Raw genomic sequence first — 57,671 nt, 5'->3', positions numbered from 1 at the left:
TACGGACGAGCAGCAGCGCGGTGTCGTCGGCCGTCGAGCCGCTCGGCAGGAGCTCCGCCACGGCCCGGTCGCACAGGGCCTCGAGTGACGCGTGCCGGTCGCTGAGCACCTGGGCCAGGGTGTCGAGTCCGTGATCGATGTCGCGGTCGCGCGCCTCGACCAGGCCGTCGGTGAACAGAGCGAGGAGGCTGCCCACCGGCAGTTCGATCTCCGCCGACTCGAACGGCAGACCGCCGAGGCCGAGCGGCGGGCCGGCCGGCAGGTCGGGGAAGGTCGGCGCGCCCTCCGGGGTGACCACGGCCGGCGGCAGGTGCCCCGCCCTGGCCATGACACAGCGCCGCGACACCGGGTCGTACACCGCGTACAGACAGGTCGCCCCGGTGGTCACATCGGCATACGTCGCGTCGGGCGCGCCCAGCTCGCTGCGCTGCTCCTCCGCGGACTGGGCCACCAGATCGTCGAGGCGCGACAACAGCTCGACGGGATCCATGTCCATCTGGGCGAACGCGCGTACGGTCGTCCGGAGCCGGCCCATGGTGGCGGCTGCCTGCAGGCCGTGCCCCACCACGTCCCCGACCACGAGTCCGACGCGGGTGCCGGAGAGCGGGATGACGTCGAACCAGTCGCCGCCGACGCCGGTGACGTCGTCCGTGGGCAGATAGCGGTGCGCGACCTCGACCGCCGACTGCTCCGGCACGTGCCGCGGCAGCAGCTGGCGCTGCAGGGCCAGCGACGCGGTGCGCTCACGGGTGAACCGGCGGGCGTTGTCGATGGACACCGCCGTACGGGCGACCAGCTCGTCCGCCAGGGCCACCTCACCGCTGTCGAAGGTGGCCGATCCGGTGTCGCGGACGAAGGTGACGAGCCCCAGCGTGCTGTTCCCGGCCCGCAGCGGCACGACCAGGGCCGCGTCGTCGAGCACGAGCCCGCCCGAGGAGAGGCTGCGGTGCTGCGGCGAACCGGGTGGGTACTCCACCGGCGGGTGGCTGTCGGGGGCAGCACCGCGCCCGCGATCAGCGGGACCGCGGCTACTGGGCCCGCAGTGCGAAGGATGGCCTCCCGGCTCCAGCCGTCGGGCTTCCTCGGCCGAGCAGCGGGCGACCCGCACCAGGGATGACGCCGCCTCGCTGAGGGTGGCGGGGACCTCGCCCTCGAGGACCGCCCGGGCGAGGTCGACCGTCACCGTGGTGGCGAACTCCGGTACCGCCACCTCGGTGATCTTCTCGGCGGTGACCCGCACATCGAGGGCGGTCCCGATCCCGCGGCCCGCCTCGACGAGCAGGGCCAGACGCCGCTGGGCCTTGTAGCGGTCGGAGATGTCGAAGGCGTCCTCGCACACCCCGATGACCCGGCCGTCGGCGTCCTGCAGCCGGTAGTAGGCACATGACCAGAGGTGGTCCGTTTCCGGGTCGCTGGGCGGCCTGCCCTTGAAGTGCAGGTCCAGAAACGGCTCACCGGTCTCCAGGACGTGCCGCATGACCGCTTCGAGAGTCGGCGGATGCCCCTTGCTCACGAATTCTCCGCCGGAGTACAGCTGATCGGCCCGCAGGCCCCGGAACTCGGCGAACGGTCGCCCTATCTCCCGCTCGTACGCCGCGTTGCACCAGGTCAGGCGCTGGTCGGTGTCGTAGATGCCCAGACCGACGGGTGACTGGGTGGCGAGGCCCTGCAGCAGGGCGAGGCGGGATTCCCACTGCCGCAGATCCTGCAGCTCCGTCGCGACGAGGACGCGCGCGGCCGGGCCCGCGCCCGGCAGGGGGCACACCGCGGTGGCGACGACCAGGTCACGTCCGTCCTGATGCCGGGCGACGTGGAGCTCGTTACCCCGGAAGTCGGCAGGAAGAGGCAGGAAAGAGGGCGTCGGGCCGGGCGACAGGAACGTGGTCAGGGGCCTGCCGACGATCTCCTGCGGCGGGTATCCGAGGAGCCGCTCCGCCGCCGGGCTCCAGCCGATGACCGCGTCCTGGGCATCGAGGACCACCGTGGCCGCCCTGGTGACGTCGAGGGGACCACGAAATTCAGCACCCTGCTCCTCGTTCCATGCCTTCATGGCGCCACATCAGCCCCGTTCATCCCCTACAGAATCCGCTGTCCCCGGGACGGGCACAACTGCGGTGCACCCGCTCGGCGAAACCGTGAGGTCCGCGTACCCGCAGGTTTGTCCTGTGGTTCGCACAGGAGATGGGGATCTTGTCCCTCCGGCAGCCGGGTGATTACCTGCTGCACGTCCCCCTCGCCCGGACGCCCCCGAACGCGGAAGGTGCCCACTTCCCATGCCCACCCCACTGCCGATCGGCCTGGTGCAGGCGGCCGCCCTCCATCACGCCGACGACAGCCTCGACGCGTTCGCGGACCAGCTGCGCCGCCTCGCCCGCGCCTACCCCGCGGTGCGGTTGTTCGCGTTCCCGGAGCTGCATGTGTGCGGCCACCGTCCGGAGGAGGACCCCGAGCGGGTCATGACCGCGGCCGCCCAGGACATCGACGGCCCCAGGGGCGAAACGCTGGCCGGGCTGGCCCGCGAACTCGGACTGTGGCTCATCCCCGGAAGTGTGTACGAACGCGCTGCCGACGGCCAGATCTACAACACGGCGCCCGTGTACTCGCCCGAGGGGCGGCGCGTCGCCGAGTACCGCAAGGTCTTCCCCTGGCTTCCCCACGAGACGACGGCGGCGGGCGGCAGCTTCATCGTCTTCGACCTGGCGGGCCACGGACGGGTCGGTCTGTCGATCTGTTACGACGCGTGGTTCCCGGAGGTCACCCGCCACCTGGCATGGCAGGGCGCCGACCTCGTGGTGAACCTGGTGCGCACACCGACCGTGGACCGCGCCCAGGAACTCGTCCTCGCCCGCGCCAACGCGATCGTCAACCAGGTGTTCCTCGCCAGCGTGAACGCGGCGCCCCCGGACGGCATCGGCCGCAGCGTCGTCGTGGACCCCGAGGGCCGGGTACGTGCCGAGTCGGGCCCCGAACCGGAGATCGTCGTGACGGACATCCTCGACCTGGCCGAGGCCCGCCGGGTCCGCGCGCACGGCACGGCGGGCCTCGCCCGAGTGTGGGACCCGTTCGCCGACGACCGCCCGCCCCTCGAACTCCCGTTGTACGCGGGCCGGATCGACCCGCCGCGCTGGCGCGAGGGGCCGCGGGAGACCTGATCGGACGGGTCCTGGGCCAAAGGCACACACCCCTCCGGCCCGGGGCATGTTACTCCGCGGTCCGATGGCCGAATCGACCCCCTGTGAGAGCACGGCACCTAAGCGACATGTTTGCATGTGTCCATGATCATTAACGCACAGCAAACATCCGGGCCGCAGACGTACGTGGACCGCATCCTGGAGCAGTGGCACACGGACGAGCACGCCGAGGCGCTGGTTCAGGGTGCCGAGCGACTGACTCGGGCGGACGCTCGGCGGCGGCTGTTCCGGTTGGGGCACGCGCTGCGCCGGCAGGGGCTCGCGCCCGGCGACGGAGTGGGGCTGTTCCTGGCCAACCGTGTGGACTCCGTCCTGGTCCAGCTAGCGGTCCATCTCATCGGCTGCCGCGTCGTGTTCCTGCCGCCCGAACCCGGGCCCGGGGAGCTCGCCGCGCTGGTCGAGCAGTCCCGGGCGCGCGCCGTGGTCACCGACCCGCTCTTCGCCCGGCGGGCCGCCGACGCGGCGGACCGCAGCGTCCACGCCCCCGTGCTGCTCAGCCTCGGGCCCTGCGAACAGCGCTGCACGGACCTGCTGGCCGTGGCGGCCGCATGCCCCGCGGAGCGTCCCGACGGGGTGCCCGCCCCGGGACCCGACGAAGCGGTCACCGTCCTCTACACCGGCGGCACCCTGGGCCGCCCCAAGCTCGCCGCGCACAGTCACCGTCTGTATGACGCACTGGTCGACCTGGCGGAGGGCCGCCAGGAGTCGAGCCCCGCGGTCTTCCCGACCGCGAACCCGGGTACGGACAGGGTGCTCGCCTCCACGCTGCTCACCCACGGCAGCGGCCACCTCACCTCGGTACAGGCCCTGGTGACGGGCGCCGCCCTCGTCGTACTGCCCGAGTTCGAAGCGAGCGCGGCTCTGACGGTGCTGCGCGAGGAGCGCATCACCGCCACCATGTTCGTGCCGCCGATGCTGTACGCGCTGCTCGACCACCCGGAGTGCGTGCCGGGCACCCTCCCCGCGCTGCGACGGATCGTCGTGGGCGGCGCGGCCTCGTCGCCCAGCCGTCTGCAGCAGGCCGTCGAGGTCTTCGGCCCGGTCCTCAGCCAGGGCTACGGACAGTCGGAGGCGCTCGGCATCGCCGCGTTCGGCGCGGACGACCTCGCCTCGGAGGGGGCTCGCCGGCCCGAGCTCTGGCGCAGCTGCGGTCGCGCGATATCCGACACCGAGATCGAGATCCGTGGTGAGGACAGCGCGGCCGCACTGCCCGCCAGGCAGGTCGGCGAGGTGTGCGTCCGGGGCGAGACGGTGATGCTCGGCTACTACGAGGACCCGGAGCGCACCGCGCAGGCGCTGCACGACGGTTGGCTGCGCACGGGGGACCTGGGCTATCTCGACGCCGACGGCTACCTCTATCTCGTCGACCGGGCCAAGGACATCATCGTCACCGGCAGCACCAGCGACAACGTCTACTCCCGGGTCCTCGAGGACTTCCTGCTCACGCTGCCCGGGGTGCGCAACGCGGCGGCCCTCGGCGTTCCTGACGAGGAGTTCGGGGAGGCCGTACAGATCTTCCTGGCCACGGCGGAGGGCGCCGACGTCGACCCGGAGACGGTCGGCGCGGCGGTCACCGCCGAGCTGGGGGAGCTCTACACGCCCCGCGGGACCGTCCTCCTGGACCAGTTGCCGACGACCAAGGTCGGCAAGGTGGACAAGAAGGCGCTGCGCGCCGCGTGGACGGGCGAGGCCCTGGCCACCACGTAGGCGCCGCGGTCGACGAAGGAGCGGTTCGCCCGCCGGGAGAGGTCCACCCCGCGGGCGATTTGCCACACCGCCCCCGAAGGTGTCGCGGGTGCCGCGCAACCCCTCGCCGAGCACGTGGCCTGCGGTGCGGTGCGGTACCCCGACAGACCACCACCCCTTGACCTCGGTGGCTCCAGCCAACTAGTTTGCGGTGGCCATCGACCTGTCACGACTGAAAGGGGGCGACCCAGCGGATGAACACCAGCTCTGATCTCGGTCGCCTCGCCCAGCGCACTGTCTGGGTTCCGGGTCGGATCGCGCACGGCGCCTGAGTACGCCCTTCTGATGTGCCCGTCCGTGGCACCTCGTGCTTGCCGTCCGTAGCGCAGCAGCGCCGGCCATTTCTGGCACCCCTCGCGACACCGGCATCACCTCACCGCCTCACCACCCCACCGCCTTCCGGCACGCCACTGCCGCGTGCTGTCGTGCGCCCCTCTCGCGTGGCGCGTCCGAACACAGAAAGCTGCCTGAAATTGGCGACCATGATGAATCAACCGATCGCGCATCGAAGCGAAGGCCTGTCATGACAACGGCTCGGACCACTCGGACCACTCAGACCCCTCGGATCACCGTCAACGGGAAAGAAGCACCGATCTCCCCGGCTGCGTCCCACACCTCGGCGCTGGACTTCCTGCGCGAGCGTGGTCTGACCGGCGCCAAGGAGGGCTGCGCCGAGGGTGAATGCGGTGCCTGTTCGGTCCTGGTGGCCCGCCCCGGGGTGAACAAGCCGACCGACTGGGTGGCGATCAACGCCTGCCTGATCCCGGCCGCGGCCCTGGACGGGCAGGAGATCGTCACCTCCGAAGGCCTCGCCACCGTCGGTGAGTCCGGCACCGGGCGCACACTGCATCCGGTGCAGGAGGAGATGGCGGTCCGCGGCGGCTCCCAATGCGGTTACTGCACACCGGGGTTCATCTGCAGCATGGCCGCTGAGTACTACCGTCCCGACCGGTGCGCGCACGCGGCTTCCCCCGACGCGGCTGACTCGTCCGACTCGTCCGACGCGGTGAAGAACGACGGCTCGACCAAGGACACCGACGCCGAGCACGGTCCGAACGGCTTCGACCTTCATGCGCTGAGCGGAAACCTGTGCCGCTGCACCGGCTATCGCCCGATCCGCGATGCCGCGTTCGCCGTCGGTACGCCCACCGACGAGGACCTGCTGGCCCAGCGTCGTGAGCAGTCCCCGCCCCCGCCGGCCGCCACCGAATACACGTGTGACGACAAGGCGTTCCTGCGGCCGGGCACTCTGGCAGACGTACTGCGGTTGCTGCGTGAGCGACCCGACGCGGTGGTCGTCGCCGGCTCCACCGACTGGGGTGTGGAGGTCAACATCCGCTCCCGCAGGGCGGATTACGTGGTCGCCGTCGACCGGCTGCCCGAACTGCGGGAGCTGCGCGTCGAATCCGACCACGTCGAGATCGGAGCGGCGCTGACGCTCACCGAGATCGAGCGCCGCCTCGACGGCCGTGTCCCGTTGCTGGGCCAGCTGTTCCCGCAGTTCGCCTCCAGGCTCATCCGCAACAGCGCGACCCTCGGCGGCAACCTGGGTACCGGCTCGCCCATCGGTGACAGCCCGCCGGCGCTGCTCGCCCTCGATGCCTCGGTGGTCCTCACCGGCGTCGACGGCGAACGCGAGGTTCCGTTGGCGGACTACTTCACCGGATACCGGCAGAGCGTGCGCCGACTCGGCGAGTTGATCCGTGCGGTGCGTTTTCCCCTGCCACTGTCGCCGGTCGTGGGCTTCCACAAGATCGCCAAGCGGCGATTCGACGACATCTCCAGCGTCGCGGTCGCTTTCGCGCTCGACATCGAGGACGGACTCGTACGCAAGGCGCGCATCGGCCTGGGCGGCGTGGCGGCCACGCCGATCCGCTCCCTCGCCACCGAGGCGGCCCTCCAGGGCAAGCCATGGGCGGCGGAGACCGTCGAGGCCGCCGCCCGGGTGCTGCGGGCGGAGGGCACGCCGATGAACGATCACCGCGCCAGCGCCCTTTACCGTTCCGCGATGCTCGGCCAGAGTCTGCTGAAGCTGTACGCACAAACCACCGAGGGTGTGACGTCATGAGCCATCTGTCCGAGCGCCCCGAGAAGCCCGTCGTCGGCGTCTCCGTGCCGCACGAGAGCGCCGTCCTGCACGTCACCGGCAGCGCGCTCTACACCGACGACCTGATCCATCGCACCAAGGACGTACTGCACGCCCACCCGGTCCAGGCCACGAAGGCCCATGGCAGGATCACCGCACTGCGCACCGAGCCCGCACTCGACGTGCCGGGCGTGGTCCGCGTGCTGACCGCGGCCGACGTGCCCGGCGTCAACGACGCCGGAATGAAGCACGACGAACCGCTCTTCCCCGACGTGGTCATGTTCCATGGGCACGCGGTCGCCTGGGTGCTCGGCGAGACGTTGGAGGCCGCCCGGCTCGGTGCGGCGGCCGTCGAGGTGGAACTCGACGAACAGCCCTCCCTGATCACCCTTCAGGACGCGATCGCGGCCGACAGTTTCCACGGTGCCCGGCCCATGATGCTGGCCGGCGACGTCGAGGCCGGCTTCGCCGACTCCGCGCACGTGTTCACCGGCGAGTTCCAGTTCTCCGACCAGGAACATTTCTACCTGGAGACGCACGCGGCGCTGGCCCACATCGACGAGGCCGAGCAGGTTTTCGTCCAGAGCAGCACCCAGCACCCTTCGGAGACCCAGGAGATCGTCGCGCACGTGCTGGGCCTGCACAGCCACGAAGTGACCGTGCAATGTCTGCGGATGGGCGGCGGCTTCGGCGGCAAGGAGATGCAGCCGCACGGGTTCGCGGCCATCGCCGCACTCGGCGCCAAGCTAACCGGTCGGCCGGTACGGCTGCGGCTCAACCGCACGCAGGATCTGACCATGTCCGGCAAGCGCCACGGGTTCCACGCCCAGTGGAAGATCGGGTTCGACGCCGAGGGCCGCATCCAGGCCCTCGACGCCACCTTGACCGCCGACGGCGGCTGGAGCCTGGACCTGTCCGAGCCGGTGGTGGCCCGTGCGCTGTGCCACATCGACAACACCTACTGGATCCCCAACGCGCGCGTCGCCGGTCGCATCGCCAAGACCAACAAGGCGTCCAACACCGCCTTCCGAGGTTTCGGCGGGCCGCAGGGAATGCTGGTGATCGAGGACATCATGGGCCGGTGCGCGCCGCTGCTCGGCCTCGATCCGACGGAGTTGCGCGAGCGCAACTTCTACCGGCCGGGCCAGTCGACGCCCTACGGACAGCCCGTCACTCAGCCCGAACGGATCTCCGCCGTCTGGGAGCAGGTGAAGCACACCGGTCAACTCGCCGACCGCAGGCGTGAGATCGCCGCTTTCAATGCCGCGCACCCCCACACCAAGCGGGCACTCGCGATCACCGGCGTGAAGTTCGGGATCTCGTTCAACCTCACCGCCTTCAACCAGGGCGGCGCGCTGGTGCTGATCTACAAGGACGGCTCGGTCCTGATCAATCACGGTGGCACCGAGATGGGCCAGGGCCTGCACACCAAGATGCTGCAGGTGGCTGCGACCACCCTGGGCATCCCGCTGCACAAGGTGCGCCTGGCGCCCACCCGAACCGACAAGGTCCCCAACACCTCGGCGACGGCTGCGAGTTCCGGAGCGGACCTCAACGGCGCGGCGGTGAAGAACGCGTGCGCCCAACTGCGCGAACGGCTCCTGCAGGTGGCCGCCACGCAACTGGGTTCGAGCGCCGCGGACGTACGCATCGTCGAAGGCGTCGCCCGCGCTCTCGGCAGCGAGAAGGAGCTGGGCTGGGACGACCTGGTCCGCACCGCGTACTTCCAACGGGTTCAGCTGTCGGCGGCCGGTTTCTACCGCACCGAGGGTCTGCACTGGGACGCGAAGTCGTTCAGCGGCTCCCCGTTCAAGTACTTCGCCATCGGCGCCGCGGCGGCCGAGGTGGAGGTGGACGGCTTCACCGGTGCGTACCGCATCCGACGCGTGGACATCGTGCACGATGTCGGCGACAGCCTGTCCCCGATGATCGACATCGGCCAGGTCGAGGGCGGGTTCGTGCAGGGCGCGGGGTGGCTGACACTCGAGGACCTGCGCTGGGACGCCGGTGACGGACCGAGCCGCGGCCGACTGCTGACCCAGGCCGCCAGCACCTACAAGCTGCCGAGCTTCTCGGAGATGCCCGAGGAGTTCAACGTGTCGCTCCTGGAGAACGCCACCGAAGAGGGCGCGGTGTACGGCTCCAAGGCGGTCGGCGAGCCCCCGCTGATGCTGGCGTTCTGCGTACGGGAAGCCTTGCGGCAGGCTGCGGCCGCGTTCGGGCCGAGCGGGACCAGCGTCGAGTTGGCCTCGCCCGCGACTCCGGAAGCGGTGTACTGGGCGATCGAGGGGGCGCGCCAGGCTCACCGGACTGGTCAGGACGACGCTCCCCGTGAGGCGCTCGCCCACAGCGGCGAGGTTCTGGCGGACGCAAAAACGTTGAGCGGTGCCTGACATGACGTGGATCGCCGCGGTCGCGCGGTTGCGAGCACGCCGGGAGCCCGGCGTGCTCGTGACTGTCGCGTCCGTGCGCGGACACGCCCCACGCGACGCCGGTGCGAAGCTCGTGGTGGGGGAGACCGAGGCGTGGGGCTCGATCGGCGGCGGCAATGTCGAGGCCGTCGCGATCGATCGGGCCCGGGAGATGATCGCCGCGTCCAAGCCGGAGCCGGAACTGATCGATTTCGCCCTGAACGACAAGGTGACCAACCAGCACGGCGTGCAGTGCTGCGGCGGCACGGTCTCGGTGCTGCTCGAACCGCTGGCGGTGGTACGGGCCGTGGCGATCTTCGGCGTAGGACACGTCGGCCTGGAACTGGCGCGCATCCTGGCGCGTCAGGACCTGGACCTCCATCTGATCGACAGCCGCTCCGACATCCTCACCGCGGAGCGGCTGGGTGTGCTGGCGGACGCGGTGGGGCAGGTGCATGTGCACCACACTCCGCTGTTGCCCGAGGAGGTACTGGAGGAGCTGCCGCGCGGCACCCACGTCCTGATCATGACCCATGACCACGCCGAGGACGCCGCACTGTGCGACGCCGCCCTGCGCACCTCCCATCTCGGCTCCATCGGCCTGATCGGGTCGGCGGCCAAGTGGGGGCGCTTCCGTAACCGCCTCACCACCGAAGGCGGACACGACGAATCCACCCTCGGCCGGATCAAGACCCCGATCGGCCTCGCGGACATCACCGGCAAGGAGCCCGCGACCATCGCGGTGAGCGTCGCCGCGGATCTGCTGCGGGCTTTTGAGAACGAGGGGACTGACAACTGACCTGCTGAGTGGATCGACGGGTGCACGGGGCCTGGAGGGCGGAGGTTTCCTCCAGATCCCCGCTCCCACGGCTTTGGGTTCTGAGCCTGTCGGTGCCCGAAAGTCGGCCGCCCTAGAAACACGGCGGTTGGTCGCGGAGGTGGGCAGTCCTCGCCGCCGCGACACTCATGACGATCCGAGGACACATGCTCGCCTGCCGGTGATCCGTCAGGCGAACGGTACTTGCACGGCCGGATCCCCGCCCCTTTCGAAGGGGTGTCGCCAAAGGCCCTCCGCGGCCAGCCGGGGCAGTACGCCCTCGCCGAACCAGTACGCCTCCTCCAGGTGCGGATAGCCGGAGAAGATGAACTCGTCGATACCCAGCGCGGCGTACTCCTTGATCCGGTCGGCGACCTCCGCGTGGCTGCCGACCAGCGCCGTGCCGGCACCGCCGCGGACCAGACCGATCCCTGCCCAGAGGTTGGGGTGGATCTCCAGGCTGCGCCGGTCACCGCCGCCGTGCAGCGCGAGCATCCGCTGCTGCCCCTCGGATTCGCTGCGGGCGAGTCCCGCTTGTACCGACGCCACCGTCTCCTGGTCGAAACCTGCGAGCAGCCGGTCGGCCTCGGCCCATGCCTGCTCGGACGTGTCCCGGGTGATGACGTGAAGCCGGATGCCGAACCGCACCGTACGCCGCTCTCTTGCGGCCAGTTCCCGGATCAAGGTGATCTTCTCGGCGACCTGTGCCGGGGGCTCGCCCCAGGTGAGGTACACGTCGACATGCCGGGCGGCTATCTCGCCCGCGATCGGCGAGGAGCCGCCGAAGTAGACCTCGGGGACCGGGTCCGGCGTCCGCGCCAGCTTGGCGCCCTCCACGCCGAGGTGTTCGCCCCGCAGGTCGACCGCCTTGCCCTCCCACAGAGCCCGGACGATCTCCAGGAACTCTCCGGTGCGGCGGTAGCGTGCGTCCTTGTCGAGGAAGTCGCCGTACGCGCGCTGCTCGTGGCTTTCGCCGCCGGTGACCACGTTCAGCAGGAGTCGGCCTCCGGTCTGCCGCTGGAAGGTGGAGGCCATCTGCGCGGCGAGTGTGGGGGAGACGAAGCCCGGACGGAAAGCGACCAGGAACTTCAGCCGCTCCGTGTGCTGGGCCACCATCGCGGTGGTCAGCCACGCGTCCTCGCACCAGGCGCCGGTGGGTGTGAGCGCGCCCACGAAGCCCAGGTCCTCCGCGGCGCGGGCGATCTGGCTCAGGTAGGCCACCGTCGGCGGCCGGTCCCGTCCGCTGGCGGTGGCCGGTGTGCCGTGACCGCCGCCCACGACATGGCGGCTGTCGCCGTTGGTGGGCAAGAACCAGTGGAAGGTGAGGGGCACGTGGTGTCTCCGTTCAGGAGTCAGGAGTCAGGCGTCAGGAGAATCTGGATCTGGTGACTGACAGGTCTCGGGGTGGTCGGTCAGAGCAGGCCGTGGCGGGGCGGCCGGGTGTTGTTGAGTACGTACCGTCCGATGTGCTGGATCTTCCAGCGGGCCGGGTCGTGGAGCGTATGGGTGCGCGCGTCGCGCCAATAGCGGTGCAGGTTGAGGGAGTTGAGCGCCGAGCGGGTCCCGGACACCTCGAAGAGGGCGTCAGCCACCTCTACAGCGGTCTGCGCGGCCAGTACCTTGGCGGCGGCCACCGCGATGGACGCCTCGGCCGCCGACTCGTCGGTGAGGTCGGCGCGGGACGCGTCCACGGCTCGCCCGGCATCCCCCAGCAGTGCCTGCGCCGCCCTTACCCGTATGGCGAGTTCGCCGAAGCGCTGGATCAGCAGTGGGTCCTCGGCGGCCGTCTCGACGCCGCTCTCGAACCAGGGGCGGCTCTTGGTCCGTACGAACTGGGCCGCCTCCGCCAGGGCGCCGGAGGCAATGCCGGTGTCGATCGCCGCGTGCAGCAACTGGGCGACCGCGCCGTGCAGTTGTGGCCCCTGGAAGGTGAGGTGGTGCGGCAGGACGCGATCGGCCGGGACCCGTACGGCCTCCAGGCGGACGGTGCCGCTGGCGGTCGTGCGCTGGCCCAGGCCGTCCCAGTCGTCGATGACGCTGAGGCCCGGCGCGTCATGGGGCACGTAGGCCACCTGCAGAGCGTCGTCGTCCGTACGGGCCAGTACGGGGATCCAGTGGGCGAAGAGCGCGCCGGTGGAGTAGTGCTTGACCCCGGTCAGGTCGTAGGAGCCGTCCGGCCGCAGGTGCAGACGGGTGCGGATGTCCTGGACGTGTTTGGTTCCCGCCTCCGACTGCGCGTTGCCGAAACGGGCCCCCGAGAGCAGCTCGGCGAAGAAGAACTTCCGCTGCTCGTCGGTTCCTTGGTGGCGGATCACGTTGATGTAGGCGAAGTGGCTCTGCGGGATCTGGGCGAGGCTGGCGTCGGCGGCGGCCAGCAGACGGAAGATCTCGGCGAGCGTCTCGGCGGAGACGTCCGCCCCACCGTGTTCGGCGGGGACGGTGACGGCGAGCAGGCCGGACGCGGAGAGCCGGTCCAGCTCCGCACGCGGCAGACGGCGCTCGACGTCCCGTGCGGAGGCGTCCGTACGGAACTCCTCGGCCAGCGACGCGGCGACGGCGAGGGCCTCCGCGTCGTCGGCGATGGCATGGGCAGCCACCGCTCAGCCCGCCGCGGCCAGCAGCGGCGTACGGCCGAGCGCCGACACGAACTGGTCGAGGACCTGGGCCAGTGCCTCGCCCGCGGCCGGCGCGACGGTCAGGGTGCCGTCCTCGTGGGCGGTGAGGTCCTTGTCGAGGGTGAACCAGCCCTGGACGATGTGACCGGCGCCCATGGAACTGAGCACCGGGCGCAGGGCGTAGTCGATGGCCAGTACGTGGGCCGTGGTGCCGCCGGTGGCCAGGGGGAGCACGGTCTTGCCGGCGAGTGCGTACTGCGGGAGCAGGTCGAGGAGGGCCTTGAGGACGCCGGAGTAGGCCGCCTTGTAGACGGGGGTGCCGATGACGATTCCGTCGGCGCGGGCGAAGAGCTCGGTGGCCTCGATGATCGCGGGGTGGCGGAAGTCGGCGCCCAGGAGCGCTTCGGCGGGGATGGTGCGGACGTCGAGCGGGATGACCTCGTGGCCGTGGGCGGCGAGGTGCGTATCCAGGTGGCGCAGCAGTTTTCCGGTGCGGGAGGAGGCGGAGGGGCTGCCGGAGACGGACAGGACGGTGGCCATGGGTGCCCTTTCGGATGGTGGGGCGCCTCCCGTGGTGCGGGAAGCGCCCCGGGGAGCGGTCAGGGGTACCAGGTCGGTCAGGAGTACCAGGTCGGTTCGGGCAGCTCACCGCTCAGGACCCAGCGTCCGACTTCGCGGCGCTTGTACGAGACCGGGTCGTGCAGGGTGTGAGTGCGCACGTTGCGCCAGAACCGGTCAAGGCCCTCGGAGTTGGCGGTCGAGCGGGCTCCGGTGACCTCGAAGATGCGGCTGGACACTTCCAGGGCGACATCGGTGGCGCGTGCCTTGACCGCGGCCACCCGCACCTCGAATTCGCCACGGGACTGCTCGGTGACCGCGTCGGGCTCCTCGTGCAGCCGCTGCCCTCCGGCGGCGACCGCGTCGGCCAGTGCCTCGACCGCCCACAGCTTCGCGGTGAGGTCGCCGTAGATGTCGATGACATACGGCTCGTCGACCGCGTGCTCATGGCCGCCGTGCAGCCAGGGGCGGGTCTTCTCGCGCGTGTAGGTGGCGGCTGTCTGCAGCGCGCCGCCCGCGATGCCGAGGTAGAAGCTGACGAAGACCAGCTGGATGGTGGGGACGTTGAGGGTGTTGTAGACGCGCGGCTGGAACTTCTTGTCGACGTATCCGGCTGCCGAGGCCCACGGGGTGCGGACGCCGTCGAGGGTCACGCCGCCGCTCTCGGTGAGCCGCTGGCCGATGTTGTCCCAGTCGTCGTGGAAGGTCAGGCCGCTGCTGTCGGAGGGCACGATCGCGAAGACATGCTGGTCGGTGCCTTCGAAGACGCCCTCCAGGACGGTGACGTCCGAGACCTTGCTGCCGGTGGAGAAGGTCTTTCGACCGGTGAAGACCAGGTCGTCGCCGTCCTCGGTGACGACGACGTCCGCGTCACGCGGATTGACGGCTCCGCCGAAGAACCAGCGGTTCCTGGCCGCCTCGGCCTCCACGTGCTCCCACTGCTCGCGGGTGCCCACCAGGCGGGCGGCCCAGTTCCACAGGTAGTGGTAGCCGAGGAGCTGGCCGATGGAACCGTCGGCCTTGGACACCTCGCGGACCACCCGGTAGGCAGTCGGCCATGCCTGGCCCGCGCCGCCGTGCTCGGTGGGACCGAGCAGGGTGACCAGGCCCGAGTCCTTGAGGAGCTGGACCTCGGCGTACGGAGTGGCGCCGGCCTGGTCTCGGGCGGCGGCGTCGGTGGCCAGGACAGTGGCTACCTCGGCGGCACGGGTGATCCAGTCCTCGGCTGACTGCGGGGCGGGGCGGGTCTGCCAGTCGACGGGCGTGACGGTGCTCATGGTGCGTGACCTCTTTCACGGAGCGGTGCGGAAGGGAAGGCGGGCAGTGCGGGAGGTGCGCGGGCGATCGCGCGGGATGTGCGCGGGTGACCGCGCGGAAGGTGCGCGGGTGATCGCGCGGGATGTGCGCGGGTGATCGCGCCGAGCGTGCGCGAACTAGCGCCCGGTGTCCGCGAGTTGGGACTCCAGCTCACGCACCAGGGGCAGGACCCGTCGGCCGAAGTACTCGACTTCCTCGTGGTAGTGCAGGAAGCCGAGCAGGAGCAGATCGACGCCGAGCTTCTTGTAGGCGACGATCCGCTCGGCGATCTGCTCGGGCGTGCCGATGAGCCCGGTGCGGAAGCCGTCGTTGTACTGCACCAGGTCCTCGAAGGAGGAGTCCTGCCACATGCCCTTGCCGTCAGCGGCGGACCGGCCGGCCTGCTTGACGGCGGCACCGAAGCCTTCGACGGCCTCGGTGTCGGCCTTGGCGACGATCTCGCGCAGCGTCTCGCGTGCCTCGGCCTCCGTGTCGCGGGCGATGAGGAAGCCGTTGAGGCCGAACTTCGGTGCGCTGCGGCCCGCTTCGGCAGCGGACTTGCGTACGTCGTCGATCTGCTCGGTGACCCCGGCGAAGTCCTTGCCGTTGGAGAAGTACCAGTCGGAGACGCGGCCTGCCATGGCGCGCGCAGCCGTGGAGTTGCCGCCCTGGAAGATCTCCGGGTGAGGCCGCTCGGGAGTGTTCAGGGGCTTGGGCTTGAGGGTGAAGTCGCGCAGCCGGTAGAAGTCGCCCGCGAGTTCGGTGTGGTCCTCGGTCCAGATCTGGCGGAGCGCGCGGATGAACTCCTCGGTGCGGCGGTAACGCTCGTCGTGCTCGAGCCAGGGCTCGCCCAGGGCGGTGAACTCGCCCTTGAACCAGCCGCTGACGACGTTGACCGCGAACCGGCCCTTGGAGAGGTGGTCCGCTGTGGCACCGAGCTTGGCGAGGACGCCGGGATGCCACAGTCCCGGATGCACCGCGGCGATGACCTTCAAACGCTCGGTGGCCAGCAGCAGGGCGAGGCTGAAGCTGGTGGACTCGTGTTGGTACTCGGCTCCGTAGCTGGCCATGTAGCGGACCTGGCTGAGGGCGTAGTCGAAGCCGTTGTTCTCGGCGAGGACGGCGAGTTCCCGGTTGTATTCGTAGCCCCAGTCGGTGCGCTGTTCGATTTTGCTGGTGACCAGGCCGCCGCTGACATTGGGGACCCAATAGGCGAATTTTAGGGGCGCGGACATGCAGAACTCCTGTCGCGAAATGCTGGGAATTTCAGGCACACCGAATTCGGCAGGATTGCGCGGGAGCCGGATTCAGGCAGTGCGAGACAGCACGGCACGCCGGTCGGTACGACGGGTGCGGGTGCGGGGGGGAGAGCGGCGGATCAGCGATTCAGGCCGCGAGCCGGCGGTTCAGGCCGCGAAGTAGCGGTTCAGGCCGCAAGCTGGCGATCAAGGCCGCAAGCACGACAGGAGGCACTGGAGACGCGCGCGAGGTCGACATGGAGTCGCCGCGTGAGGTCCAGTTGCCTGTTCATGGATTCGATGCTGGCAGGGCGTCCTGAGAACCGTCAAGGGAAACCCGACCGGTTTCGCATCGTGGACCATTGAATTTCACGAGCCTGTGACAGGGGAACCCTTGCACGGTCCGGATTGGCATCCGCATTCTGCTGGGATGCGGACCGAACAACTGGAATACATTGCCGCGGTGACCCGGCTCGGCTCTCTGCGCCGGGCAGCGGAGGAACTGCGCGTGTCACAGCCCGCGTTGAGCGAGACCGTCAGGAACCTGGAGCGGGAGCTGGGAGTCGACCTCCTGGAGCGCAAGCGCTCCGGATCGACGATGAGCGCACAGGGCAGGGAGCTGCTGCCGCACATCGCGAGCGTGCTGGAGGCGCTGGACCGGCTCCGGGCCGCGGCCGGCGAGCAACACCGGATCAGCCGCATGGTGCGGGTCGGCACGGTGAACGCGGCGACGGTTCCCCTTCTCGTGCCGGTGGTGCGGGAGTTCCGCGCGACGCATCCGGTCACACAGGTCGAGGTGGTCGGGGCGCAGCAGACGGAGATTCAACGGGGCCTGTCCGAGGGAGGCTTCGACCTGGGCCTCGTCAACCATCTGGCCGGCGACGACGTGCCCGCGGACCTGGAGTCGTCCCAGCTCCTGCGTGGCAGACCGGTGGTGTGCGTACACCCCGACAGCCCGCTTGCCGCCCGCCGGGCGATCACGGTGGAGGAACTGATCAGCGAACCTCTGGTGGCGATGCGCTCCGGTTATGTCATGCACCGGTTCGTGCACCGGCTCCTGGCAGGCCGGGACCCGGTGTTCTCGTACTCCACCGACGGCGCCGAGATGGGCAAGCTGATGGTGGCCGAGGGGCTCGGAGCGACGGTCCTGCCGGACTTCAGTGTGATCGGCGATCCGCTGGAACGGCTTGGCAGGATCACCTACCGGCCGATCGCGGACGACGCGACATGCGTCATTCTCATGCTGCAGCGCAGGAGAGGCGACGCGGTGACGCAGGCGGCGCAGGACCTGCATCAAGGGTTCGTGCGCAGGGCCAGGGAACTGAACGCGATCTCGGGCGCAGTTTCCCCGACGGCATGACGGAGCTGATGGCCGTTCTATGGAGTCGAGTTGGCCCGCGCCCGGCCCGGACCGTGGCACCCGTGAGTGCCACATGCGCCGGACACGCATATGGCAGCCCCACGTGTGCCGGGTCAGTGCCCGGCCGGCTCGCCTCTCGGCGTCACACCCTGGGCCTGAGCAGGGTGATCTTCGAAGCGCCCTGTTCCGTGACGTACAGGGTGCCCTTGGCCGTGTCCTCCGCGACGTCCAGTGGCTGCTGGAATCCGGTGAACCCGGTGATGCCCGTCGTGGGCGCCGACAGCTTCCCCTGCGCGTCGACACCGAACACCTCGATGTCCTGGCCGTTGCTGTAACGGGCCACGAGCAGCTTGCCCTTGAGCGCGCCGCCGAAGGCGTTGCCGCGGTACTCGACGACCCCGTTGGCGGAGGCGTGCAGCCCGGCGTCGTACATCCCGGCCGCGTCCAGGTTGCGGTCGGGCTGGGTGCCCACCGGGTAGCCGGTGACCTCGAAGGGACTGGTGCCCGACGTGGGGTTGCCCCCGGCCAGCACCCACTCGCAGCGCGACGGGTTCGGATGCCCGTAGTAGCGGTTCTTCTTCACGTCGAAGATGTAGTCGGTCTCCGCCACGGGGTTGGACGTGATTCCGGGCACGGCCGGACCGGTGTAGGCCCCGGCCGTCGCCGCGTCGATCCGGCGAGAACAGGCGGCGGGCAGCGGCGTGGGAGTGGCGGGCGTATTGCCCCCGGCCGCGGACCCGTTGGTGGGTGTGTAGAGGTGGCCGTTGGTGTGCCACACCAGGTCATAGGCGTTGCGTACGCCCGTCGCGTACAGGGTCAGCGGTGCGTCGGCGGCGAAGGGGTCGTACGTTCCCGGGCTCTCGGTCCGTACGTCGACGGCACCGGAGGCCGGGAGCTTGGCCGGGTCGAGGCGCAGCACCGCGGCGTTGAGCAGGCGCTCGGGGCGGTTGCCCCACGTCGGGTCGGCGGCGCCCATGGCGTTGTTGGCGCCCTGCGTCACGTAGAGGGCGCCGTCAGGGCCGAAGGCCAGGGAGTTGGTCTCGTGGTCCTTCACGGACCGGGGCAGACGACTGATCACCTCGGTGTACGTGCCGAGCCCCGGACCGCTCAGCTTGGCGATGCTGCTCGACCAGTCCGGCTCGTTCGGGGTGCCTCCGGCGTACATGGTGTTGGAGGTGATCCACAGGACCGGGGCGGCCGCCGTGGAGGAGGGGTCGAACGCCATCCCGATGATGGAGCGGTTCGGCGCTCCGGGCAGGCCGCGGGCCGTGGCGTCCGTGCGCACCGTCGAGATCGTCTCCGCCCCGCTCAGGGTGCCGTCGGCGGCGATGGCGTACCGCAGGATGTATCCGTCGAGCGTGGACGCGTACAGCTTGCCGTCGGGGCCCTTCACCACGGAGGCGAAACTCCGGCCCGTCGCCGACGTCGCCACCTTGTCGAAGGCGATGGTGCCCGTGCCGGTGCCCGCCCCGGTGGTGAACACCGAGCTCCATGGCGTGAAGCTCCGCCCGTCCAGGTCCCGGGCGCCGCTGGTGACCGCGAAGCGGTAGCGGGTGTTCGCCTTGAGTCCCGTCGTCGGCGACAGGTTGATGACGTCGCCGCCGCCGCTGGTGATCACGCGGGCGGGCACGGCAGCTCCGGTCGCCGACTCCTTGAGGGTGACCGTGCCGCCGGTGAGGGTCGCGGCGTCGACGCCGGGGCCCACCAGCCGGAGGTCCGCCACGACGCTGCCGGTCGGTGCCGCGCCGGTCGCCGTGTTCGCCGGGGTCACCGTCCTGACCTCCGGGTGAACGGCGGAGTCGGCGAGCGGGGCGATGGTCACGTACGCGATCTTCGTGTTGCTGCCCCCGAGCGGACTGATCGTCAACCGGCCGTCCGCCACGGTCGGTTGCACGGTCCTGGTCTGGTACTTGGTGGTGGACGTGGGGACGAACCCGTCGACCGCGTTCTGGTTCTCGACCTGGAGTGCGTGGGAGCTGTCCACGCTCGTGGCGTCGCCCACGGCGACCGTCACGGTGTAGGTGCCGTTGGGCACGGCGATCTCCCACCGGCCCGGGGTCTTCACGCCGGCCGACGAGGCGGGCAGCTGCATGTGCACGAGGGTGGCGAGGAGCCGGTCGGGCTCGGCGGTGCCTCTGTCCCGGCCGTTGCCCGTCAGGTCGAGCGGGGTGGTGTTGGTCAGCCCCACCCAGCCGTAGGTGAGGCCGGTGCCCTGGTTGGCGCCGGTACGGGCGCCAAATGCCTGCCCGTAGTCGAGTGCGTGGCCGCTCACCGGCACGGTGGTCGCGGTGCCGAAGTCGATCTTCGCTGAGAAGGTGGTGTCCGCCCGCGCCTGCGCGGGGGCCATCAGGACGACACCTATGAGGGACAGGGCCAGCAGGAAGCCTGTCGTGCGGGGCGATGGTCCGCTCCGTGAGTGACTGCGTCTTCGAAGGCGTAATACGGTCCGTAATGCGGTCACGGTCTTCTCCCGTCGAGAGTCGAGCAGGGAACACGCCCCGTGACGTGGCGACCGGTGCCGGATCCACCGTTGGACCGGATCCACCCTGGGTCGGATCCACCGATGGGCCGGTGCCACCTTTGGGTAGGCGCCGATCGAGAATGCCCGTCACCGAGCCCGGGGCCTTGTCGTGCCCATGACTGCCCTGGGTGCGGCCGTCCAAGCGGCGGCCGCGCCGGGCCCGCGCTCGGCCGGCGGCCCGCCTGCCGCGTGGGCGCCCGCGACCTGCTGGGATCCGATGAACCTCAGCCTCCGCAAGCGCATGTGGAGTGCTAGGGGCACGACACCTATGTGTGTGCCCCCTACTGATGAGGTATCAGTGCGCGTCAGCCGGTGCGCGTCCGCGAGCATGCGCGGCGCCTCGATGGACGGCGGCGACGACGGTGAATGCGGCGAGGGGCGCGCCCGCTCGCCGCGCGGCTGCGGAGATCAGCCGATTGGCGGGAGAACGCCCTTTACATCCCCGCACCCTATTGGCATGGTCATGCCCTCATCTGCGCGCCTGTCGCGCATCCCCGGGGGGACCTCATGCTGACGCGTCTGTTCACATCCTTTCCGCACGCCAGACTCAGATCCACCGGCCTCATAGCCTTCGCGCTCGCAGCCGTCCTTGCCGCGCTGCTTCCGTTGACCGGCATCAGCCCGGTCGTCGCGGCCGCCGGATCCGGCGCCGCCGGAGCACCCGATCCTCGGCACCCGATGGCGGCCCCGCACGAGCCCGTGGTGCCGGCCGACGCCATGGAACCCACCGCCCCCGTCCTGCCCAGGGACGGCTGGACCGTGTCCGCGAGCGACGAGGAGACCGCGTCCGAGAACGGACGCGCCGTCAACGTGCTCGACGGCAGCAACACCACCATCTGGCACAGCAAGTGGAGCGGCACCGCCGCGCCGCTGCCGCACACCCTCACCGTCGACACGCACCGGACGGCTGTCGTATCCGCGCTCGTCTACCAGCCGCGCACCAACAGCGCCAACGGCCGGGTGGGTTCGTATGTCATCCACCTGAGCGCCAACGGTACGAGTTGGGGTTCCGCCGTCGCCTCCGGCACCCTCGGCGACGACGCGACCGCCAAGACCCTGAGTTTCGCCGCACAGGGCGCCCGCTACGTTCGGCTCACCGCGACGAGCGAGGCCGGCAACCGAGGCCCCTGGTCCTCCGCGGCCGAGATCAACCTCCTCGGCGACCCCGGCTCACCCGCCTCCGTGGTCGACCTGCCGCGGACCGGGTGGACGGCGACGGCGAGCGACGAGGAGGTGAGCGCCTCGGTGAACGCCGCCGCCAACGTCCTCGACGGCGACCCGGACACCCTCTGGCACAGCCGGTACTCCGGTACCGCCGCGCCCCTGCCGCACAGCATCACCATCGACATGAAGAGCGCCCGCGACGTCTCGGCTCTCACCTACCAGCCGCGCAGGTCCGGAGCCAACGGCAGGGTCGGCGCCTACACCGTCACGACCAGCACGGACGGCACCACGTTCGGAGCACCCGTCGCGAGCGGCACCTGGAAGGATGACGACACCGTCAAGGGGGCCACCTTCTCCCGCACCGTCAGCGCGCGGTACGTACGTCTGACGGCCACCACGGAGGCGGGCGGGCGCGGGCCGTGGTCCTCGGCGGCGGAGCTCCGTCTCAGCACTCCGGCGAACCCGGCGACCGCCGGCTCCTGGGGCCGGGTCACCGGATTCCCGCTGGTTCCCGTGGCCACCGCCGTGCTGCCGAACAACAAGCTGCTCGCCTGGTCCGCGTACGGCGTCGACCGCTTCGGGGGAAGCAACGGCTACACCCAGACCGCGATCATGGACCTCGGTACCGGAGCCGTCACCCAACGACGGGTCGACAACACCCGGCACGACATGTTCTGCCCCGGCATCGCGGTCCTGAAGGACGGCCGGGTGCTGGTCACCGGCGGCAGCAACGCCGAACGGGCCAGCATCTACGATCCGGCCACCGACGCCTGGTCGGCGACCAGCGACATGAACATCGCCCGCGGCTACCAGGCCATGACCCTGCTCTCCAACGGCGACGCCTTCGTCCTCGGCGGCTCCTGGAGCGGCGCCCAGGGCGGCAAGAACGGCGAGGTCTGGTCGCCGTCCACCGGCACCTGGCGGGGGCTGCCCGGCGTGCCGGTGACCAACACCATGACAGCGGACCCGGCGGGCCCCTACCGGGCCGACAACCACCAGTGGCTGCACGCGACTTCGGGCGGCAGGCTTCTCCAGCTGGGACCGAGCAAGCAGATGAACTGGATCTCCACCCAGGGAGACGGCTCCGTCACCGCCGCCGGAACACGGGCCGACAGCGCGGACGCCATGAACGGCAACGCCGTCGCGTACGACATCGGTAAACTCCTCACCCTGGGCGGCGCGACCGCGTACGAGAACACGACGGCCACCCGGCGCGCGTACACCGTCGACCTCAACGGGGGCGGAACCCCGGTGGCCGCGCGTACCGGCGACATGGACTTCGCCCGCTCCTTCAGCAACAGCGTGGTCATGCCGGACGGCAAGGTCGCCGTGTTCGGCGGGCAGTCCTACCCGGTCCCGTTCAGCGACGCGACCTCCTCGCTCACACCGGAGATATGGGACCCGGCAACGGGGCAGTTCACCCGCATGGCGAGCATGGCCGTGCCGCGCAACTACCACAGCGTGGCCAACCTGCTGCCCGACGGGCGCATCTTCTCCGGGGGCGGCGGCCTGTGCGGCGACTGCGCGACCAACCACGCCGACGGGGCCGTCTTCACCCCGCCCTACCTGCTCAACGCCGACGGCACCGAGCGCACCCGGCCCGTCATCACCGGCACGGTGCCCGCCCGCGTGGCCAACGGGGCAACCGTCCCCGTGACCACTGACTCGGCGGTCACCTCGTTCGCCCTGGTGCGGGCGGGCGCCGCGACCCACTCCACGGACAACGACCAGCGGCGCGTACCGCTCACCTTCACCCGCAACAGCGCGACCTCGTACACCCTCAACATCCCCTCCGACCCGGGCGTGGCGCTGCCCGGCAGCTATCTGCTGTTCGCGCTCAACTCGGCCGGGGTACCGAGCAAGGCCCGGATGGTCACCGTGGGCTGACCACGCGCGCGGCGAAGCCCCGCTCACCGCCGCCAGGGTCCACGTGGGCGTCTCGGCCGCTGACGTCAACTCTGCGTGGGCCGGGTGGCCAGTCGGCCGACCAGCGACTCGGCGAGGGAGGCCACCGTGGGGAACTCCCAGAGGGCGTTGGGGTCGATCTCGAAGCCCACGTGGTCCTCGACCGCGGTGAGAAGGGTGATGGCCTTGATCGAATCCAGGCCGTAGGCGGACATGGGCTCGGTCGGGTCGACTGCCCCCTGCGGCAGCCTCAGCTCCTCGGCCACCTGGGCGCAGAGCCAGTCCTGGAGTTCGGTGTAGAGCTGGTCGGTTCCGGCGGCGTTCTGCATGTGAGTCCTTCGGGTGAGTGAGCCAGTACGTCGTGGCCCTAGCGAGGGTCCTGGTAGAGGGGAGTCAGCAGACCCTGGTGGAAGAGGTCCCGCATGGCCGCGCGGCGAACCTTGCCGCTCGTGGTGCGCAGGACACTGCCGGGCTTGAGCAGAGCCACGCTGTCGACGCTGATGCCGAACTCGCGCCCCACCGTGTGCCGGATGCCGGCCGCGAGAGCGGGCAACGCGTCGTGCTGCACGCGGCGCACCTCGTGCGTGACGACGACCATGGATTCTTCGTCGCCATCGGCGTAGCCGGGACCGCCGAACACGACGCCGACGGCGCCCAACTCCGGGTGCTGGGCGCGCAGTTCCTGCTCCACGTCCTGGGGGTAGACGTTGCGCCCGTGCACGATGATCACGTCCTTGAGCCGTCCGTGCACGTAGAGCTCGCCTTCGTGCAGCACGCCGATGTCGCCGGTGCGGAGGTAGCCGCGGTCGCCGTTCGCGGTGACGGCGTCGAAGGTCTCCGCGTTGTCGTCCCGCTGCCAGTAGCCGGGGGAGATGCTGCGGCCGCGCAGCCAGATCTCTCCCAGTGAGCCTTCCGGGAGCACCTCCCGGGACGTGGGGTCGACCACGCGGATCTCCGCCGCGGGGGTGGGGACACCGCAACTGACGATCTCGCGTGTCAGGGCCGCTCCGGTGGCAGGGGTGAACGTGCCCCGCGCGAGCGCATCGAGGTCCACTGTGCGGGTCACAGGTGGCCGACCCGGGTGCCCGGAGACGAACACGGTCGCCTCCGCGAGGCCGTAGACGGGGACCAGGGTCTCCGGGCGGAATCCGGAGGCCGCGAACTTGGCGGTGAAGGCGGTGAGGATGTCCGGGGAGATGGGCTCCGAGGCGCAGCCGGCCAGGTTCCAGCGGGACAGGTCGAGCGCGGCCGCTTGCTGCTCGGTGACCTTGCGTATGCACAGCTCGAAGGCGAAGTTGGGAGCGAACGACGCGGTCATGCTCTCGCTCTCGATCAGCTGCAGCCAGCGCAGGGGCCGGCGGATGAAGTCCAGCGGTTCCATCAGCACGCTTCTGTCGCCGCGCAGGAGCGGCCACAGGAACAGGTTGAGCCCCATGTCGTGGTAGAGCGGCAGCCATCCACCCCAAGGCCCGCGGCTCTGGAGCTCACGCATCCCCTCGTCGCTGTTGAACAGGAGTTGGTCGTGCTGGATCACCGTGCCCTTGGGGGTGCCTGTCGATCCTGACGTGTACTGCAGCAGGGCGGTGGTCGACCGGTCAAGGTGCGAGGGCTCCCAGCCCTGCGGGTCGCCGAATCCGGGCTCGTCGCCGGCGGCGGTGCGGATCGTGGTGATGTCCATGTCCTTCATCCACGTGTGCACCTCGTCCAGACTGGGGGACGTGGTCAGCACGGCGGCGGCGCCGGAGTCGGCGGCGAGGGCCGCGAGGCGCTTGCGATGGTGCGCATAGCGGCCAGGAAGCGGAGCAGGGACAGCGATCATGCCGGCGTAGAGGCAGCCGAAGAAGGCTGCGGCGAACTCAAGGCCGTTCGGGTGGAGCAGGAGCACGCGGGAGCCCGGGGGGAGGTTCTCCTGCAGCCACGCGGCGCGGCTGCGTGCCTCCTCGTCGAGTTGGGCGTACGACCAGCGCACCATGCTGCCGGTGAGGTCGTCGGAGTCGGTGAGGAACGCGACCGCCTCGGCGGTCGGCTGGGCCGCCACCCGCTCACGGAACAGCGCCACCAGGTCGGGTGCGTCGGCCAGGGACTGCGACATGGGATCGTCCTCCGGGACTGGCTTTGGATCGGGACGGTGACGAACTCCTCAACCGGTGCGGACGCCGTCGAAGTCGACCAGGAGGCGCGACGGCCCGCGCAGGTTCAGGTTGCGTTTGTAGGTGACGCCGCCGGGCCGAAGCCGCGGCCGCACCAGGAACGTGCTGAAGAGCTCAAGGGCGATGGCGACTTCCAGGCGTGCCAGGCCGGCGCCGAGGCAGAAGTGCGCGCCTGCCGAGAACGCCAGATGGGCGGCGGCAGGGGAACGGCCGATGTCGAACCGGTCCGGATCGGGATACACCTCGGGATCCCGGTTGGCGGCCCCCAGCAGGAACAGCACTGTGTCGCCCGGCCGGACGTCGGCGTCGCCGATCGTGCCGTGCTCACGGGCCACCCGGGTGGTCATCTGCACGGGTGCGTCATAGCGCAGAACCTCTTCGACGACCGCCGGTGCCAGTGTGGGGTCGGCCCGCAGCCGGTCGAACTGCCCGGGATGACGCAACAGGGCGAGAACCGCGTTGCCGATCAGGTTCACGGTCGTCTCGTGACCCGCGTTGAGCAGGAGCACGCAGGTCGCCAGGACGTCGTCCTCGTCGAGATGCTGCCCGTCCTCCTCGACCTGCAGAAGGTGCGAGATGAGGTCCTGCCCGGGAGCGCCCCGGCGCTCCTCGATCAGAAGCCTGAAGTAGTGCACGAATCCGGCGCGGGCCCGAGCGGCCTCCCTCGTCATCCGTCCGCTGGTGCCCAGTGGCGGATCCAGTGCCGTCGCGAGCTCGGACGACCAGTCCTGCAGGAGCTGGCGATCCTCGTACGGGACGCCCAGCAGCTCACAGATGACCCGCAGCGGCAGCGGATAGGCGAGGCCGTCGATGACTTCGAGCGTGCCGGTCTCGGCGGCGGCCCGGAACAGGTCCGTCGCGATCTCGCGGATCCACGGCGCCATGCCGTCGACCTTCCGCCGCGTGAACGCGCCGGTCACCAACCGGCGGTAGCGGGTGTGGTCCGGCGGGTCGAGATGGAGGAAGTTCCGCGTCCGCGGCCCTCGCGGAGTCGGGGAGAGCGGGGCCCGGTCCCGGGCCGCGCTCATCGTCGGGTCACGGAGCAGGGCCGAGCACTGGTCGTGCCGCCCCACCACGAGGAGACCGTCGAAAGGCGCGTAGGGCGAGCGCCGGCGCAGTTTCTCCAGGGAGGGGTAGGGGTTCTCCCGGTTGCCCGGGTCGGTCAGGTCGGCGATCTCCGTCGGCAGCGGAGGACGGCCCGACCGTATCGATTCGTCATTCTCACCGGCGGTTCCGACCATCACCGAATCCATTCTCATAGAGGCCGACGATCGCTGACAGTACCCGTGCGCCGGAAACCCGGGAATGTCGTGCGCCTGCTGTTCAACCGCCGAAATGCCGCAGTTGAACAGTCGGGCCCGCAACTGAACGGTGTGGCCTGCCATTTGACGTCCGTTCGGCGGCTGGTGAGGATGGCTCACTGAAATGATCCGGAACACCGCTGTGGCCGAGGCTCATTCATCCTCCGAAAGGGAACGGACTATGTCCATTTCGCTGGTCGGTTCCGACGGAGAATCTGATGGAGACGCCCTGCTGGGTGAGTTGACATCGGCTCAGCTCGGTATCTGGTATTCCCAGCAGATTGCGCCGGAGGATACCCCGTACAACATTGCCGAATGTCTTGAGATCGACGGCGGCGTGGATCTGGACGTGTTCGTGCGGGCCGTGCGGCAGGTGCTTGCCGGTGTCGACGCGTACCGTCTCCGTTTCCGCGTGGTGGACGGGCAGCCGCGGCAGTATGTCGACGTCACGGCCGATGTTCCCGTTCACGTCATCGACGTCAGTGCCGAGCCCGACCCGAGGGCCACCGCCGAACGATGGATGCAGGCGGAGCTGCGGCGGCCGGTCGACCTGACGGGCCACGGCCCCTTGTTCACGTGCGCCGTGCTCTCCCTGGGGGAGGGCCACCTGCTCTGGTACCACCGCGCCCACCACCTGATCATGGACGCGCACAGCGGCGCGCTGATCGCCACCCACGTGGCCGCCGCGTACTCCTCGCTGTCGGCGGGTGAAGAGCCCGGCGGGGGCGACGTATTCGAGCCGTTCTCGGCGTTGGTGGAGGCGGACCGGGAGTACCGGACGTCTGCGGACCTCGGCTCGGACCAGGCGTTCTGGCTCGCTGCCCTGGACGGCCTGCCGGATCGGGCCATCCCGGCCGGACGGGGCGGCCAGGGGGGATCAGGGACGCCATCGCGCGCCAGTGCCGAGCTCGACCTGGATCGCGGAGCCGAACTCAGGGACGCCGCCCGCCGGTTGAGGACCAACCTCGCCATCCTCGTCATCGCGGCGGCGGCCGTCCACGAGCATCGGACCACCGGGGCCCGGGACATCGTCCTCGGGGTGTCCGTACCCGGCCGCGCCGGGCGGCGCGAACGGCAGGCGCCGGGCATGACCGCGAACGTCATGCCGGTGCGGCTGGAAGTCACGCCCGAGACGCCCCTCGCGGAGATCATCCGCCGCGCTGGACGGGCGACCGGCCGAGGACTGCGGCACCACCGCTACCGCTACGCGGACATGATCCGGGACCTGCAGGTCGGCGACGGAGCCTGGCCGTGCGAACTGATCGTCGATGTCATGAGCTTCGGTTACCCCACGCGGTTCGGCGACGCGGAGGCCACCGTACGGAATCTCACCCAAGGGCCGACCATGGACCGGCGGTTGGCACTCTACGACCGGTCGGCCCGGTCGCCGGTCCAGATCGACGCGGACGCCGACCCCGGCCGGAACGGACCGACCGCCGCCGGCGATCTGCTGCGCCGCTTCCGCCGGATCCTCGACTGGATGGTGACGGCGGCACCGCAGACCCCGGTCGGCGACGCGGAAATCCTCGATGAGGACGAGTGGTTCCAGGTCGTGCGCGGCTGGAACGACACCGCGGCCGACCTGCCGCGGGCGACCGTACCGCAGCTGTTCGACGCCCAGGCTGCGCGTACACCGGACGGCACCGCGATCGTCTCGGCGGACGGTGTGACGGCGTACGCGGAGCTGGATGCCCGCGCCGAACGGCTCGCGCGGCACCTGGCCGCGTCGGGGGTGGGGCCGGAGTCAGTGATCGGGCTCTGTCTGCCGCCGGGCCCGGAGATGATCGCGGCGATCCTGGGTGTCTGGCGGGCAGGCGCCGCCTACCTGCCCATCGATCCGCGGCAGCCGGTCGAGCGGACCGCGTTCCAGCTCGCCGACGCCCGTGCCGCCCTGCTCGTGGCCACCGACGAGCTCCTTGAAGACCTGCCGGCCGGACGCGTACGCACCGTCTCGGTGGACGACCTGACCACGCCCGATGCCCCCTTCGCCGCGACCGCGCCGGAACCGGACAATCTTGCGTATGTCATCTACACCTCGGGCTCGACCGGCACGCCCAAGGGCGTCGCCGTGACCCACCGCTCCCTGGCGAACTACGTGGCATCGGTGCGGGAGCGGCTCGACCTCGGCGGCGAGGGCGCCCGGTACGCAGTGCTCCAGCCACAGGTGACCGACCTGGGATACACGATGGTCTTCTGCTCGCTGGCCACCGGCGGGGAACTGCACGTCCTCGACCCCGACACCGTGCTCGACCCGGCCGCGGTCTCCGGTTACCTCGCCGACCACCGGATCGACTACCTCAAGGCCGTTCCGTCGCATCTGGCAGTGCTCTCGGCACAGGCGGGCCCCGAGGGCGTGCTGCCGGCTCGCTCGCTGGTGCTCGGCGGCGAGGCGGCGCCGCCGGACTGGGTCCGCTCCGTGCTGGACGCGGCAGGGGAGCAGCGGGTCTACAACCACTACGGCCCCACCGAGACCACCATCGGGGTCACCACCACTCGGCTGTCCTTCGACGACATCGCGGACGGCGACGTCCCGATCGGCGCGCCCATCGACGGCGCACGGGTCTACGTCCTCGACGGCACGCTGCGCCCGGCACCGGTGGGAGTGACCGGTGAGCTGTATGTGGCGGGCGACGCACTGGCACGGGGCTACGTGAACCGGCCCGGCCTCACCGGCGAGCGGTTCGTGGCCTGCCCGTTCGAGGACGGGACACGCATGTACCGGACGGGAGACCGGGCCCGCTGGCGCCGCGACGGGCGGCTGGTGTTCGCGGGCCGCGCGGACGACCAGGTCAAGATCCGGGGCTTTCGGGTCGAACCCGGCGAGATCGAGAGCGCCCTCGCCGCCCATCCCGAGGTGGCCGGGGCCGCCGTCGTCGTCCGGCAGAACACACCCGGCGGCGGGCAGGGTGTGCCTGGGTCGGCGGATCTGGTCGCGTACGTCGTCCCCGACGACCCCACGACCGAGGGCGGGCTCGCCGACCGGGTACGGGAACACCTGGCGGGCCGGCTGCCCGACCACATGGTTCCCGCCGCGGTCGTCGTGCTCGGCGAACTGCCGCTGACCGGGAACGGGAAGCTGGACCGCAAGGCGCTGCCGGCGACGGACCGCGTGCCGGGCGCGGGCCGCGCACCGGCGAGTGCGCAGGAGGAATTCCTCTGCGCGGCGTTCGCCCGCGTGCTCGGCCGGGACGTGGTCGGACCCGACGAGGACTTCTTCGCCCTCGGCGGCAACTCGCTCGTGGCCGTGGCCCTGGTGGAAGACCTGCGCACGCGCGGGGTTTCCCTCTCGGTACGCACCCTGTTCCTCACCCCGACTCCGGCGAGACTGGCCGAGGTCTCCGGCCCGGAGCAGGTGGCGGTGCCGGCGAACCGGATACCCGAGGGCGCGACCGAGATCACTCCCGGCATGCTGCCGCTCGTCGATCTTGACGAGACGGACCTCGCGCGTGTGCTCGCCCATGTCGACGGCGGAGCGGCCAACGTCGCGGATGTGTACCCCCTGGCCCCGTTGCAGGAAGGGATCCTCTTCCACCATCTGGCGCGGGCCGAGGGCGACCCCGACGTCTACCTGCGGTCAGCGGTGCTCGAGTTCGACTCACAGGAGCGACGCGACGGGTTCTTCGACGCGTTGCTGCAGGTGATGGACCGACACGACATCTACCGCACCGCGTTCGTGTCGGACGGTCTGCGCGAGCCGGTGCAGGTGGTCTCGCGCCGGGTCGGGCTTCCGGTCGAGAAGGTCGTGAGAGATCCGGGCCAGGACCCGGTGGAGCAGTTGCTGGCCGCGGCCGGATCGTGGATGGAGCTGGACCGGGCCCCGCTGCTGAGGGCGCACGTCCTCACGGAGCCGACCGACGGGTGCTGGCTGGCCGTACTGCGCGTCCACCACCTGGTGCAGGACCTCACGACGCTGCGGGTGCTCGTCCAGGAGATCCGGGAGTTCCTGGCGGGGCGGGACGACCGGCTGCCGGCGCCGCTGCCGTACCGGAACTTCGTGGCCCAGGCGCGACTCGGCACACCTGTGGCGGAACACGCGCGCTACTTCGCCGGTCTGCTCCGTGACGTCACGGAGACGACCGCTCCGTTCGGACTCCTTGACGTGCACGGTGACGGTGCCGCGGTGGTGCGCGCGGGCGGACCGGTCGACGACCGGCTCGGCGGGCGAATACGCGACGTGGCGGCGGCGTCCGGGGTGAGCCCGGCGACGATCTTCCACCTGGCCTGGGCCCGCGTGCTCGCGGCGGTGTCGGGGAGCGACGACGTCGTGTTCGGCACGGTGCTGGCCGGCCGGATGAACGCGGGGGCCGGTGCCGACCGCGTGCCCGGCCTGTTCCTCAACACCCTGCCCCTGCGGGTGGGTGTCGACGGGCGTGGTGCGGCCGACGCGCTGGCCGGGCTGCGGCGTCAGCTGGCCGAGCTGCTCGAGCATGAGCAGGCGCCGCTGGCACTCGCCCAGAAGGCGAGCGCCGTGCCCCCCGGGACGCCACTGTTCACCTCCATCGTCAACTACCGGCGCGACCTGTCCGCCGACGAGTCCGACATCGGTCTCGAAGGAGTCAGACTGCGCTCCGCCAGGGAACGCACCAACTACCCCGTGACGGTGATCGTCCGCGACACCGGGTCCGCGTTCGACGTTACCGTCGACGCGCTGGCGCCTGCCGACGCGACCCGGATCTGCGCACTGCTGCACACCTGCCTGGACAACCTGGTCACGGCACTGACCGATGTCCCGGAAACCCCGTTCGCCGCGGTGGACGTCCTCGACCCGGCCGAGCGACGGCAACTCCTCGACGAGCTGAACCGGACCGCGGCGCCGGTCGTGGACCGGACGGCCTCGGGCCGGACGGTGCCGGGGCTGTTCGCCGCACAGGTGGCGCGTACCCCGGAGGACGTCGCCCTGGTCTGCTCGGGCGTCGAGGTCGGTTACCGGGAGCTGCAGGCGCGCTCTTCCCGGCTGGCACGCCAGCTGCGCGACATCGGTGTCGGAGCCGAGTCGGTGGTGGCCCTGTGCCTGCCGCGCGGCATCGAGATGGTGACGGCGATCCTCGCGGTATGGCAGGCCGGGGCGGCCTACCTGCCGCTGGACCCGGCCCATCCTGCGGCCAGAATCGCCTACATGCTCGCCGACAGCCGGGCATCGGTGGTGGTCGGCACCACCGAGGTGCTTGACGACATGCCGGCGACGGGGAGGATCCGCACCCTCGACCTGGATGACCCGGCGGTGGTGTCGGCACTGGCGGCGCAGCCCGCGACGGCCCTCGAGACCGGCGTGCAGCCCGGCCAGCTGGCGTACGTGATCTACACCTCCGGATCCACCGGGCGGCCGAAGGGCGTCGCCGTCACCCACGGGAACCTGGCCAACTATGTGATCCACGTGCCGCGTCGGGTGGGGTTCGGAGCCGCCGGCGGACGGTACGCACTGCTGCAGCCGGCCGTGACGGACCTGGGGAACACGGTGATGTTCGCCAGCCTGACAACCGGCGGTGAGCTGCACGTACTGGACGCCGGGGCGGCGACGGACCCGGTTGCCGTCGCCGGGTATCTGGCCAGGCACGGCATCGACTTCGTGAAGGTGGTGCCCTCACATCTGGCCGCGCTCGGGGCCACCGGCGACCTGAGCTGGCTGCTGCCGCGGAGCGCGCTGGTGCTGGGTGGCGAGGCGGCCGCCACCGACTGGGTCGAGCAACTGCTCAAGGCGGCCGGGGACTTGCCGGTGTTCAACCACTACGGCCCCACGGAGACCACGATCGGGGTCGTGACCGCACGGCTGGACCGTGCGCCCGTGATGGCCGGCACGGTGCCGATCGGGACACCGGTGGCCAACACGGCGGTGCATGTGCTCGACGACGCGCTGCGGCCGGTGCCCGCGGGGGTGGCAGGGGAGCTGTACGTGGCCGGGGCACAGGTGGCGCGCGGCTACATGGGCCGCCCCGGTCAGACCTCGGAGCGCTTCGTGGCCGACCCGTTCGGAGACGGGACGAGGATGTACCGGACGGGGGACCGCGCCCGCTGGTCCGAGGGCGGATTCCTGGAGTACCTGGGGCGGGCGGACGAGCAGGTCAAGATTCGCGGGTTCCGGGTGGAGCCCGGCGAGGTCCAGTCGGTGCTTGCGAGACACCCGGCAGTGACGCAGGCCGCGGTGATCGCCCGCGAGGACACGCCGGGTGACAAGCGGCTGGCCGCGTACGTCGTGCTGGCGGACCAGAGTGCCGGCGGTGCCGGTGCGCTGACCGAGGCGGTGCGGCGGTTCGCCCAGGAGAACCTGCCGCGGCACATGGTGCCCGACGTGGTGGTACCACTCGGCGGACTGCCGCTGACCGGCAACGGGAAGCTCGACCGCGGTGCGCTGCCGGAGCCGGACCGGGCGGCGGCCGCGGGGGCAGGACCGGAGCCGGCCAACGAGCGGGAGCGGGTGCTGTGCGAAGCGTTCGCGGAGATCCTGAACCTGCCCGCGGTCGGCGTGCGGGACGACTTCTTCGTCCTCGGCGGGCACTCGCTGCTGGCGACCCGACTGGTCAGCCGGGTGCGGGTGGTGCTGGGCGAGGAACTTCCGATCCACGAGCTGTTCGACAAGCCCACCCCGGTCGCCCTCGCCACCTGGCTGGCGACCCGGGCCGACGACGAGAAGCAGACCAGGCCGCGGCTGCGACCGATGCGGGCGCGATAACGCGGGCAGTCGGTCGGGCCGCGGCCCGGTCGGGTCGGGGGACTTTGGTCAGGTGCCGGACATCGCCACCAGGACGCGCCGGGTTCCTTCGAACGGGCGCCGGCCGTGAGCGAGCAGGACGTTGTCGATGAGCAGTACGTCGCCACTGCGCCAGTCGACATCGACGGCGCTCTCCAGCCCACGGCTGATGATCTGCTCGACGTAGGCGTCGGGGATCGGGGTGCCGTCGGCGAGCGTCACGTACTGCGGGAACTCGTCGGGCGTGAGGATGTCGTACAACTCGGCCGAGGCCTCGTCCCCCAGGCCGGCCGGGTGCCACTGATCGGCCTGGTTGAACCAGACCTCGCTACCGGTGACCGGGTGTTTGGTGGTCGCGGGCCGGAGCTGGATGACGCGCAGGCCGTCCGGGCCCCACTCCCACTCGGCCCGCGACTGCCGGAGGAACTCCTCGACCGCCGTGCGGTCGTCGGTTTCGAACGTGTCCTGCCAGCTCTTCCCGAAGCCGAGCCCGTCATGCAGGTTCTGGACGTAGCGGATGCCGCCGGCGAACGCCTGGCGGACCTCGGCGTCGAGCGAGTCGAGCCAGAGTTGACCGTCGAGCACCGGCGTGGCGCCGCCGGTCTCGGCCGCCTTCTCGCAGTAGAAGGTGAGCCGGGTCGGCCAACTATGGGCGTAGCTGAGCTCGTTGTGCATGGAGATGGTGTACTTCTGCGGGTACTCGGTCGAGGTGTAGAGGTTGCCGCCCACCTTGGTGCGCGGCGAGTTGCCGTGCACGTACGGCAGGCGATCGGGTACCAGCCGGGCGAGTACCGGCTCGATGGCCTCGGGCGACACGCCGAAGTCCCTGAAGACGAGCGCTTTGCGCTCGGTGAGCAGATCGGCCAGCCCTTGCGGGCCAAGGTCGTCGAGCCGGTCGACGAGGCCGGACGCACCGGCCCCGTCGCCGGATATCTCGTGCGGCCGCCAGGCCCCACTGCCTGACTCAACGGTGTCCAACACGTCCTCCGATCCGGGCTGCGGGCAGGTCAGCCGCTCGCCTCTTTGGTGACATTCACGTGCGTGCCGTTGCTGTTCTGGACGGCGAATTGAGTGCGGTAGAGCTCGCTGTAGAGGCCGCCGGCGGCGAGCAGGTCCAGGTGGGTACCGCGCTCGCGGATCCGGCCGCCGTCGAGTACGAGGATCTGGTCGGCTTCCAGGATGGTCGAAAGACGGTGGGCGATGACCAGGGACGTACGGCCCGCCAGCGTGATCTTCAGCGCGCGCTGGATCGCCGCCTCGGATTCCGAGTCCAGGTGCGCGGTGGCCTCGTCGAGGATGACGACCGGCGGCGACTTGAGCAGGAGCCGGGCGAGGCTGATGCGTTGCTTCTCGCCACCGGAGAGGCGGTGGCCGCGGTCGCCGACCACGGTGTCGAGGCCGTCGGGGAGCGACGAGATCAACTCCCAGATCCGGGCCGCGTCGCATGCCTCGACCAGTTCCTTCTCACTGGCGCCCGGCCGGGCGTACAGCAGGTTGGTCCGAATCGTGTCGTGGAACAGGTGTGCGTCCTGGGTGACGACGCCGACCGTGTCGTGCAGGGAACGTATCGTCAGATCCCGTATGTCGTGGTCGCCGATGTGCACCGTCCCGGAGGTGGTGTCGTAGAGCCGGGGGACCAGGTTGGTGACCGTGGTCTTGCCGGCGCCCGAAGGGCCCACCAGCGCGGTGAGCTTCCCGGCCGGGGCACGGAAACTCACCTCGTCCAGGACCATGACGTCGGCACCCTTGGCCGGCGCGCGCCGCGCGATGGATTCGAGGGAGGCCAGGGACACCTCTTCGGCGGCCGGATACCGGAAGGAGACCCGGTCGAACTCGATGTCCGGGGAGGTGCCGTTGACGGAGGGGAGCGGTCGGGCGGCAGGTCGTTCGGCGATGAGCGGTTTGAGGTCGAGCACCTCGAAGACGCGGTCGAAGCTGACGAGCGCGATCATGACGTTGACCTGCATGTTGGACAACTGGTTGATCGGCCCGTACAGCCGCAGCAGCAGCGCGACCATGGCGACGAGGGTGCCGATCTGCAGGGTGCCGTTGATGGTCAGCACGCCGCCAAGGCCGTAGACCAGTGCGGTGGTCACTCCGGCGATCAGCGTGGCGATGAGGATGAGCACGCGCCCCCAGACCCCTGTCCTGATCGCCACGTCCCGGACCTCGGCCGCCTTGTGCGCGAACCCCTCGGACTCCTCGTCCGGCCGGCCGTAGAGCTTGGCCAGCATCGCGCCGGACACGTTGAACCGCTCGTTCATCATCGAGCCCATGTCGGCGTTGAGGCTCATGCCCTCGCGGGTGAGCCGCTGCAGTCTGCGGCCGACGAAGATGGCGGGGGCGAGGAAGAACGGGATCATCACCAGCGCCGCGAGAGTGATCTGCCACGACAGGAAGATCATCGTGGCGAGCACGAGCACCAGGGTCAGGAGGGTCGACACCGTCTGCGACAGCAGCGTCGTGATGGCTCGCTGGGCGCCGATCACGTCGGTGTTGAGCCTGCTGACCAGGGCTCCGGTCTGCGTACGGGTGAAGAATGCCAGTGGCTGCCGCTGAACATGCTCGAACACCTGGCAGCGCAGGTCGTAGACGATGCCCTGGCCGACCCGCCCGGAGAACCAGGTCTGGGTGAACGCGGCCACCACTTCCACCAGTGCCAGGGCGGCCACGAGCAGGGCAAGGCCCACCACGGTGCCTTCCTCGCGCGGCACGATTCCGTCGTCGATGATCATCTTGAGCAGCAGCGGGCTCGCCGCCGTGATGGCCGCACCCGCGACCGTCGTCAGCAAGACCACCGTCAGTGACCAGCGATATCGCAGGGCATAGGGAAGGATGCGCCGTACCGTGCCCGGCTTGATCTTCTGTTTGGTGATCGACCTGTCCGTGAGTAGCGACATCGGACCCATGCGCGGGCCGCCCATCATGGCCACGGATTCCTCCTCTTGTCGCCGTCCCGAGTTGCCGCAGTCCCAAGCCGCTCGGGCGTATGGGGAAGTCCAGCGCGGGTGAACGCGCCGCTGGACAGGGGCCGATGCGTCAGCGACCGTACCCGCGAAGACGAAGTGTGTGAAAGGCAGTGCGGCTGCCGACCGACGCCGCGGCCGTCGGCGCCGTTCAACCTCGGCCTTGCCGCGGTTGAACGGCAGGGTGCAGCGGCGGTTTCCGCGTCGTCCTGCGGTGAGGACCGCGGCAAGGGATGAGCTAACCGTCGGGAAACCTGCCGCACCGCACCCTGATGGTCATGCAGACGAAGTCACCTTTCACCGCTACGACGGCAGTGGTCCGCTGCGTCGGTCCGCTCCGCGGCGAGACCGAGCGGACCACGTGGAGGATGAGCCATGTTGGAATCTGAGGCCACCCGAGAGGGCGGGCCCGAGCAGGAGAGCTGGACAGAGCCGGAAAGCAGTCACGCCGACGAGAGCAACGAGGCGTCGTCGACGCCGCGTCGGCGCCGACGCGGAGTTTGGGTGACGCTCGGCGTCGTCGTGCTGGTGGTCGGCGCGTCCGGCGCGGTGTACCTGGCGCAGGACGAAGACAGCAAGCCGGCCAAGTCGGCTGCGAAGCTGCCGACCGCGAAGGTGGTCCGCACCGATCTGATCAACACCACCGAGGTGGACGGCACGCTGGGCTTTTCGGGCGGCCGTAAGGTGCTCGCCGAGGGGCCCGGGCGGGTGACATGGCTCCCGGGCGTCGGCGACGTCATCAAGCAGGGCGAGCGGGTCTACGCCATGGACGGCCACTCGGTACCGCTGTTCTACGGCTCGACGCCGTTCTGGCGGGATCTGAAGAAGGGGATGTCCAACGGGTACGACGTGCTGGAGCTGGAGCGCAACCTGCTCGCACTCGGCTACGGCGGCTACCTGAGCGTGGACAGGGAGTTCACCTCGGGCACCGCCGAAGCCGTCAAGGACTGGCAGGAGGACCTGGGCGTGAAGGAGTCCGGCGAGGTCGCGCCGGGCGACGTGGTGATGCAAGAGGGGCAGTTCCGGGTGAGCAAGGTCGACGCCGAACTGGGCGCACCGGCCCGGGGAACGGTCTTGACCGCCGGCAGCACACGGCAGCGGATCACCGTGAATCTGCCGGTGAGCGACCTGGAGTTGGCGAAGGTGGGCGCGAAGGTGACGGTGAAACTGCCGGGTGGCGAGAGCACCACCGGTCGGGTCTCCTCGCTCGGCAAGGTGGCGGCCGCCGGGGACACCAACTCCCAGTCCCAGACAGGGGAAGGCACCCAGAACGCCACCGTCCCCGTCTACGTCGTGCTGGACGAGAAGAGCGGCAAAGGGAACCTGGACGGTTCCCCCGCGACTGTCGGCTTCGCCAGCGCCGAGCACAAGAACGCACTGGCGGTGCCGGTGAACGCGCTGCTGGCATCGGCGAACGGCACCTACCAGGTGAAGGTCGTGAACGCGGCCGGGAAGGTACGGACCGTGCCGGTCAAGCTCGGCATCTTCGAAGCCGACATGGTCGAAGTGAAGGGTGACCTCTCGGCGGGCATGAAAGTGCAGGTGCCCCGCTCATGAGCAAGGGCATCAACACCGCAGAAGGGCTGACTCCGACGGAGTCGACCGCCGGCCGGTCGGCCGCGGTCATCGAGGTGGACAACTGCACCAAGGAGTACCCGGGTGGCGTGCGGGCACTGCGCCGGGTCTCGCTCGCCGTCCATGACGGTGAGCTGATGGCGATCCTGGGACCGTCCGGATCCGGAAAGTCGACCCTGCTGAACCTGATGGGGACCCTGGACAAGCCGAGCACCGGCCGGGTCCTCATCCAGGGACACGACGTCGCCAAGCTTCCCGACCGGCGCCTCGCCGCGGTTCGCGCCCACTGGATCGGCTTCGTCTTCCAGCAGTTCTTCCTCACCCCACACCTCTCCGCCGTGGACAACGTGGCGACCGGGCTGCTGTATCACGGCACCCCGGCTCGGGAACGACGCAGGCTGGCGAAGGTCGCGCTGGAGCGTGTCGGGCTCGGCCACCGGCTGGACCACCGTCCGAACCAGTTGTCGGGTGGCGAGAAGCAGCGCGTCGCGATAGCCCGGGCGGTCGTCGGCAATCCGCCGCTCGTGCTCGCGGACGAGCCGACCGGCAACCTGGACACGAAGTCCGGTGACGGCGTGCTGGAACTGCTCGCGGAACTGAACCGCGACGGCACCGCCGTCGTGGTGATCACCCATGACATGGAGGTCGCGGCTTCGCTGCCGCGGCGCCTGGAGATCCGCGACGGGCTGATCTACGCCGATACGGGGGCTGCGGCATGAAGGCCCTACCCAGCGCAGCCCGGCTGCGTACCGGTGACCTGGCTGTGGTCGGCGTCGACGGACTGCGCGGCCGGCCGCTGCGCGCCGTGCTCTCCGCGCTCGGCATCGCCATCGGTGTCGCCGCCATGATCGCCCTGGTGGGCATCAGCACCAGCAGCCGAGCCGCGCTGATGGCCGACATCGAGAAACTCGGCACCAATCTGCTGACCGTCAAGCCCGGCACGACGCTGGCCGGCAAGAACTCGAAACTGCCCAAGAGCGCGGAAGGCATGGTCTCCCGTATCCCAGGGGTGACCAGCGTGTCCGCGACGGGGAAGGTCAAGGACGCGACCGCCCGCCGCACCGACAAGATCGACTCGGACACCACCAACGGCATCGCGGTGCAGGCCAGCCGACCCGACCTGCTCAGGACGCTCGGCGGCACGCTGCGCTCCGGCACCTTCCTCAACGCCGCCACCAGCAACTACCCGGTGGTTGTGCTGGGGACCGACGCCGCCGGGCGGCTCGGCATCGACAGCGCCGGCGCCCACGTGTTCATCGACGGGCAGTGGTTCATGGTCGTGGGGATCCTCGACGAGGTCGACCTCGCGCCCGAGGTCGACCGCTCCGCTCTCGTCGGCTGGGCGTACGCGAAACAGCTGGGATTCGACGGGAACGTCACCACCCTCTACGAGAAGTCCACAGACACGACAGTGGACCAGGTGCGCAGCGTGCTGGGGGGCACCGTGAATCCCGAGCACCCGGAGGAGGTGGCGGTCAGCCGTCCCTCCGACGCGCTCACAGCCCAGGCCGCCGCGGAACGCACCTTCAACGCACTGTTCTTCGGACTCGGCGCCATCGCCCTGCTGGCAGGCGGCGTCGGCATCGCGAACATCATGGTCATCTCGGTCCTCGAGCGACGGCAGGAGATCGGGCTGCGCCGCTCGCTGGGCGCGACCCGTGGACAGATCCGACTGCAGTTCCTCACCGAATCGGTGACCCTGTCAGCACTGGGTGGGGCCGCCGGAGTGCTCATCGGGCTCGGCACCTGCGTCGGATTCGCCGCCTACCGTGACTGGCCCACCGCCCTGCCTGGCGATGCCATCGTCGGCGGCGCCCTGGCCGCCGTCCTCATCGGAGCGCTGGCCGGCGTCTACCCGGCCCGTCGCGCGGCCAATCTCACGCCCACGGAAGCCCTCGCCACGAACTGACCGGTCATCCCCCGGCCGGTCACAGGGGTGCCTCCGCGTCAACCGGCGCGGAGGCACCCCGTCTTCATGTCCGCCACCGCGCTCCCGTTCCCCGATGAGACTGCCCAACGACGGTCACCGCGGGGAAACCTGTCGACGGCCACGCTGGTGGGCATGAAGACACATATTTTCGCCGCGGTGGCTCTCGCGGCCGCCGCCACGTTCGGGCTGACCGCTTGCGGCGACGACTCCGCCTCCAGCGGGACCTCGTCGGCAGAGGAGGGCCCCAAGCAGCAGAAGTTCGAGAAGTGCATGGAGGAGCACGGCATGGACGTCCCCGACCCCGGAGAGGTCAAGGAGGGCGAGTTGGACGTCCAAGGCCCTGGGGAATCCTCCGCCGAGCAGGAGGCCGCGCGCGTGGCCTGCGCGAAGTTCGCGCCCGTCCAGGACGCCCCCGAGGACGTCACGAAAGACGACCAGGACCGTGCGCTGAAGAAGGCCGAGTGCTTGCGCAAAGAGGGGATCGCCGCCGAGGATCCCAAGCCGGGAACGGTCGACATCACCATCGAGGAAGGCTCCGACAGCTCCCAGGAGAAGCTTGTCGATGCATTCGCTCTGTGCAACAAGAAATCTGGAGGACAGAGCGGCGGGTAGCGGCGCCGAGATCCTTCGGTCACCGCCGCAATACATTTCTCCGCGTCGGCATCGGCCGCCGCCCCGCCCGTTCACACGGGGTGGGCCGGCGGCCGAACTGCGTGCCCTGGAGCACTGACAGCTCCTGCTCCTCACCCGAAGTGGCATGGCTCGCAGTGGTGTTCAACTGCGCACGCGCAACGGTTGAACAAGCGAACTCGTAGTATCTTCAGGCACCTTGCCGAGCCGTTCGCCGACGCGCTGAAATGATCCGGCCGACTGGGAAGTGTGTTGGCGGTGGGCGCAATTGTGGTGAGGCGTTCGATGCGCTAAGGAGATGCATTGATGATCCCGTTGTCGTTCGCTCAGCGTCGGTTATGGTTCCTGTCAAGGTTGGAGAATTCCAGCCTCTCCTACAACAACGTCATGGCTTTGGCGTTGCGGGGAGCCGTGAACGTGACGGCACTTGACGCCGCCTTGCGGGATTTGTTGATACGCCACGAATCATTGCGCACGGTATTCCCCGACATGGATGGCGAGCCTTATCAGCGAATCCTCGATCCGGAGGAGCTCGACTGGGGGCTGGCAGTCCGTCACGTTGCGCGGGAGGACGTGGACAGGGCCAGGATGGAGGCGGCCCGCTCCACCTTCGAACTGTCCTCGGACGTGCCCATCCGTGCGGTGCTGCTCACGACCGCGCCGGACGAGCATGTGCTGATCCTGATCGTGCATCACATCGCCACCGACGCCTCGTCCCACCGACCGCTGGCACGTGACCTGTCGACGGCATACGCAGCGCGGCTGCGCGGTGACGAGCCCGGCTGGGAGCCGTTGCCGGTGCAGTACGCGGACTACACCCTCTGGCAGCGGGAGCTTCTGGGGGAGGAGTCCGACCCGGACAGTCGGATCTCGGTCCAGTTGGACCACTGGCGGCGGGTGTTGGCCGGGGTGCCGGAGGAACTGACGCTGCCGGCGGACCGACCGCGTCCCGCCATGGCGGGTGACCGTGGACATCGGGTGCCGCTGACTGTGCCGGCATCGGTGCATCAGCGGCTGGTGGAGGTGGCCAGGGCCGAGGGCGTGACGACGTTCATGGTCCTGCAGACCGCGTTGGCGGTGCTGCTGTCGCGGCTCGGGGCCGGCACGGACATTCCGATCGGGTCGCCGATCGCGGGTCGTACCGACGAGGGGCTGGACGACCTGATCGGATTCTTCGTCAACACCCTGGTCATCCGCACCGACCTGTCGGATGACCCGGAGTTCCGCCAGGCGCTCGCCCGCGTCCGCCGGGCGAGCCTGGAGGCGTTCGCGCACCAGGATGTGCCGTTCGAGCGGCTGGTGGAGGAGCTGGCGCCGGAGCGGTCGCTGGCCCGCCACCCGCTCTTCCAGGTCCTGCTCACCCTCCAGAACACGGCGCAGGTGTCCCTGGAGCTGACGGGCGTCACCGCCCGGCCGATCGCACCGAACCTGCCCGTGTCGAAGTTCGACATCGATGTGCACCTGTCGGAGCTCTTCGACGACCAGGGCCGCCCGGCGGGTCTGGACGGGGTCGTCACCGGCGCTGCGGACCTCTTCGACACGCCCACGGTGACTGTGATCGCCGAGCGGTTCGTGCGGGTGCTGGAGGCGGTGACCGCGGACCCGGACGTACGCCTGCACGCGGTAGACGTGTTCGCCCCGCAGGAGCGGGACTGGGTACTCACCGACTGGAACGACACCGCGGTGGAGCCGGTGGGGTCGTCGTCGGTGGTGGAGTTGTTCGAGCGACGGGTGGTGGTGGATCCGGGTGCGGTGGCGGTGGTTGCCGATGGGCGGCAGCTGACCTTTGGGGAGTTGGGTTCGGCGGCGAATCGGCTGGCGAATTGGCTCCGTGGTCGTGGTGTGGGTCGTGAGTCGGTGGTGGGGCTGCGGTTGTCTCGTGGTGTGGAGATGGTCGTCGGGATTTTGGGGGTGTGGAAGGCGGGGGCGGCGTATCTGCCGATTGACTCTGCGCTGCCGGTGGAGCGGGTGGAGTTCATGCTCGCCGACGCCGGGGTGGATGTGGTGGTCGGTGCGCAGGAGTTGGCTTGGTCGGCGGATGCTGTCGATGTCTTGCCTGAGGTGGCGGTGGAGTCGGCGGGGTTGGCGTATGTGATTTATACGTCGGGGTCGACGGGGGTGCCGAAGGGTGTGGCGGTGACGCATGGGTCGCTGGCGAACTATGTGTCGTCGGTCTCGTCGCGGTTGGGTTGGACGGTTGCGGGGGAGAGGTATGCGCTGTTGCAGGCGCAGGTGACGGACCTGGGTAACACGGTCGTGTTCTCCAGTTTGGCTACGGGCGGTCAACTCCACGTGCTGGGTGACGAGTTAGTGACCGACCCGGAGGCGGTTGCTGGCTATTTGACCGAGCAGGGCATTGATGCGTTCAAGGTGGTGCCTTCGCATCTGCAGGCGTTGACGTCGGTGGCGGGTATGGAGCCGCTGCTGCCCGTTCGTTCCCTCGTGCTGGGTGGCGAGGCTTCTTCGGCTGACTGGGTGCGGGAGTTGGTGGAGGCTGCTGCTGCCGGGGGCCGACGGGTGTTCAACCACTACGGTCCGACGGAGACGACGGTCGGTGTCGCCACTGCCGAGCTGACCGGGGAGTTGGTGGCTGGTGGGGTGGTGCCGATTGGCACTCCGATCGCCAACACCCGCCTGTACGTCCTGGACGACGCGCTCGCCCCCGTCCCCATGGGTGTCGCCGGTGAGCTGTACGTCGCCGGTGTGGGGCTGGCGCGCGGCTATGTGGGTCGTCCGTCGTTGACGGGTGAGCGGTTTGTGGCCTGCCCCTTCGGCCCGGGTTCCGGCGAGCGGATGTATCGGACCGGGGACTTGGTGAAGTGGAGCCCGGAGGGACAACTCGTCTTCGTCGGGCGTGTGGATGAGCAGGTGAAGGTTCGCGGGTTCCGTATCGAGCCGGGTGAGATCGAGGCTGTCCTGCGGTCCCATGCGGACGTCCTCCAGGCGGCGGTCGTCGCCCGTGAGGACAGCTCCGGTGACAAGCGCCTGGTCGCCTACGTTGTGGCGGCGGATGGCAGTGAGCCAGTCGGCCTGAGGGAGTTCGTGGCGGCGCGGCTGCCCGATCACATGGTCCCGGCGGCCGTCGTCTCGCTGCCGGAGTTGCCGCTGACGGCCAGCGGCAAGCTCGATCGCAAGGCACTGCCCGCCCCCGAGTACGCGAGCGGGAGGGGGCGCGGTCCGGCGACCGTGCAGGAGGAGCTTCTGTGCGGGGCGTTCGCGAACGTGCTGGGCCTGGAATCAGTCGGGCTGGACGACAACTTCTTCCAGCTGGGCGGACATTCGTTGCTCGCCACCCGGTTGGTGTCGCGGATCCGCGTCGCCCTCGGAGTGGAGCTGCCGCTGCGGACCATATTCGAGAGGCCGACGGCGGCCGGCCTGGCCGCATGGCTGGCGCGGGCGGGATCGGACTCCGTCCGGGCGGCCCCGGTGGCCGGAGACCGACCGGAGCGGCTGCCGCTGTCGTTCGCCCAACGCCGGCTGTGGTTCATCGACCAGTTGCAGGGACCGAACCCGACCTACAACAACCCGGCGGCTGTCCGGGTCACCGGCCAGTTGGACGTCCCGGCGCTGGCGAGAGCGCTGCGAGATGTGATCGAACGCCACGAGCCCCTGCGCACCCTCTATGGGTCTGTCGACGGCGAGCCGTACCAGCGCATCCAGGATATGCGGGACGTCGAGTGGGATCTGGAGGTGCAGCAGGTCGGCCCCACCGAGGTGGCCGAGGCCGTGTCGCAGGCGCGCGAGTACACGTTCGACCTGGCCGAGGAACTGCCGATCCGAGCAGCGCTGTTCCAGACGTCTGCCGACGAGTACGTGCTGGTACTGGTCATGCACCACATCGCCTCTGATGGCTGGTCGATGAGACCGCTTGGCCGCGACTTGTCGACGGCCTATGCGGCGCGGGTGCGCGGCGAGGCCCCGGTGTGGGAGCCGCTGCCGGTGCATTACGCGGACTACGCGTTGTGGCAGCGGGAATTGCTGGGCGAGGAGTCGGACGCGGAGAGCCTGCTGGCCACCCAGATCGAGTACTGGCGGCAGATGCTGGCCGGCGCGCCGGAGGAGCTGGCGCTGCCGACCGACCGTCCACGCCCCGCGGTGTCCGGCCACCGCGGGCATCGGGTGCCGTTCGAGGTGTCCGCGGAAGTGCACCAGCGACTCGTGGAGCTGGCCAGGACGGAGAGCGTCACCCCCTTCATGGCCCTGCAGGCATCCCTGGCCGTCCTGCTGTCCAGGCTCGGGGCGGGCACCGACATCCCGATCGGCGCGCCGGTCAGCGGGCGCGCCGACGAGGCGCTGGATGACCTGGTCGGCTTCTTCGTCAACACGCTGGTGCTCCGCACGGACCTGGCGGGGAATCCCGAGTTCCGGCAGGTCCTCGAGCGGGTGCGGGAGGTGAGCCTCGGGGCGCTCGAGCGCCAGGACGTGCCGTTCGAGAGGCTGGTCGAGGAGCTGGCGGTGACGCGGTCACTCAGCCGGTACCCGCTGTTCCAGGCCATGCTCACCCTGCAGAACACCGACTCTGCCGAGCTCGACCTACCCGGCGCCCACGTCGCGGTAGGTACCTCCGAGATCGAGGTTGCAGCCGCCCAACCCGCGCGGTACGACCTGCACCTGACGGTCGGTGAGACGTTCGACGACCAGGACCGCCCGGCGGGCCTTCGCGCCCTGCTGACCTTGTCCGCGGATCTGTTCGACGAATCCACCGCGTCCAAGGTCGCTGCCTGGTATGTCCGGGTTCTGGAGAGCGTGACCGCGGACGCGGGCCTGCGGCTGCACGAGGTCGATCTGCTCGACGCCCGCGAGCGGGACCAGGTGCTCATCGAGTGGAACGACACCGCCGTGCCGCACGCGTGCTCGGCGTTCCCCGGCCTGTTCCAGAACCAGGTCGCCGCGACCCCGGACGCGACAGCCCTGGTGGCCGACGGCGTCGAGGTGACGTATCGGGAGCTCGACGCGTCGGCCGGCCGGCTGGCCCTCTACCTGCGCGGTCGGGGCGTGGGCGCCGAGTCGGTGGTGGGGCTCTGCCTGCCCCACGGCATCGAGATGATCACGGCGATCCTGGGCGTGTGGCAGACCGGCGCGGCCTACCTTCCCATCGACGGGAACCTGCCGTCCGAGCGCATCGCGTTCATGCTGGCGGACAGCAGAGCGAGCGTGCTCCTGACGGACCGCGACTCGGCTCCCGCGAACACGGACCGGCCGGTGGACGTGCCGGTGGTGTGGATCGACGAGGCGACGCGCTCGACGGCTCCCGCCGAACCAGGCCTCACCGAACCTGCCACGTCGGCCACGGCAGACCCCGCCGCCCTGGCGTACGTGATGTACACGTCCGGATCGACGGGCTCGCCGAAGGGAGTCCTGGTCACCCATGGTGCGGTGGCCAACTACGTGGCCTCGGTCACCGACCGGCTCGGCTGGGCGGGTGCGGGCTCGCGGTACGCGCTGCTGCAGCCGCAGGTGACCGACCTGGGCAACACCGTGGTGTTCGTCAGCCTGGCGACCGGCGGTCAGTTGCACATTCTCGGCTCCGAGGCGGTGACCGATCCGGCTGCCGTGACCGACTATCTGCGGGACCAGAGGATCGACTTCGTCAAAGCAGTGCCGTCACACCTGGCCGCGCTGTCCGCGGACGCCGGAGTGGAGGCCGTGCTGCCCGCCCGCTCCCTGGTGCTCGGCGGGGAGGCCGCACCAGCGGCCTGGACACGCGACGTGGTCGAGGCAGCTGCGGGTCGTCAGGTGTTCAACCACTACGGCCCGACGGAGACCACGATCGGCGTCGCCACCGCCGAGCTTTCACCCGCCGTCGTGGCCGGGGGTGTGATCCCGATCGGCCGGCCCCTCGCGAACACCCGGCTGTACGTGCTCGACGACGTGCTCGCCGCCGTTCCGCCGGGCGTCGTCGGCGAGTTGTACGTCGCTGGGGAACCGCTGGCGCGCGGCTACGTCAGCCGACCGGGGCTGACCGGTGAGCGGTTCGTGGCCTGCCCCTTCGGCCCGGGTTCCGGTGAGCGGATGTATCGCACCGGGGACCTGGCGAAGTGGAGCGCGCAGGGGCAGTTGGTGTTCGCCGGACGTGCCGACACCCAACTGAAGATCCGCGGCTACCGTGTCGAAGCCGGTGAGGTCGAATCCGTCCTGCTGGAGCACCCCGCCGTCTCCCGCACCGCGGTGATCGCGAGCCAAGACGGGACCGGTGGCGACCGGCTGGTCGCCTACGTCGTGCTCGCCGGGGAAGGGTCCGCCAACGCGGACCTACGGGAGTTCGTGGCCCGGCGGTTGCCCGAATACATGGTCCCGGCCGCGTTCGTCACGCTCCCGGAACTGCCGCTGGCCGCCAACGGCAAACTCGATCGCAGGGCCCTTCCGCTCCCCGATGAGATACCGGGCGCTGATACCGACCGCGCACCGGCGAACGAGACCGAGGCCGCGCTCTGCGGGATCTTCGCCGACGTGCTGGGGCTGGAGTCCGTCGGAGTGGACGACAGCTTCTTCGAGCTCGGCGGCCACTCCCTGCTCGCGATCCGGCTGTTGTCCCGAATCCGCAGCAGGCAGGGCGCAGAAGTCAAGATCAGGACGCTCTTCGAGACCCCTACACCGGCCGGCCTCGCGGCCCTGGTCGCCGGCCCCCGGCACGACCGGGCCCGCCTCCCGCTGCGCGCAAGGACACGCCCGGAGCGCCCGCCGTTGTCGTTCGCGCAGCAACGACTTTGGTTCCTGGACCAGTTGGAGGGACCGAGCCCGACGTACAACCTCTCCCTCGCGGTGCGGCTGACCGGCGCGCTGGACATCGCCGCGTTGGACGCGGCGCTGCGGGACGTCATCGCTCGACACGCACCGTTGCGCAGCATCTACCACTCCTCGGACGGCGAGCCCTACCAGCAGATCCTCGACCCGGACGAGCTGGACTGGCACGTCACGGTGACCGAGGTGGAGCCCGATGCGCTGAAGGCTGCCGCAGCACAGGCTGCGAACTACGCGTTCGACCTGTCGGCGGAGCTGCCGATCCGGGCGTGCCTGCTCGAGCTCGGACCCGACGATCGGGCTCTGATACTGGTCGTCCATCACATCGCCACTGACGGCTGGTCGCACCGTCTGCTGGGCCGCGACCTGTCCACTGCTTATGAGGCGCGGCTGCGGGGTGGGGCTCCGGTGTGGGAGTCGTTGCCGGTGCAGTATGCGGATTACGCGGTGTGGCAGCGGGAGTTGCTGGGTGAGGAGTCCGACCCGGAGAGTCTGCTGTCGCAGCAGGTGGAGTACTGGCGGCAGACGCTTGCCGGTGCCCCGGAGGAGTTGGAGCTGCCGGTGGACCGGCAGCGTCCGGCATCGGCGAGCCATCAGGGTCATCGGGTGCCGGTGCGGATACCGGCCGGGGTGCATCAGCGGATGGTGGAGCTGGCGCGCGCCGAGGGCGTGACGACGTTCATGGTCCTCCAGGCCGCGCTGGCCGTGACCCTGTCGCGGCTCGGGGCGGGGACGGACATCCCCGTCGGCTCGGCGGTGGCGGGCCGCACCGACGACGCACTGGACGACCTGGTCGGGTTCTTCGTCAACACGCTCGTGATCCGCACTGATCTGTCCGGCGATCCGGAGTTCCGGCAGATCCTGGCGCGGGTACGGGAGGCGAGCCTGGCCGCGTTCGCGCACCAGGATGTGCCGTTCGAGCGGCTGGTCGAGGAGCTGGCATCGGAGCGGTCGCTGGTGCGGCACCCCCTGTTCCAGGTCATGTTGACGCTGCGCAACCTGGACCGTGCGGTACTCGAACTGCCCGGCATCGACACCGAGGCGCTTCACGGGGCAGGAAGCTCAGCACGGTTCGACCTGGACGTGGCGTTGCACGAGGTGGTCGACGACCAGGGCCGGCCGGCGGGGCTGGAGGGCTCCGTGACTGCCGCCGTGGACCTGTTCGAGCCGGAGACGGCTTCCAGGATCGCGGACTGGTTTGTGCGTGTGGTGGATGCGGTCACTGCTGCTCCGGGCATTGCCTTGCATGCGGTGGACATGCTCGATGCGGCAGAGCACGATCTTGTGGTCGGGCAGTGGAACGAGACTGCCGTGGCCGTGCCTGATGTGGGTTGGGTGGAGCGGTTCGAGGGGTGGGCGGCCAGGTGCCCGGACGCGGTCGCGGTGGTGGCCGACGGCCAGGAGATGTCGTATGTGGAGCTGAACCAGCGGGCGAATCGGTTGGCGTGGTGGTTGATGGCGCGGGGGGCGGGGCCGGAGCGGTTTGTGGCGGTGGCCTTGCCTCGTTCGGTGGAGCTGCTGGTGGCGTTGTTGGCGGTGGCGAAGTCGGGTGCGGGGTATCTGCCGCTGGATACGGATTATCCGGCCGAGCGGCTGGAGTTCATGCTCGCGGAGAGTGCGCCGGTGACGGTGCTGTCGTCGGTGCAGCTGGCGGGGCTGGTGCCGGCTGGTGGTCCGGTGGCGCTGGTGGACGATGTGGTGACGGCTGCTGAGATCGGTGCGTGTTCGGCGGCGAATGTGACGGATGCGGACCGTCGGGTGCCGGTGGTGGGCGGCCATCCGATGTATGTCATCTACACCTCCGGGTCGACGGGGCGGCCCAAGGGTGTGGTTGTCTCGCGTGCGGCGCTGGCGAATCTGTTGGTTGGGATGCAGCAGCAGCTGGGTCTGGGCCGTGGGGATCGGCTGCTGGCGCTGACGACGGTCGGGTTCGACATCGCCGGTCTGGAACTCTTCCTGCCGCTCACCCAGGGCGCCGCGGTGGTGATGGGCGCCAAGGAGCTGGTCTATGACCAGGATGCCTTTGGCCGCACGATCCGGGAGAGCGGGGCGAGTGTCATCCAGGCCACGCCGACGTTGTGGCGGTCGGTGCTGGCCGGTGGTCGGGTGGATCTGGGCGGGGTGCGGTTGCTGGTCGGTGGCGAGGCGCTGCCGGCGGACCTTGCGGCCCGGCTGGCGCAGGCGGCCGCCGGGGTGGTGAATGTGTACGGGCCGACGGAGACCACGATCTGGTCCACATCCGCACAGATCGAGGCGGGGCATGTCGGAGAGCCGTTGATCGGTGGGCCGATCGCCAATACCCGGCTGTATGTACTGGACGCCGGGCTTCAGCCGGTGCCGGTGGGGGTGGCCGGTGAGTTGTATATCGCTGGTGCCGGGGTGGCGCGTGGCTACTTGGGCCGTCCGGGGTTGACGGGTGAGCGGTTTGTGGCCTGCCCCTTCGGGTCGGGCTCCGGTGAGCGCATGTATCGGACCGGGGACCGGGTGCGGTGGACCCCGCAGGGGCAGTTGGCCTTCCTGGGCCGGGCGGATGAGCAGGTGAAGGTCCGCGGGTTCCGTATCGAGCCCGGGGAGATCGAATCCGCCCTGCTGACCGACCCGAACGTCACACAAGCCGCGGTGGTGGTACGTGAGGACAACCCGGGGGACAAGCGGTTGGTGGCCTACCTCGTGCCGACCGATACCGAAGATCTCGACTTCGATGATCTGCGTGCGTTCGTGGCGGGCCGGTTGCCGGAGTACATGGTCCCGGCCGCGTTCGTGACGCTGCCGGAGCTGCCGCTCACGGCCAACGGCAAACTCGACCGCAAGGCCCTCCCGGCACCCGAGTACACCGCAGGCGCCGGCCGCGGTCCGGCCACCGTCCAGGAAGAGATCCTCTGCGCCGCCTTCGCCGACGTGCTGGGGCTGGAGTCCATCGGTGTGGACGACAACTTCTTCCAGCTCGGCGGACACTCGCTGCTTGCTGTCCGGCTGATCTCGCGGCTCCGCGCCGTGCTGGGAGTGGAGATCGGGGTCCGGGCCCTGTTCGAGGCACCCACCGTCGCCGGACTCGCCACGCGTCTCACCGACGAGGGCGCGGGCCCGGTTCGTCTGCCGTTGCGGGCGGGAGTGCGGCCGGGGCGGGTGCCGTTGTCGTTCGCGCAGCAACGGCTGTGGTTCCTGGCCCAGTTGGAGGGTCCGAGCCCGACGTACAACATTCCCACCCCCGTCCGGATGCGTGGCGTGGACGTCGAGGCGATGGGTGCGGCGTTGCGGGATGTGATCGGGCGGCATGAGTCGCTGCGGACGGTCTTCCCGGCCGTGGACGGCGAGCCCTACCAGCACATCCTCGGCCCGCGGGACCTGGACTGGGATCTTCAGGTCTGCCAGGTGGAGCCGGAGGAGCTGGCCGGGGCGGTGTCCCAGGCGTCGCGGTATGCCTTCGACCTGTCGAGTGAGCTGCCGATCAAGGCGTGGCTGTTCCAGGTCGGCCAGGACGGCCAGGACGGCCAGGACGGCCAGGTGGGTCAGGTCGGCCAAGTCGAGCAGGTGGGTCAGGACGAGCAGGTGCTGTTGGTAGTCATGCACCACATCGCCTCTGACGGCTGGTCTCGTGGTCCTCTCGCGCGGGATGTCTCGACCGCTTATGAGGCGCGGCTGCGCGGCGAGGTCCCGGTGTGGGAGCCGTTGCCGGTGCAGTATGCGGATTACGCGGTGTGGCAGCGGGAGTTGCTGGGCGAGGGGTCTGACCCGGACAGTCTGCTGTCGCAGCAGGTGGAGTACTGGCGGCAGACGCTGGCCGGTGCCCCGGAGGAGTTGGCGTTGCCGACGGATCGACCACGTCCCGCGGTGGCCGGTCGTGTCGGTCACGCGGTGCAGGTTCGGGTGCCGACGTCCGTGCACGAGCAGCTGATCGACCTTGCCCGCGCCGAGGGCGTGACGGTGTTCATGGTGGCGCAGGCGGCGCTGGCGGTGACGTTGTCGCGGCTGGGTGCCGGTACCGACATTCCGATCGGGTCGCCGATCGCGGGTCGTACGGATGAGGCGTTGGACGACCTGGTGGGGTTCTTCGTCAACACGCTGGTCATTCGCACGGATCTGTCGGGGGACCCGGAGTTCCGGCAGATGCTGGGCCGGGTGCGGGAGGCGAGCCTGGGTGCGTTGGCGCACCAGGATGTGCCGTTCGAGCGGTTAGTGGAGGAGCTGGCGCCGGAGCGTTCGTTGGCGCGGCATCCGCTGTTCCAGGTGATGCTGACGGTGCAGAACGTCGAGCGTGCCGCGCTGGAGCTGCCCGAGGCGCATGCCGTAGGTGTGCCGCTGGAGCTGGACAGCGCGAGGTCGGTGTCGAAGTTCGACCTTGAAATGTCGTTGTCGGAGGTGGTTGACGAGGAGGGTCGCCCGGCAGGACTGCGAGGCACGCTCATCGCGTCGGCGGACCTGTTCGAGGCGGAGACGGCCGAGCGGATAACGGTGTGGTTCGGTCGCGTGCTGGAGTCGGTGACCGCGGCCCCCGAGCTGCGGCTGCGCCAGGTGGACGTACTCGACTCGGACGAGCGTGCGCAGTTGGTGTCGGGCTGGAACGACACGGCGTCGGAGGTGCCGGGTGTATCGGTGCCGGCGTCCTTCGAACGGTGGGCGTCTGAGGCTCCCGGTTCGGTTGCGGTGGTGTTTGAGGGTGTGGAGCTGACGTACGGCGATGCGGATGTGGCGGCGAATCGGCTGGCGAGTTGGCTTCGTGGTCGGGGGGTGGGCGCCGAGTCGGTGGTGGGGCTGCGGTTGCCGCGTGGTCCGGAGATGGTCGTGGGGATTCTCGGGGTGTGGAAGGCGGGCGCGGCGTATCTGCCGATTGATGCGGCGCTGCCGGTGGAGCGGGTGGAGTTCATGCTTGCTGATGCCGGGGTGGGAGTCGTCGTTGGTGTGGAGGATCTGGAGCGGTCGGCCGGCTCTTCCGGCGCGGCTCTGGAGGTGGATGTCGATCCGGCTGGGTTGGCGTATGTGATCTTCACGTCGGGGTCGACGGGGATGCCGAAGGGTGTGGGGGTTTCGCACGGTTCGGTGGCGAATTTGGTGTCGGTGTTTGGTCCGGTGATGGGTGCGGGGCCGGGTGTGGGGGTGTTGCAGTTCGCGTCGTTCAGTTTCGACGCGTCGGTGCTGGATGTGGCGGTGGCGCTCGCTTCGGGTGCCACGCTGTGGATCGCGAGTGACGAGCAGCGGCGGGAGCCGTGGCGTCTGCGGGAGTTGGAGGGGGTTGGGGCGGCGAGTGTGGTGCCGTCGTTGTTGGAGGTGCTGGACCCGGACGATCTGGCGCAGGTCGGTCCCATGGTGGTGGGATCTGAGGCGGTCAGTGAGGCGGTGGCGCGCACCTGGTCGCCGGGGCGTGATCTGGTGCATGCCTACGGTCCGACCGAGGCGACGGTCATCACCGCGATCGGAACGGTGGACCCGGGGCGACCGGGCACGGTGCCGTTCGGCGGTCCGGTCGCCAACACCCGTCTGTTTGTGGTGGATGACGCCCTTCAGCCGGTGCCGGTCGGGGTCGCCGGTGAGCTGTACGTCGCCGGAGCGGGCTTGGCGCGCGGTTACGTCGGTCAACCGCGGCTGACGGGTGAGCGGTTCGTGGCCTGTCCCTTCGGTCCGGGTTCCGGTGAGCGGATGTATCGGACCGGGGACCTGGCGAAGTGGACTTCGGACGGGCAGTTGGTGTTCGCGGGGCGTGCGGATGAGCAGGTGAAGATTCGCGGGTTCCGTATCGAGCCGGGCGAGATCGAAGCCGCCCTGCTGACCGACCCGAACGTGACGCAGGCCGCGGTGATCGCCCGCGAAGACGGCCCGGGTGAACGGCAGTTGGTGGCCTATGTGGTGGCCGGTGAGGGCGTGGAGCCCGAGGGGCTGCGCGAGTTGGTGGCCTCGCGGTTGCCGGAGTACATGGTGCCTGCCGCGTTTGTGACGTTGGCGGAGTTGCCGCTGACGGTCAACGGCAAACTCGACCGCAAGGCCCTCCCGGCACCGGAGTTCACCACCGGTGCAGGACGTGCGCCGGCCACCGTCCAGGAAGAGATCCTGTGCGCCGCCTTCGCCGAGATCCTGGGCGTGGACGTGGTCGGGGTCGACGACAACTTCTTCCAGCTCGGCGGCCACTCTCTGCTCGCCGTCCGGCTGGTCGAGCGGCTGCGGGACCGGGGTGTGTCGGTTTCCGTGCGGGCGCTGTTCGAGACGCCGACGCCCGCGGGCCTGGCGGGGGCGGCAGGTGTCGGGGCTGTCGAGGTGCCGGAGAACCTGATCCCCGCAGACGCCGAGCAGATCACGCCGGACATGTTGCCCCTGGTGGAGCTGGAGCAGACCGAGATCGACCGGATCGTGGCGGCGGTCGACGGCGGGGCGTCGAATGTGGCGGACGTCTATCCACTGGCGCCGCTGCAAGAAGGCATGTTCTTCCATCACCTCATGGCCGGCGAGGGCGAAGACGTCTACCTCACCGCTCGCGTGTTGAAGTTCGACTCCCGCTCCCGCCTGGACGAGTTCGCGCGGGCGTTGCAGCAGGTCGTCGACCGGCACGACATCTACCGCACGGGTGTGGTGTGGGAAGGGCTGACCGAGCCCGTGCAGGTGGTATGGCGGCAGGCCGAACTCCCTCTCAGCGAACACACGTTGGAGGTCGAGGGTACGGAACCCTCTTCATTGGTCGAGGACTTGATGGCACGAGCCGGGTCGGCAATGGATCTGGGTCGTGCGCCGCTGGTGGACATGCATGTGGCCGAGGTGGTGGAGGGCCGTTGGCTGGCCGTCGTGCGGATGCATCACGTGGTGCAGGACCACCTCGGCATGGACGTCCTGTTGGGCGAGCTGCGAGCCGTGCTGTCCGGGAGGGCCGCAGACCTGACGCCGGCGTTGCCGTTCCGCAACTTCGTGGCGCAGACGCGTGCGGTGCCGCGGGAGGAGCACGAGCGGTTCTTCGCCGAGCTGCTCGGAGACGTCACCGAGCCCACCGCCCCCTACGGGGTGCTGGAAGTACAGGCGAACGACGCTGACCTCCGCGCCGAGCTGTTGCCTCTGCCTGGCCAGGTGACCGAGGCCCTGCGCCGGGTGGCGCGTGAGCTGGGCGTCAGCGCGGCGACCGTGCTGCACGTGGCCTGGGCACGGGTCCTTGCCACCTTGTCGGCGCGGGAGGACGTGGTGTTCGGCACGGTGCTGTTCGGCCGGATGAACGCCGGCGCGGGCGCCGACCGGGTGCTCGGCCCGTTCATCAACACGCTGCCGGTACGCCTACGGACCGGCGATGTCGGGGTACGCGCCGCAGTCGAGATGATGCGGGACCAACTGGCCGGACTGCTGGAGCACGAGCACGCTCCGCTGGCCGTCGCCCAGCGGACCAGCGGAGTCGCGGGGGATGCTCCCCTTTTCACCTCGCTGTTCAACTACCGCCATGCCGTTCAGCAGACAGACGCGACCGGACAACGGCAGCTCGAGGGAATCCAGCATATTTCTCGACGGGAGCGGACCAACTATCCGCTCACCGTGGCAATCAATGACCTCGGGCCGAACGATCTCAGTATCAGTGTGGAAGCCGTCAAGCCGATTGATGTGACCGCCGTGTGCCACTTGGTGCGCACGGCGATAGGAAGCGTGTTGGAAGCACTGGCAGACACACTGAACGGCGCTCCCGAGACTCGACTTGGCGCGTTGAACATTCTCGAGCTTCGCGAGCGGGATCGGCTGTTGTCGGAGTGGAATGACACGGCTGTCGATGTGGTGGATGCGTTGGTGCCGGGGTTGTTTGCGGAGCGGGTGGCCGAGGCTCCTGGTTCGGTTGCGGTGGTGTTTGAGGGTGTGGAGCTGACGTACGGCGATGTGGATGTGGCGGCGAATCGGCTGGCGAGTTGGCTTCGTGGTCGGGGGGTGGGCGCCGAGTCGGTGGTGGGGCTGCGGTTGCCGCGTGGTCCGGAAATGGTTGTGGGGATTTTGGGGGTGTGGAAGGCGGGGGCGGCGTATCTGCCGATTGATGCGGCGCTGCCGGTGGAGCGGGTGGAGGTCATGCTCGTTGACGCCGGGGTGCAGGTCGTCGTTGGGGCGGAGGAGTTGGAGAGCTCTGGCGATGTGTCGGAGATGGCACTGGATGTGGCTGTCGATCCGGCTGGGTTGGCGTATGTGATCTTTACGTCGGGGTCGACGGGGATGCCGAAGGGTGTGGGGGTTTCGCACGGTTCGGTGGCGAATTTGGTGTCGGTGTTTGGTCCGGTGATGGGTGCGGGGCCGGGTGTGGGGGTGTTGCAGTTCGCGTCGTTCAGTTTCGACGCGTCGGTGCTGGATGTGGCGGTGGCGCTCGCTTCGGGTGCCACGTTGTGGGTTGCGAGTGAGGAGCAGCGGCGGGAGCCGTGGCGTCTGCGGGAGTTGGAGGGGGTTAGGGCGGCAAGTGTGGTGCCGTCATTGCTGGAGGTGCTGGACCCGCAGGATCTGGCGCAGGTCGGCACGGTGTTGGTGGGTGCGGAAGCGGTCAGTGAGAGTGTGGCGCGGCGGTGGTCGGTTGGGCGTCGGCTGGTCAACACCTATGGGCCGACTGAGGCGACGGTGATGGTGGCTGCCGAGACGGTGGATGCCGGCCGTTTGGGTGCGGTGCCGTTCGGCCGTCCGATTGCCAACACGCGTCTGTTTGTGGTGGATGACGCCCTTCAGCCGGTGCCGGTCGGGGTCGCCGGTGAGCTGTACGTCGCCGGTGCCGGGTTGGCGCGCGGCTACGTCGGTCAACCGCGGCTGACGGGTGAGCGGTTCGTGGCCTGTCCCTTCGGTCCGGGTTCCGGTGAGCGGATGTATCGGACCGGGGACCTGGCGAAGTGGACTCCGGACGGGCAGTTGGTGTTCGCCGGGCGCGCGGACGAGCAGGTGAAGGTACGTGGGTTCCGTATCGAGCCGGGTGAGATCGAAGCCGCCCTGCTGAGCGACCCGAACGTCACGCAGGCCGCGGTGATCGCCCGCGAAGACGGCCCGGGTGAAAGGCAGTTGGTGGCCTATGTGGTGGCCGGTGAGGGCGTGGAGCCCGAGGGGCTGCGCGAGTTGGTGGCCTCGCGGCTGCCGGAGTACATGGTGCCTGCCGCCTTCGTGACGCTGCCGGAGCTGCCGCTGACGGTCAACGGCAAGCTCGACCGCAAGGCCCTCCCGGCACCGGAGTTCACCACCGGTGCAGGCCGTGCGCCGGCCACTGTCCAGGAAGAGATCTTGTGCGCCGCCTTCGCCGAGGTGCTCGGTGTGGACGTGGTCGGGGTCGACGACAACTTCTTCCAGCTCGGTGGTCACTCTCTGCTCGCCGTCCGGCTGGTCGAGCGGTTGCGCGTCCGGGGTGTGTCGGTTTCCGTGCGGGCGCTGTTCGAGACGCCGACGCCCGCGGGCCTGGCGGGGGTGGCAGGTGTCGGCGTTGTCGAGGTGCCGGAGAACCTGATCCCCGCAGACGCCGAGCAGATCACGCCGGACATGTTGCCCCTGGTGGAGCTGGAGCAGACCGAGATCGACCGGATCGTTGCGACGGTCGACGGTGGGGCGTCGAATGTGGCGGACGTCTATCCACTGGCGCCGCTGCAGGAAGGCATGTTCTTCCACCACCTCATGGCCGACAGTGGCGGGGACGTGTATCTCACCGTGCGGGTCGTGGAGTTCGACTCCCGCTCCCGGCTCGATGAGTTCGCGAGGGCGTTGCAGCAGGTGGTGGATCGGCATGACATCTACCGCACAGGTGTGGTGTGGGAGGGCCTGCGTGAGCCTGTGCAGGTGGTGTGGCGGCACGCGGACTTGCCGGTCGTCGAGCACTCCCTGGAGTTCGACGCCATGGAATCGAAGCAGCGAGGGCAGGCGCTGGTCGCCAGGGCCGGACTCGTGATGGACGTTGTCCGCGCGCCGTTGATGGACCTGCACGTGGCCGAGGCACCCGAGGGCCGCTGGCTGGCCGTCGTGCGGATGCATCACATGGTGCAGGACCACGTCGGCATGGACGTGCTGTTGGACGAGCTGCGGGCGGTGTTGTCCGGCGCCGCCGACCAGCTGGCCCCCGCACTGCCGTTCCGCAACTTCGTCGCCCAGACGCGTGCGGTTCCCCGCGAGCAACACGAGCGGTTCTTCGCCGACCTCCTGGGCGACGTCACCGAACCCACCGCCCCCTACGGCCTGTTGGACGTACGCGGCGACGGGTCGGATGTGGTCCGTGAGTTGCTGCACGTGCCGGACGCCGTGGTGGTCGAGTTGCGGCGGGTGGCACGGGAGCTGGGTGTCAGCCCGGCGACCGTCTTGCATGTGGCGTGGGCGCGGGTTCTGGCCGCCCTCGTGGGTCGGGATGACGTGGTGTTCGGCACCATGCTCTTCGGCCGGATGAACGCGGGTGCGGGTGCCGACCGGGTGCTGGGTCCGTTCATGAACTCGTTGCCGGTGCGCGTGCGGACCACTGGCGTCGGGGTGCGTGCGGCCGTCGAGGAGATGCGGGACCAGCTGGCGGCGCTGCTGGAGCATGAGCATGCGCCGCTGGCGATGGCCCAGCGGGCGAGCGGCGTCGCAGGCGACATGCCCCTGTTCACGTCGCTGTTCAACTACCGGCACACCACACCTGAGGTTGGTGACGAGGAGCGCCCGCTCGCAGGGATCCGAACGATCTCCGCCCGGGATCAGACCAACTATCCCCTGGCCGTGGGGGTGGGCGACGACGGCGTGGGGCTGCACGTGAGTGTGCTGGCGGTCGACGGTCTGGATCCGCGGGCGTTGGGTCGGATGGTGTGTATTGCGGCGGAGGGTGTGGTCGCTGCGCTCAGCGAGGTCCTGGATGGCGGT

Annotated in this window: 26 protein-coding genes (1 of these 26 running past the window's edge); 13 read left to right on the top strand and 13 right to left on the bottom strand. The window is 69.8% G+C overall.

Annotated features, from left to right (window positions below; genetic code table 11):
• A protein-coding gene (locus ACWGIH_RS04310; RefSeq protein WP_453442976.1) for a SpoIIE family protein phosphatase crosses the window boundary here: on the bottom strand, nt 1–2,050 show its 5' portion. The gene continues 395 nt to the left of window position 1, outside the view; only the first 2,050 of its 2,445 coding nucleotides appear in the window; its start codon is at nt 2,048–2,050; its stop codon lies beyond the left edge, outside the window.
• Between the two features lie 223 nt (nt 2,051–2,273).
• Between ACWGIH_RS04310 and ACWGIH_RS04305 the strand changes: the two genes are divergently transcribed.
• The 5 genes from ACWGIH_RS04305 to xdhC all read left to right on the top strand — a co-directional run bounded on the left by ACWGIH_RS04305 (nt 2,274) and on the right by xdhC (nt 10,233).
• Complete coding sequence (locus ACWGIH_RS04305; RefSeq protein ID WP_453442974.1) at nt 2,274–3,152, top strand: carbon-nitrogen hydrolase family protein; 879 nt, start codon at nt 2,274–2,276, stop codon at nt 3,150–3,152.
• 123 nt (nt 3,153–3,275) lie between these two features.
• Nucleotides 3,276–4,898 (top strand): class I adenylate-forming enzyme family protein, encoded by a 1,623-nt coding sequence (locus ACWGIH_RS04300; protein ID WP_453442973.1) that lies wholly within the window; start codon nt 3,276–3,278, stop codon nt 4,896–4,898.
• 562 nt (nt 4,899–5,460) lie between these two features.
• On the top strand, nt 5,461–7,005 hold the full coding sequence (locus tag ACWGIH_RS04295; protein ID WP_453442971.1) for a xanthine dehydrogenase small subunit: 1,545 nt from the start codon (nt 5,461–5,463) through the stop codon (nt 7,003–7,005).
• On the top strand, nt 7,002–9,416 hold the full coding sequence (gene xdhB / locus ACWGIH_RS04290) for a xanthine dehydrogenase molybdopterin binding subunit (RefSeq protein WP_453442969.1): 2,415 nt from the start codon (nt 7,002–7,004) through the stop codon (nt 9,414–9,416). The genes ACWGIH_RS04295 and xdhB overlap by 4 nt, the downstream gene beginning before the upstream one ends.
• Nucleotide 9,417: 1 nt before the next feature.
• A complete protein-coding gene (gene xdhC, locus ACWGIH_RS04285; RefSeq protein WP_453443202.1) occupies nt 9,418–10,233 on the top strand; it encodes a xanthine dehydrogenase accessory protein XdhC in 816 nt (271 codons plus the stop codon).
• A gap of 207 nt (nt 10,234–10,440) precedes the next feature.
• Here the strand turns inward: xdhC and ACWGIH_RS04280 are convergent, their stop codons facing one another.
• From ACWGIH_RS04280 to ACWGIH_RS04255, 6 genes are all read right to left on the bottom strand, one after another.
• Complete coding sequence (locus tag ACWGIH_RS04280) at nt 10,441–11,583, bottom strand: LLM class flavin-dependent oxidoreductase (protein WP_453442967.1); 1,143 nt, start codon at nt 11,581–11,583, stop codon at nt 10,441–10,443.
• A gap of 80 nt (nt 11,584–11,663) precedes the next feature.
• Nucleotides 11,664–12,848: an SfnB family sulfur acquisition oxidoreductase gene (locus tag ACWGIH_RS04275; RefSeq protein ID WP_453442966.1), complete on the bottom strand. Its 1,185-nt coding sequence runs from the start codon at nt 12,846–12,848 to the stop codon at nt 11,664–11,666.
• A 3-nt stretch (nt 12,849–12,851) separates the two neighbouring features.
• Complete coding sequence (gene ssuE / locus ACWGIH_RS04270; RefSeq protein WP_453442964.1) at nt 12,852–13,406, bottom strand: NADPH-dependent FMN reductase; 555 nt, start codon at nt 13,404–13,406, stop codon at nt 12,852–12,854.
• 77 nt (nt 13,407–13,483) lie between these two features.
• On the bottom strand, nt 13,484–14,701 hold the full coding sequence (locus ACWGIH_RS04265; RefSeq protein WP_453442962.1) for an acyl-CoA dehydrogenase family protein: 1,218 nt from the start codon (nt 14,699–14,701) through the stop codon (nt 13,484–13,486).
• 156 nt (nt 14,702–14,857) lie between these two features.
• Nucleotides 14,858–15,955, bottom strand: a complete 1,098-nt coding sequence (gene sfnG, locus ACWGIH_RS04260) for a dimethylsulfone monooxygenase SfnG (RefSeq protein WP_453442960.1) — start codon at nt 15,953–15,955, stop codon at nt 14,858–14,860.
• A gap of 191 nt (nt 15,956–16,146) precedes the next feature.
• Nucleotides 16,147–16,251, bottom strand: a complete 105-nt coding sequence (locus ACWGIH_RS04255) for a putative leader peptide (RefSeq protein ID WP_453442959.1) — start codon at nt 16,249–16,251, stop codon at nt 16,147–16,149.
• Nucleotides 16,252–16,388: 137 nt separating this feature from the next.
• Between ACWGIH_RS04255 and ACWGIH_RS04250 the strand changes: the two genes are divergently transcribed.
• Nucleotides 16,389–17,318 carry a LysR family transcriptional regulator gene (locus tag ACWGIH_RS04250; RefSeq protein ID WP_453442957.1) on the top strand — a complete coding sequence of 310 codons (930 nt, stop codon included), beginning with the start codon at nt 16,389–16,391 and terminating at the stop codon, nt 17,316–17,318.
• A gap of 142 nt (nt 17,319–17,460) precedes the next feature.
• On the opposite strand, the gene ACWGIH_RS04245 is transcribed toward ACWGIH_RS04250, so the two are convergent.
• The gene (locus tag ACWGIH_RS04245) at nt 17,461–19,665 is read right to left on the bottom strand and encodes an Ig-like domain-containing protein (protein WP_453442955.1); all 2,205 of its coding nucleotides are present in this window, start codon (nt 19,663–19,665) and stop codon (nt 17,461–17,463) included.
• A gap of 681 nt (nt 19,666–20,346) precedes the next feature.
• Here ACWGIH_RS04245 and ACWGIH_RS04240 point away from each other — a divergent pair.
• Complete coding sequence (locus ACWGIH_RS04240; protein WP_453442954.1) at nt 20,347–22,890, top strand: discoidin domain-containing protein; 2,544 nt, start codon at nt 20,347–20,349, stop codon at nt 22,888–22,890.
• A 65-nt stretch (nt 22,891–22,955) separates the two neighbouring features.
• Here the strand turns inward: ACWGIH_RS04240 and ACWGIH_RS04235 are convergent, their stop codons facing one another.
• From ACWGIH_RS04235 to ACWGIH_RS04225, 3 genes are read right to left on the bottom strand one after another with little or no spacing between them, the layout of a single operon-like run.
• Nucleotides 22,956–23,237, bottom strand: a complete 282-nt coding sequence (locus ACWGIH_RS04235) for an acyl carrier protein (protein ID WP_453442952.1) — start codon at nt 23,235–23,237, stop codon at nt 22,956–22,958.
• A 38-nt stretch (nt 23,238–23,275) separates the two neighbouring features.
• Nucleotides 23,276–25,000 (bottom strand): fatty acyl-AMP ligase, encoded by a 1,725-nt coding sequence (locus tag ACWGIH_RS04230; protein ID WP_453442950.1) that lies wholly within the window; start codon nt 24,998–25,000, stop codon nt 23,276–23,278.
• Nucleotides 25,001–25,048: 48 nt separating this feature from the next.
• Complete coding sequence (locus ACWGIH_RS04225) at nt 25,049–26,299, bottom strand: cytochrome P450 (RefSeq protein ID WP_453442948.1); 1,251 nt, start codon at nt 26,297–26,299, stop codon at nt 25,049–25,051.
• A gap of 241 nt (nt 26,300–26,540) precedes the next feature.
• On the opposite strand from ACWGIH_RS04225, the gene ACWGIH_RS04220 reads away from it, so the two are divergent.
• A complete protein-coding gene (locus ACWGIH_RS04220) occupies nt 26,541–33,026 on the top strand; it encodes an amino acid adenylation domain-containing protein (protein ID WP_453442946.1) in 6,486 nt (2,161 codons plus the stop codon).
• A gap of 48 nt (nt 33,027–33,074) precedes the next feature.
• Here ACWGIH_RS04220 and ACWGIH_RS04215 read toward each other — a convergent pair whose 3' ends face one another.
• Nucleotides 33,075–34,022, bottom strand: a complete 948-nt coding sequence (locus tag ACWGIH_RS04215) for a TauD/TfdA family dioxygenase (RefSeq protein ID WP_453443200.1) — start codon at nt 34,020–34,022, stop codon at nt 33,075–33,077.
• Between the two features lie 29 nt (nt 34,023–34,051).
• Complete coding sequence (locus tag ACWGIH_RS04210; protein ID WP_453443198.1) at nt 34,052–35,971, bottom strand: ABC transporter ATP-binding protein; 1,920 nt, start codon at nt 35,969–35,971, stop codon at nt 34,052–34,054.
• Nucleotides 35,972–36,385: 414 nt separating this feature from the next.
• Between ACWGIH_RS04210 and ACWGIH_RS04205 the strand changes: the two genes are divergently transcribed.
• The 5 genes from ACWGIH_RS04205 to ACWGIH_RS04185 all read left to right on the top strand — a co-directional run.
• Nucleotides 36,386–37,567, top strand: a complete 1,182-nt coding sequence (locus ACWGIH_RS04205) for a peptidoglycan-binding protein (RefSeq protein WP_453442944.1) — start codon at nt 36,386–36,388, stop codon at nt 37,565–37,567.
• Nucleotides 37,564–38,304 carry an ABC transporter ATP-binding protein gene (locus ACWGIH_RS04200; RefSeq protein ID WP_453442942.1) on the top strand — a complete coding sequence of 247 codons (741 nt, stop codon included), beginning with the start codon at nt 37,564–37,566 and terminating at the stop codon, nt 38,302–38,304. Before ACWGIH_RS04205 ends, ACWGIH_RS04200 begins: the two co-directional genes overlap by 4 nt.
• Entirely contained in the window at nt 38,301–39,494 is a 1,194-nt protein-coding gene (locus ACWGIH_RS04195) for an ABC transporter permease (RefSeq protein WP_453442940.1), read from the top strand. The genes ACWGIH_RS04200 and ACWGIH_RS04195 overlap by 4 nt, the downstream gene beginning before the upstream one ends.
• A gap of 153 nt (nt 39,495–39,647) precedes the next feature.
• The gene (locus ACWGIH_RS04190; RefSeq protein ID WP_453442938.1) at nt 39,648–40,127 is read left to right on the top strand and encodes a hypothetical protein; all 480 of its coding nucleotides are present in this window, start codon (nt 39,648–39,650) and stop codon (nt 40,125–40,127) included.
• Nucleotides 40,128–40,451: 324 nt separating this feature from the next.
• Nucleotides 40,452–57,671, top strand: a 17,220-nt coding sequence (locus ACWGIH_RS04185) for an amino acid adenylation domain-containing protein (protein WP_453691590.1), incomplete at its 3' end; no start/stop codon positions are given.

The sequence above is a fragment of the Streptomyces sp. NPDC054872 genome (assembly GCF_053610705.1).
Note: the sequence above shows the minus strand (reverse complement) of the source record. Positions and strands in the feature narration are given on the sequence as shown.

Coding starts and splice junctions, on each gene's coding strand:
- ACWGIH_RS04190 (WP_453442938.1), top strand. CDS start 39,648: ATGAAGACACATATTTTCGCCGCGGTGGCTCTCGCGGCCGCCGCCACG.
- ACWGIH_RS04230 (WP_453442950.1), bottom strand. CDS start 25,000: ATGTCGCAGTCCCTGGCCGACGCACCCGACCTGGTGGCGCTGTTCCGT.
- ACWGIH_RS04220 (WP_453442946.1), top strand. CDS start 26,541: ATGTCCATTTCGCTGGTCGGTTCCGACGGAGAATCTGATGGAGACGCC.
- ACWGIH_RS04305 (WP_453442974.1), top strand. CDS start 2,274: ATGCCCACCCCACTGCCGATCGGCCTGGTGCAGGCGGCCGCCCTCCAT.
- ACWGIH_RS04200 (WP_453442942.1), top strand. CDS start 37,564: ATGAGCAAGGGCATCAACACCGCAGAAGGGCTGACTCCGACGGAGTCG.
- xdhC (WP_453443202.1), top strand. CDS start 9,418: ATGACGTGGATCGCCGCGGTCGCGCGGTTGCGAGCACGCCGGGAGCCC.
- ACWGIH_RS04235 (WP_453442952.1), bottom strand. CDS start 23,237: ATGCAGAACGCCGCCGGAACCGACCAGCTCTACACCGAACTCCAGGAC.
- ACWGIH_RS04225 (WP_453442948.1), bottom strand. CDS start 26,299: ATGGTCGGAACCGCCGGTGAGAATGACGAATCGATACGGTCGGGCCGT.
- ACWGIH_RS04255 (WP_453442959.1), bottom strand. CDS start 16,251: ATGAACAGGCAACTGGACCTCACGCGGCGACTCCATGTCGACCTCGCG.
- ACWGIH_RS04205 (WP_453442944.1), top strand. CDS start 36,386: ATGTTGGAATCTGAGGCCACCCGAGAGGGCGGGCCCGAGCAGGAGAGC.
- ACWGIH_RS04195 (WP_453442940.1), top strand. CDS start 38,301: ATGAAGGCCCTACCCAGCGCAGCCCGGCTGCGTACCGGTGACCTGGCT.
- ACWGIH_RS04265 (WP_453442962.1), bottom strand. CDS start 14,701: ATGAGCACCGTCACGCCCGTCGACTGGCAGACCCGCCCCGCCCCGCAG.
- xdhB (WP_453442969.1), top strand. CDS start 7,002: ATGAGCCATCTGTCCGAGCGCCCCGAGAAGCCCGTCGTCGGCGTCTCC.
- ACWGIH_RS04295 (WP_453442971.1), top strand. CDS start 5,461: ATGACAACGGCTCGGACCACTCGGACCACTCAGACCCCTCGGATCACC.
- ACWGIH_RS04250 (WP_453442957.1), top strand. CDS start 16,389: ATGCGGACCGAACAACTGGAATACATTGCCGCGGTGACCCGGCTCGGC.
- ACWGIH_RS04300 (WP_453442973.1), top strand. CDS start 3,276: ATGATCATTAACGCACAGCAAACATCCGGGCCGCAGACGTACGTGGAC.
- ACWGIH_RS04245 (WP_453442955.1), bottom strand. CDS start 19,665: ATGGCCCCCGCGCAGGCGCGGGCGGACACCACCTTCTCAGCGAAGATC.
- ssuE (WP_453442964.1), bottom strand. CDS start 13,406: ATGGCCACCGTCCTGTCCGTCTCCGGCAGCCCCTCCGCCTCCTCCCGC.
- sfnG (WP_453442960.1), bottom strand. CDS start 15,955: ATGTCCGCGCCCCTAAAATTCGCCTATTGGGTCCCCAATGTCAGCGGC.
- ACWGIH_RS04210 (WP_453443198.1), bottom strand. CDS start 35,971: ATGATGGGCGGCCCGCGCATGGGTCCGATGTCGCTACTCACGGACAGG.
- ACWGIH_RS04240 (WP_453442954.1), top strand. CDS start 20,347: ATGCTGACGCGTCTGTTCACATCCTTTCCGCACGCCAGACTCAGATCC.